Origin of the sequence: Jannaschia seohaensis (assembly GCF_900116765.1) — a bacterium.
Classification (GTDB): Bacteria; Pseudomonadota; Alphaproteobacteria; order Rhodobacterales; family Rhodobacteraceae; genus Jannaschia; species Jannaschia seohaensis.
The window spans coordinates 56,391-111,487 of the sequence record NZ_UETC01000015.1; the positions used below are offsets into that span (position 1 = coordinate 56,391).

The following is a 55,097-nucleotide window of genomic DNA, read 5'->3' on the forward strand; positions in this document are numbered from 1 at the left end:
GGGGCGGGTGGGTCGTCGTCATCCTCGGATACCGACATCCTCTACAGCTTCATCCAGTCCCAGGAACTGGTGCGCCAGATCGAGGAGGATCTCGACCTGCGCACGATCTGGACCCGCGTCTCGCCCCAGGACGACCCGATCTTCGCCTACCACCCGCCCGGCACGATCGAGGACCTGACCGACTATTGGAACCGCATGGTCCGGGTCTATAACGACGGCACCACGGGCCTGCTGGAATTGCAGGTCCAGGCCTTCACCCCCGAGGACGCCACCGCCATCGCCCAGGCGGTCTATGACCGCTCCTCGGACATGATCAACGCGCTCTCGGCCATCGCCGAGGAGGACGGCACCCGCAACGCGCGGGCCGATCTCGACGAGGCGGTCGAGGCGCTCAAGCAGGCCCGCGAGGCGATCACCCGCTTCCGCAACGAGACCCAGATCGTCGACCCCGCCGCCTCGATCCAGAGCCAGATGGGCATCCTGAGCGCGCTCCAGGCCCAGCAGGCGGAGGCGCTGATCGAGCTGGACCTGCTGGCCCAGTCCGCCGGCGAGACCGACCCCCGCGTCGTCCAGGCGCGCCAGCGCCTCGCCGTGATCGAGAACCGCATCGAAGAAGAACTGGAGAAATTCGGCGGCGGCGCCACCCCCTCGACCACCGGCCAGGGGGAACGCTTCGCCGACCTCGTGGGCCAGTACGAGAGCCTGATCGTCGACCTGGAATTCGCCCAGGAAACCTATACGAACGCGCTCGCCGCCTTTAACGGCGCCGTGGCCGAGGCCCGCCGCCAGAGCCGCTACCTCGCCGCCCATGTCCGCCCCACCCTGGCCGAGCGCTCGACCGAGCCCAAGCGGCTGCAGATCGTGGCGCTGACCGCGCTCTTCACCTTCCTGGCCTGGGGCATCCTGGTGCTGGCCGCCTACGCGCTGCGCGACCGCCGGTAATGCTCGGGGCGCGACCATCCGCCCGCATGGGTCGCATGGCGCCCGAGAGGACGGCGCCCGGCGGGGTCCTTGCGCGCCCGGGCGCGCGGTCGGCACAAGACGGGGGCGCGCGATGATCGTCCTCGACCACCTCACCAAGACCTTTGTGATGCACGGCCACCGCAAGACCGTGGCCGACAACCTCAACGTGACCTTCCCCACCGGCGTCTCAGTGGGGCTTCTGGGGGCGAACGGGGCGGGCAAGTCGACCCTGCTCAAGCTGATCGCGGGCACCTCGGCGCCGACCTCGGGGCGGGTGCTGTCGACCGGTTCGGTCAGCTTTCCGGTGGGGCTCGCCTCCTCGCTGCATGCCGACCTGACGGGGGCGCAGAACACCCGCTTCGTGGCGCGCATCTACGGCGCCGACACGGATGCGCTGATGGATTGGGTCGAGGAATTCGCCGAGCTGGGCGAGCATTTCCACCTGCCGGTGCGCTCCTATTCCTCGGGGATGCGGGGGCGGCTGAGCTTCGGCATCAATATGGGGCTCGCCTTCGACACCTATCTCATCGACGAGATCACCGCGGTGGGCGACGCCGCCTTCAAGCGCAAGTCCTCCGACGTCTTCCACGCCCGCATGGAGACGGCGGGCGCGATCTTCGTCAGCCATTCCATCAGCTCCATCCGGGAACTCTGCGAGGCCGGCGCGCTCCTGGAGAACGGCAAGCTCCACTACTACGACGATGTCGAGGAGGCGATCGAGCGCTACCTCGTCAGCCTCGACCCCGACCGCGCCCATCCGGTGCGCACGCCCAAGGGCGAGCGGTCGAAGACGCGCTTTCCCGACGAGGCGCGGATGCTCTACCTGATGGGGCTGCCCGCGACCCATGCGAGCTGGGTCACCGATTGCCTGCGCCGCTTCAGGGCCTGCCATTTCGGCCCCACCCACATGATCCATTACTTCGACGTGCGGGCCGGGCGCTCGGACCTGATCTTCACCAACCGCACCCGCAGCCTGGAGGAGCTGGCCGCCCGCTTCGCCAACGAGGCGCCGGCGGCGCGCGCCAAGACTCTGGGGCTGATGGGCCGGATCAGCGACCTGCTCAAGATCCACGCCGCCCCCCGCACCGGGGAGGGCCGCCACAACGCCTATCTCGACTACCTGACGACGCGCTTTTCGGGACAGGCGATCATCTGCGACCCGACCCCCGATTACGCCCGCCTGGGCGAAGCGGATTTCACCGAGATGGCGGAGATCGGGGATGCCGGCTTCTGCGTGGTGCTGCGCGACCCGGTCGACCGGCTGTGGGAGTCGCTCTGCATGGACCTGCCCCGCGAGGAGCGGCGGCTGAAGGCCTGTCTGGCCGCCGCGCAGGAGCTGGTAGAGGCGGGGCCGGTCCGCACGATGGCGCGGCAGCCCTATGCCAATTACGCCCGCCTGCTGGAAGTGATGGACGCCACCGTCGCCAAGGCCCGCCAGATCGTGCTCTTCCACGAGCGGCTGGCCGACCCGGCCAGGCGCGAGGCCGAGCTGGCCCGCGTCACCAGCGCCTACGACCTGCCCGACATCCCGCCCCCGCGCCTGGCGGAGATGGGCCCGTCCCCCCGGATCCCCGACCTGCCCGAAGAGATGGCGGCGGCGCTCACGGATCTGCTGGCGCCGCAATACGCGGCGATGCGCGCCCGCTTCGGCGACGCCCTTCCCGCGGAATGGCGCCCCCCCGGCCCCGCCGAGCGCGCCCTGGCCGAGACCGCCTCCCCCCAAGCGGCGGAATAGACCGCGCCCCGGAGAGGCGAACGGGCGGAGCCCCAGCATCCCGGAGAGGCCTCCGTGGAGTGTCTCGGCACCGACCGGACAAAGCCCAAAAGCCGTGACGCCACTGAGGTCGTCCCGCCTCCGGAGACGTTGCTCCGAGGCCCCGGAGACCGGACACCTCCACAGCCGTCGCGGCGGCCGCAGGCGGATCGCCGGGAGTATTTCCGGCCAGAAGAAGGCGGCGCACCTCCCGGAGAGGCGACCGTGCATCCCCGGACGACCCGTCCTCCTTCTTCCCTGCTCAAATATCCCCGCCGGAGGCGCAGGGTGCGGCCGGGCGCGCCCCTCGACGGGACAGTTCCAGCCGTCGGCCCCGCCCGTTGGCCCAGGCGAAGACGGCCGGCAGGCCGGATGAGCGGCTCGGATCGGACGGCCGGGCGCGCCGGGCGACAAAGCGGCCCCAGGCAGACCCCGCCCGGGCGTCGTCCGTCGGGGGCCTGCATGAGCGCCTCTGCCTCCGTGAGGCCATCCGGCGCCCTCAATCCGAGTCCTCGGCGAAAGCCTCGAACAGTGCGCCGCCCGTCGCGAAAGGCAGCGACGCAGATCCTGGGCGAAACGCCTCAGATCAGGAAGATGTCGTTCGCCGTCAGGTCCGGTGCGCCATTGAGCCGGGCGATCACCGTCTCCTGGCCCCGGTCGCTGCCATTGATATCGATCGACAGCTCGCCGGTGGCGCGGTCATAGACCACCCGGTCGCCCCGATCCTGCGCCGCCCCCGTCGCGGAGAAGACGCTGCCGGGCAGACGGCCCGTCGGGAAGATCCCGTCGGGGATGTCGAGCAGGATCCGGTCCTGACCCGGGGTGAAGTCGGTGATCAGGTCCACGCCCTGGAAGGCGGCGCCCGGCACCTCGAAGACGAACTGGTCGCGCCCGCCCCCGCCAGTGAGCCGGTCCGCCCCGGCGCCGCCGCCGATGGTGTCGTTGCCGGCCCCGCCCGAGATGCGGTCATTCGCATTCCCGCCGGTGATCGCGTCGTCCTGCCGGCCGCCCACGACGGTGCCGCCGGTCCGATCGCCCGCCCCGCCGCCATCGCTCGGCACACCGCTGGTGACGATGTCGGCGATGCTGATCGCGTTGGACGCCGAATCTGATAGCCGGACCGTCCGCGCGCCCTCGACGAAGAGGGTCTGGCTCGCGGCCAATCCGCCGGCCTGCAGGTTCAGGGCATCGCCGCTATTGCCGACGATCAGCGTCAGCGCGTTCGCATCCGATTGCGCCACCAGAGAGCGGGCGACGACCAGATCCCCGCGCTCCAGCATCGAGAGGTCGAAGGCATCAACCCCGGTATAGCGTCCCGTCGTGTGCAGCGGGTCGACCAGGCTGGTGGCGCGCACCGTCACCGTGTCGAAGCCCGACCCCATCGCGATCGAGAAGGAGGGATCCTCCAGGTGGAAGCGCGAGATGCCGATGCGGTCGTCGGAACTGCTGCCCACCAGGGCCATGTCGACGGCCTTGGCGTCGCGGTCGGCGCCGCGCACGGGCGCGTCCTGCAGCGCAATATTGGCGGGCACGATGTCGCGGACCCGGATGTCGCCCAGGCGGATCTCGCCGAAGCCGCCCAGGAACAGGACGGTCTGGCCGTCCTGGCGCCCGAAGGTCAGCTGGTCGAATGCGGTGAAGCCCGTGCCGCGCAGTTCCAGGATGTCGCCGCCCCGCCCGGTCTCAAAGTCGAGGATCGTGTCGGTGCCGTCCCGCAGGGTCCAGACGAAGCGGTCGCGGCCGCCGCCGCCCGCCATCACGTCGCCCTGGGTGCCGCCGATCAGCGTGTCGTTGCCCAAGCCGCCATAGAGGAAGTCGTTGTCGATCCCGGTATCGAGATAGCCGCCGCCCGGATCCGCCGTGACGGTGTCCTGACGCTCCCCGGCCTCGAGGTATGCGAAGGTGACGTCGTTCTCCTCGATGGTCGGATAGGGATGCAGCGGGAAGACCCCCGGGCCGACCGCGCGCCACTGGGGGGTGCTGCCGGCGGGGTAGTCCATGACCATCTCGTCGACACGGACCACGTTGCGGCTGTCGGGGGAGCCGTGGAAGTTGATGTCCCGGTCGGTGAAGTCGATCTGGGCGAAATTGTAATGCTCGGCCGAATAGGCCGCGAACTCGTAGGCGTGGCGCCCCGCGATCGAGGTGAAGCCCTGCAGGTCGGTGCGGAACGTCTCCTGCAAGAGGAAGCCCAGCCCGTCGGAGCCCGCCTTGTTATGGGCGCCGTCGGCGGTCAGGTTGCGGCCCTCGACCTCGTGGCTGCGCTCCCAGCGGAAGGCGCTGGAGGCCAGGTCATGGGCGGTGATGTTGCGCATCGAGGAGTTCTGGACGCCGTCGAACTCCACCCCGTTGGTATTCGCCCAGGCGGGGAGCGTGTTGGTGAAATTGAACGGATCGGCCTCGCCCCAGCGGCCCTCGACGGTGAAGTCCGACAGGTGCACGTCGGTGAGGAAGTTGTTCTCCACCACCCGGGAGCGGCCGGCGTCGAAGGCGTAGGGGCTGCGCTCGGCGACGGTGACGGTGTTGCCGTCCACCTCGGTCACGCGGGAGCGGAACTCCCGCAGCCAGAGCGTGTTCTCCAGGCCAGGCGCCGGTTGGACCGGCTCCCAGCCGGTATTGCCGGTCTCGGCCAGGAAGGCCGCGTCGTTGGGCTTGTGGACGAAGAACAGGTCGCCCACCTCCAGCCCGTGGCCCCGCTCGAGCTGGAAGGTGCGGGTGCCGAGCGCGGCGTCGGCGGTCAGGGTGCCCAGCTCGCGCTCAATCTCGCGGCCCTGGACCAGGAAGAAATGCCCGTCGCCCTGCGCGGCCAACGCGTCGGGGATGCGGTTGACGATGACCGTCTGGCCCTCGCCCGAGCCCTTCACGGTGATGTTGGAGCGCTCGATCTCGAGCTGCTGGGTCAGGTTGAACCGGCCCGGGGCGAGCGTGATCACGCTGCCGTCGGGCGCCTGGTCCAGGAGCGGCTGGAGCGCCGTGAGCGGCGCGTCCGCCTCGATGCGGAAGCGGTCGGCGCGCTGGCCCGCGACCAGGAAGTCGTCGACGCCGAAGCGCGCGCCCGCCGCCCCCTCCAGCACCAGCTCGAAATCCTCGGCCGTCAGCGTCACGTCCCCGCCCGAGATGTCGATCGAGACGTCTCGCGGGCCGCGCACGCTGGTGGCGGAGATGTCGATCCGCTCCAGGTAGTTGAGGGTATCGAAATCGGTGATCGTAATGCGGCCAGAGCCAGGTGTGATCACATAGGTGTCGAAGCCCGCGCCCCCGGTGACGGTCACGTCGCCGGAGCCGCCCAGCAGGAAGGTGTCGTCCCCCTCCCCGCCCGAAAGCGTGTCGTTGCCGCCCCCGCCCGAGATGGTGTCGTCGCGCTCGCCCCCGTCGATGCGGTCGGCGCGGGCGCCGCCGGTGATCAGGTCGGCGCGGTTGCCCCCGGTCACATTGCCGCCGATCAGATCGGAGATGGTCACCGCCTGCCCGTCGGCCGAGCGCAAGAGGACAGGGCCCACGCCTTCGACGATGATCCTGCCCTCGGGCCCGTTGGCATCCAGCAGCAGCGAACTGGCGCCGTGGCGGATGGTCAGCGTGCCGTCCGAGGAGCGCGCCAGCATGACCGGATCGACGCTGAAGCCCAGATCGCCGGTGGCCGCGGACATGTCGATGATCTCGATGCCGTCCATGCCCGGGATCCGCTCCTGCGAGAGCGACCGGTTGGCGCCCGAGATGCGCAGCGTGTCGGTCCCCGCCCCGCCGTCGAAGACATCGCTGGGCGACAGGTTGGAGAAGGCGCCCACGACCTCGAAGATCTCGTCGCCGGCGCCGCCCCGGAACGTGTCGGTCTCGGAGGTGAAGGTGAAATCGGCCGGCGTCCCCAGCGAGCGCGCCAGCGAGACGGAGGGCTGGCCTTCGAAGGCGAAGGAGCGGTCGGTCACCGCGCCCGGGGACACCCCCTCCAGGATCAGGACGGTCTCGGCATCGACGGCGACCCGGGCGCCGCCGTTTTGCGCCGAGATCTCCAGGTTGCGGAAGGTGAGCCCCTCGAACTGCCGCAGGTCGATCCGCTCATAGGGGTCGCTCACGTCGAAATCGGTGATCGTCACCGTGGAGCCGGGCCGCACGACGAAGACATCGGCCTCGCTGCCGCCGGTCAGCGTGTTGGCCCCCGCCCCGCCGCGCAGCAGGTCATAGCCCGCCCCGCCCAGAAGCGTGTCGTCGCCCAGGCCCCCATAGAGCTCGTCATGGTCGTCCCCGCCCGAAAGCCGGTCGTCCCCGCCATTGCCCTCCAGCAGGTCGTTGCCGCGCCCGCCCGAGAAGTCGTCGCCCGCGTCGCCGCCCTGGATCGTGTCGGCCAGGGTGCCGCCGGTGACGTCGCCCGCGACCCCGTCGGCCACGGTCACGATCTGGTCGGTGTCCAAAAGCTCCACCGGGCCGGCGCCGTCGAGCACATAGCCCGCGCGGGGCGCGGTCATGTCGCGCAGGTCCAGCACCAGCGGCGCGGCGCCGAAGACGAAGCGGACCACCCCCGCATCCGACTGCTGGAGCAGGGCGTCGTCGGCGACGATGCGCAGCTCGTCCGCCGCCGTCATGTCGATCACGTCGAGCCCCGTCGTCCTCGCGAAACGGTCGGCCGACAGCCCCAGGAAGCCGGTCCGCTCCAGCAGGAGCGTGTCGGTCCCCCCCTTCAGGTCCAGCACGTCCTCCCCCTGGAAGTTGGCGTTGCTGGGGGGCGAGACGACGATATCGTCCCCATCGGTGCCGATGATGTTGTCGGGGTCGATGGTCAGGCGGGCGAGCACGTCGATAGGATCCACGGGATACTCCGGAATTTGGGTAGGGCCGGTAAGCGACCCGGATTCTGCGACGGGGATACCCCCGGGAGATTAATGAAACCTCTGCGGCACAGCTCCGCCTCCGTCTAGATGACAGTCTATCACAGTGGGACGATGCTCAAAATCCCCGCATTTCGTATGATTTCGGTGGCACGCCCCGCAGATGGGGCCGGCCCGCCGACACAGGCCCTGTCCCAAGTTTCCGCTTGCGCGCCCGGCCCCGGAGCGGTTTGACCGGGCCCGAAGAAAGCGCATCCCCGCCCGGGGCCGCGGACAGGCATATCGTCGGAGAGGATTTGTCATGAAGATCGCCGTCGCCGGGATCGGCTATGTCGGACTGTCGAACGCCGTGCTGCTGGCGCAGAACCACGAGGTCGTCGCCCTCGATCTAGACGCGGACCGGGTCGCGGGCCTCAACGACCGGAAAAGCCCCATCGTCGACCCCGATATCGAGCGCTTCCTGGCCGAGGAGACCCTGAACCTGCGGGCCACCACCTCCCCCGAGGAGGCCTATACGGACGCCGATTACGTGATCGTGGCCACGCCCACCAATTACGACACGGCGACCAACCATTTCGACACCTCCTCGGTGGAGACGGTGATCCGCCAGGCCTCCGCCATCGCGCCGGACGCGACGATCGTGGTCAAGTCGACCATCCCGGTGGGCTTCGTCCAGGACGTGCGGGCGCGGCTGGGCACCTCGAACGTGATCTTCAGCCCCGAATTCCTGCGCGAGGGCCGGGCGCTCCATGACAACCTGCACCCCTCGCGCATCGTCGTCGGGGAGCGCACGGACCGGGCCCGGGCCTTCGCCGACCTGCTGCTGGAAGGGGCGGTGACCAAGGACGTCCCCGTCCTCTTGACCGACCCCTCCGAGGCCGAGGCGATCAAGCTCTTCGCCAATACCTACCTCGCCATGCGCGTGGCCTATTTCAACGAGCTCGACAGCTACGCCATGGCCCATGGCATGGATGCCCGCCAGATCATCGACGGGGTCGGGCTCGATCCCCGGATCGGCAAGCATTACAACAACCCGTCCTTCGGCTATGGCGGCTATTGCCTGCCCAAGGACACCAAGCAGCTGCTCGCCAACTATGCCGCCGTGCCGCAGAACCTGATGGCCGCGATCGTCGAGGCCAACCGCACCCGCAAGGACTTCATCGCCGACCGGATCCTGGCCAAGGGGCCGTCGACGGTGGGCGTGTTCCGCCTGGTGATGAAGGCGGGCTCCGACAATTTCCGGCAGAGCTCGATCCAGGGGATCATGAAGCGGCTCAAGGCCAAGGGCATCGAGGTCATCGTCTACGAGCCCGCCCTGGACGAGGCGGATTTCTTCAAGTCCGAGGTCCTGCGCGACCTCGACGCCTTCAAGACCCGCGCCGACGTGATCGTCGCCAACCGCATGTCGGCGGAGCTCGCGGACGTGGCCGAGAAGGTCTTCACCCGCGACCTGTTCGGCTCGGACTGAGACGATGGCCGCGCTGCCGGACCAGGAGGAGGCGCCGCAGGGCCAGCTGCGCAGCACCGGCCGCCAGCTGCCTTTTTCCGGGCCGCGCACGGTCATGGCGCTGATCCTGCGCGAGATGTCGTCGAGCTATGGCCGCTCGCCCGGCGGCTATGCCTGGATGATCCTGGAGCCGGTGCTGGGCATCATGGTCCTGGCCTCCTTCTTCGCGCTGGTCGGCATCCGCACGCCGCCGCTGGGCACCAGCTTCGCGATGTTCATGGCCACGGGGCTCCTGCCCTTCGGGTTCTATGGCGATCTCAGCAACAAGACGGCCTCGGCGATCAACTACTCCAAGTCGCTCCTGTCCTATCCGCGGGTCACCTATATGGACGCGATCCTGGCGCGGGCGCTGCTGGCGGTGCTGACGCAACTGCTGGTGGGGGCGTTGATCCTGACGGCGCTCAGGCTGCTCTTCGAGACGCGGACGATCGTGGTGATCGACCGCATCCTGCTGTCCTATGCGATGGCGGCGGCGCTCGGGGTCGGGGTGGGGCTGTTCAACTGCTTCCTGATCACCCAGTTCCCGCTCTGGGGGCGGGCCTGGAACATCATCAACCGGCCGCTCTTCTTCGTGTCGGGGATCATCCTCATCACGGAGCAGCTGCCCCCGCCCTGGAACGAATACTTCCTGTGGAACCCGCTGGTCCATGTCACCGCCGAGATGCGGGGCGGCTTTTATGTGGGCTACGAGGCGGCCTATGTCGATCCGGGCTATGTGTTCACCATCGCGCTGGTGCTGGGGCTGACCGGGCTCGTCTTCCTTAAGCGCTACCACCGCGACCTGCTGGAGCTCTGAGAGGGTGAGCCGCGTCCCGGAGAGGCCCCTGTGGGGCTTCTCAGCGGCGAACGGGCGGCACCCCAGGCCCCCGCGCGCGCCATCCCGGAAGCGTTTCGCGGAACGCCGTGGGTCAGGTCTTCTGCGGGACGCTTCAGCCGTTCCTGCCGCTACCGTTCAATTGCGCCGACAGGGACTTGGCCAAAACCCGAAGCTGCTCCTGCGAGAAGCAGAACCTGTCCCCGCCGGGACCCGCACCGTCGCCATACAGCTCCTCGTGGGGCGTCAAGACGATCCTGTCTTCCGCGTCGAGAGAGCGATTGATCTCGGAGACGAGGCCCTCGTACTTCGCGGCGATGCGGGCATGGCTGTCCCTGTCGATGAAGGGCACTTCCGACCGGATGTCGGGGCAGTGCTCCACCAGGACGTCTGAGACGAAGGGATAGGACTTTCCCTCGTAGAAGACGTTGAACTGCCGCTGCAGCTCGTACTCCGCCATCGTCAGCGACCGGTTCACGCGGGCCGAGGAGGCGGACGCCATCTTTTCCGGCAGGTCCCCGCGGCCGAGGGCGCTCCGGAGGAAATGGCCGTTCAGGTCCGTCTTGACGCGGTCGTAATTGAACACCCTCAGGCGGAACTCGCCCTTCGAGGACGCGGCGATCCATCTCAGCAGGATGTCGAACACCCTGTACTTCTTCTCCAGGAAGTCTTCGTAGAACATGGTCCCGCCGCCACGCTTGATGTTCTGCCCCCAGGCGGAGAAGCTGTGTTCGAAGAAGTTTCTCGTATAGCAGACGAACACGACGTCGTATCCAAGGGATTCCGCCTTCTCAAGGATCCTCCTGCGGCCGTCCTGCCCGAGCCTGAAGAACAGGCTCTCACCGGAGAACACGACGTCGTCCCCGTCGAAGCGCACGCCGTCGAGATCGTTCAGCAGAAGGGCGCCGTTTCCGCTGGTGATCCCGCCGCGCGCGGCATGCTCCATCGACTTGTGAAAGGGATACTGCACGCCGTTCTCGCCCAGGACAGTGCGATTGGCCGCCAGCATGCTCTGGATCGCGGAGGTGCCGGTCTTTCCGTGCCCGATATGGACGAACAGGTTCTTCTTCACGTGCAGGGCCCTCGGACGGTGCGGCGCTCCCCTCCGAGAGGGACGGGCCCATCGTAGGATGGCGGATCTCCGCGTTGGATCGAATGCGCCCCATCCATGAACGAAGACGGACCGGTTTGACAGGGCCGTTCCGACATCTTCCGGCATTTCGCGGGCCTCGCGCCGGCCGGGCGGCCCGGCCGGCGCGTCCCCCGAAGGGCGCCGCCTCAGAACCGCGCCGCGCCCTGGGGCGTCAGTCGCCAGACCCCGTCCTCCAGATCATGCGCCTGCATGAAGCGCGCGATCGAGCCGAAGGTGGCCGTGGCCACCTCGCCGCGGTGATCCGCCGTCGTCAGCGCCCCCGAGGCCAAGGGCGCCAAGAGCCGCTTGGCGCCCCCCAGCCGAACCGGCTGCGGCGTGAAATGGGCCGCCACATTGGCGCGGATGCGGGCCGGGTCGTCCGTGTCGTAGAGCGCCGCCATCAGCACGTGCAGCGTGTGCTCGGTGCAGTTCTGGAACCGCGCGTCCGAGGGGTTGGCCAGCACCGCGTAGCGCGGATTATGCAGCCCGGCATAGGCGGGCCCCGCGATGGTGCGCAGGAGCCGCTCCTGGAGGCGCGGATCGGGCACGATCACCCCGACGTCCAGCCGGTGGGCCCCCGCCAGGAAGTCGGCCGGGCTGTCCTGCACCAGATCGCTCACCGTCAGCTCGTCCGCGCGCTGATAGAGGTTGTAGACGCGATAGCCGCGCCCCTCGCCCCCGTCGGCGGTGGTGATCGCGGAATAGACCCAGAAGGCGACATGGGTATAGCGGATGCCCTCGGGCAGCTGGGACGGGTCGCGCCCGGTGCGGGCGACGATAGCGACCCGCGCGCCGCGGGCGGCCAGGTCGTGCTGCACCTGGTCGGCGAAGGCGGCGACCTGGGCCGCCGGCAGGACGGGAGCGCCCGCCTCGCTGCTGCCCGCGCGGGCGGGAAGAAGGGCCGCGGCGATGAGGGCCAGGGCCATGAGAAGAGTGGCGACGAGACGGGCCATATCCGTGTCTCCTTTGCGCGGGGATCAGTCGAGCCGCGGGGCCGGATCGGCCAGCGGCAGGCGGACGGGGCGCGTCGTCGTCACATAAAGCGCCGAGCCGGTGTCGATCACGCTCTCCCCCGCCGATTGCAGGGCCGAGCCCGTGACCGCCAGCGCGCCGCCGCTCACGATCAGCGGCACCGAGACCACGGCCGCGCCCCCGGTGGCCAGCGCGGCAGAGCCGTGGCTGGCGGCGGCGGCGCTATGCTCGGAGGCATGGGCCGAATGGCGGCCGCTCTCTCCGGCTAAGGCGGGGGCGGCGGCGAGGGCGCCCATCAGGGCGAGGATGGCAGTGCGGGGCATGGCGGCGTCCTTTATGTGAACGTTGTTCAACTTCCATGACCCAGAGCTATCCAGCCGCTCGCGCCCGGTCAATCAAAATTTTGAACACTGTTCATATCACGACGAATGACGTTGCGTCAGACGCGACGCGCCCGTCCGGATGCGCGGGTATCGGAGGGGGAAGGGGGGCCAGCCCCCCGCGCGCAAGCGCGCGTCCCCCCGGGATATTTGAGCAGGGAAGAAAGAGGCGGGACGCCCCCGCACCGCCGGTGTCACCGGCGGCGCGGGCCGGTCCTCAGGGCTCCAGCCAGCGCTGGAAGCGGCCATCCGCGATCAGCCGGGGCATGACCTGATGGGCGTTGAAGCCCGCCTGCGGGTGCAGCGTCACGCCCTCCATCCCTTCCAGATCCTCGGCATGGCCGCGATCGGTGTCCCGGTCCTCGCCGTAATAGAGCTCGATCGGCGCGCGGGACGGGATCTGCGGCAGGATGGTGCGCAGGTCCAGATCCTCGGGCGGGAAGGTCCGGCGCAGCTTGCCGATCAGCGCGCGGGCGCGGGAGTCGGGGCCGGTCAGGAAGCGCTCGATGGAGGAGGGAATGCCGAAGCCGTAGATCTCGGCCGCGCCCAGTTCCCGCCCGTAGCGCAGCGCGCTGAACCCGCCCGAGGACTGGCCCACCACGATCAGCCGCTCGGTCTTGAGCGCGACCAGCTCGTGGCGCAGCGCCTCGATGGTGCCTTCGCGGTCGGGCGCGAGCGAGCCCACCCCGCCAATGAACAGCCGGTAGGAATGATCCCGCAGGAACAGGCTGGCCGCGCCGGTCGCCGCACAGAAGGCATCGACGAAGCGGATCGGATAGCCCAGCTGATGCGCGAGGTCGGTAAGGCCCAGCAGCGTCACGCCGGTCTGGGAGGGCTGCGAGCGCACCACCTCGGAGCCATCATCCTCGATCAGCGGGCGCAGACGGGCCTCCGGCCCGGGCACCTTGGCGATGACCGCCGAGGCCAGTTCCTTGCGGACAGAGGCGTGGCGGCCGACATTGGTCTCTTCGACCTCCTGCGCCAGCGCCGCAGCCTCCTCGAGGCGGCCCTCCAGGGCCAGCGCATAGGCCTGCAACTCCTTGCTGCCGCGCGCGCCCTCGCCGGAGAGGGTCAGATCCCCGCCCCGCCCGGCACTGCCCAAGGCGCTCGGCCAGCGCTTCCCGATGGCCTCGGTCAGAGCCAGCCGGTCCTCCACCTCCATCCCCGCCAGGGTCATCTTGAGCGCAGGGTAGCTCGGATCCTTGGTCGGGCTCGCCAGCGCCTCGCGGATCGCCTCTGCCGCCCGTTCCGGCCGGTCGGAGCGCAGCACCGAAACATAGATCAGCCGATGCGCCAGCGCCGAGGCGGGGTCCAGCGCGGCGGCCCGGCGGGCCACCGGCTCCGCCTCGTCGAAGCGGCGCATCCGGACCAGCAGGCGGGCATGGCGCAGCACCGCCGCGGGCCGCGCGATCTGCGGCGCCAGCCAGTCGAGCAGCGCCAGTTCATGCTCGACCGGCAGGCGGGTGCCTTCCATCTCGCGGTAGAGCGCGTCAATCGCATCGGCCGGGATCCCGGCCTCGCCCGCGCGCAGCAGGCAGCGCAAGGCCGGGCCGGGCGCCTCCTTCTGGATCATCGCCCGGGCCCGGAGCAGCAGCGTCTCTGCCGCGTCCTGCCCGCCCGGGGCATCCCCCTCGGGCAGAGCGTCGAGCAGGGTGATGGCGCCCGCGCCATCTCCGGCCTCCAGCAGGCGCTGTGCCTCTTCCAGGGCGTCGCTCAGATCGATCCGGTCCATGGAATCCCTCGTCCTTCGTGTCGGGGGTGTATAGGGCAGGGCCGGGGCGGGTTCCACTGTGCGGAGACCTGCGGAACTCTGGCACGCCACCCGAGTCTCAGGCTGGTCGCGGGCGCCCTTTCCCGAGTCCTACCCACCGTTTCGCATGCGAAACGCCCGACCTCCGGCGGAATCGCCCGGCCGCGCCGTGCGCCTCCGGCGGGGATATTTGTGCAGGGAAGAAAGGCCGGCCCGTCTTCTTCCCTGTCTAAATATCCCGGGGGGAGTCGCCCCCCCGGGCGACGGGGGGCAGAGCCCCCCTTGGCGCGACGCCGGCAGGCGGCGCCTCAGAACAGCAGCAGATCCTCCGCGTCGATCCGGCCGCCGCCCTCGATGGTGACCAGGAGTTGGGGCGCCTCCGCCCTGCGCCCGTCGAGATCGACCGACAGCGCGCCGCTCGCCCCGTCATAGAGCGCCCGCCCGTTCTCCACCGCGGCTCGGATCTGGTCCTGGGTGACGTCGCGCACCTCTACCCGGCCCGTGCCCAGCCCGAAGAGCCGGTCGTCGAGCGCGATGCGGTCGCCCGCCTCCAGATCGGTGATCCGCGCGGCGGGACCGGACAGCTCCGCTTCGAGGAAGGCGAAGACATCCGCCCCCTCCCCGCCCGTAAGCACGTCGCCGCCGCCACCGCCGATCAGCACATTGGCGCCGTCATTGCCGGTGATCTCGGTCGCGATGCCGTTGCCGGTGACCCGGACATTGGTGGCGCCGGTCAGGGTCACGACCTCGATCTCGGCCCCGCGCAGCACGACCGGCCCCTCCGAGATCAGGCTGTCGCGCCCCTCCCCCGCCAACTCGATCACGCTGTCGGCGCTGTCGGCGAGATAGAGGTCGTCGCCGGTCCCGCCCTCCAGCAGGTCGGCCCCTGCCCCGCCTTCCAGCGTGTCGTCCCGGCTGCCCCCCAGCAGCGTGTCGTCACCGGCCGCGCCCACCAGCCGGTCCGCCCCGCCCTGCCCGTCGAGCAGATTGGCCAAATCGTTGCCAACCAGCCGATCCCCGCCGCCCGCGCCCCGCGCGTCCTCGATCGAGATCAGCACGTCGGCGTCGCCGCCCATGCTCTGGACCCGCCCCCGTTCCAGATCGACCGAGACGCCGTCGAGATTGTCGGTCACCCACAGATCGGTGCCCGCCCCGCCATCGATCGTGTCGACATAGGTATCGGAGGCGTCGCTCCGGATCGTGTCGTCGCCCCCCAGACCGAAGATCACCTCGGCGGCGGCGTATGCCCCGGTCAGGTCGTCGGCGCTCTCGGTGCCCTCGACAACCGGGGCGGGGTCGAGCACCCGGATGTTGTCCAGGGTCAGCGGCGTGCCGTCCTGGCTATCGTGAAAGATGTCGATCTGCGTGCCGCTCTCGGGGAGGGTCAGCCGGGAGACGTTGCCGAAGGGCTTCTCGACCGCCGCCAGAGCGAATTGGTCGATGGCGAAGCCCGAGAACTCGATCTCCAGCCGCTCGGTCGCGAGGTCCATCCCGGTGATGCGGACGCTGCCGCCATAGTCGGACACCCGGTAGGTATCCGTGCCCTCCTGGCCGAAGAGCGTGTCGTCGCCCATCCCCGCCAGCAGCAGGTCGTCGCCTTCGCCCCCCTGAAGCTGGTCGTCACCGGGACCGCCGGCCAACGTGTCGGCGCCCGCGCCACCGATCAGCGTATCGTCGCCCGCGCCGCCGGCCAGGGCGTCGTCGCCGTCGCGCCCCTGCACCGTGTCCGCACCGCCCAAACCGTCAAGCGTGTCGTCCAGGATGGCGCCGAAGATCGTCTCCCCTGCCTCGGTGGCAAGCGGCGGGGTCTCTCCCTGCGTCTCGAACCCGGCGATTTCCCAGCCGATATCGGCCAGGATCGCGAGGTCGATCTCGGACGGGCTCAGCCGGTTGCCCCGGGTCAGGGAGGGGTCCATCAGCACCTGACTGTCGCCGAAGCCCTCGGCGACATGGCCCAGCCCAACCTGCAAGGGCACCGGCTCGCCGCCATTCACGCGCATGGCGTTGACGCCCATGAACTGGCCCTCGGTCTCTGTCCCGATGCCGCCCAGCTGGTCGAAGATCGCCGCCGTGCCGAAGCCCAGCACATGCCCGATCTCGTGCAGGGAGACGCTGACGAAATCGACCCGGGCCGGGTCGGCGGCCTCCAGATCGAAGGACCACTCCGCATTGGGGTCATAGGAGATGGTGCCGGCCCAGGGCTCGAAATCGGTGACCGGTCCCTGGCCGCGGAAATCGCCCGTGACCCGGGCCGAGAGCGCATCGCCCAGGCCGATCCCGCCATCGCCGACGCCGTCGAACCCGCCCACGGCGAGCGGCCCCCCCTGTGCCTCGGCGCCCACGAAGATCAGCAGGTCGTCGATCGGATCCTCGAGCACCACGCGCCGCTCGGTGCCCGCCGCCGAGGGGTCGTCGATACCAAAGGCGATGCCCGCGGGGATGTCCTCGAACTCGTCGAGCAGGACGCCCTCCCAGATCTCCACCGCCAGTTCCAACGCGGCCCGCGCCGCGGCGCCATCGGCGGTGGCCGGGTCGAAGAAGCCGCTGGAGTCGAAGCGGTAATCGATACGGATGTCGAAGGACATGAGGGCCTCGGGACCAGTCGGACAGCCGGGGCAGCTTCGGCATGCAGGCCGCGGAAGGCAAGGGACGGAGCGCCGCAACCGTTTCGCGTGCGAAACGTCCGGCCGCCCCGGCGCGCGGGGCGGAATGCGTCTCTAACGCCCGAGTTAGACCCTATGTCAGACCCTGTCCGAGAGCCATTTCCTGAGGTCGCGCAGCAACGCCGCATCCACGCCGGGGCCGCTGACGATCAGGCGGTCGCCCTCCCGCGCCACGGTGACGGGGGCGGGGGCGCGCGGCGGGGCAGGGGGTTTGGGTGCGGGGGCCAGGGCCCGCATCAGCAGCGCCTGCTCCGCCTCCGCGTCCTGGGGGTCGGCATCCCGCAACGCGGCCTCGATCCGGGGCAGGGCGGCCGGGTCCGACAGAGCCTTGGCCAGGGCCAGCCCCCGCTTTTCCGACAGCGCGGTGGGGAAGCGCAGGCGCCCGTCCAGCGCGGCGACCACCGTCACGAAGCTGCCGATCTTGGACCGTTTCGCACGCGAAACGCTGCCATAGAGACCTTTCAAGGCACTGGCGCGGTCCGGGAAGGCCCCCGCCTCCACCGCCTTGAGCACCACCCGCGCCCGCTCCCAGAAGGAGAGATCGGCGCGGATCTCGTTCTCCTCGACCATGGCGGTATAGGCCTCGGCGGCATTGGTGGGCGGCAGAACGCGCGCCGTGACCCGGGCGAAGCGCGCCTCGCCGGTCTCGTCGAAAAGACGGCGCAGCGCCGTCACCCGGCGCATGCCCGAGATCAGGCCGTAACGCTCCCGCGGGTCGCCTTGCAGGCGCGCGACCTCGATGGGGGTCTGCTGACCCCGGACCCGCAGCGAGGCGAGGAGCGCCTCCATCTCCTCGTCCTCGGCCAGCAGGCGGTCCCGCTCCAGATGGTCGAGCTCGATCTTGGCGAGCGGCAACGTCGTCAGCAGCAGACCCTTGGCGCGGGCCTCGGCCAAGTAATCCGACATCTCCCGCATCGCCGCCGCCTCGGCGGCGGAGCCCGCCACCTGCGCGATGGGCGCGCCCCCCACCGGGGGCATCATGGATTTAGTCTCGATCCCGGCGGGGATCGGGTCGATGGAAAGGCGTTTGCGCTTGGCCATGGTGGTGTCTCCTTCGCCTCCGCCTTAGCCCTGAGCGGCCACGGGTTGCGCATCGCGGGCCTCGGCCGCGCGCTCCAGCTCGTCGCGCCGCCAGGAGCCGATCAGCAGCCGCTTGAAGGCGGCATAGGTCTCGTCGAAGGTCTCGCGCCCGCGGGCATAGGTCTCGCGGTTGAAGTCGCGGTAATCGGCCTCGTAGATGCCGTTCACCTGCTCCCCCGCCTGCCCGATCAGCGCGGTGAAATCCTGCCGGTGGGGCGAGAGGGTGGAGCCGAGATAGGACTGCATCAGCGCCGCCATCTCACCCTGCTGGCTGCCGTCGTAGCGGGTGAGCACCGCGCGCACCGCGTCCCACTGGAAGGCCAGCCCCTCGCGGCCCAAGGCGCGGGCGGCGAGGTTTTCGCCCTCCTCGATCGAGGCGAAGGTGGCGTGGAGCATGTCGAAGAAGCGGCCCGTCGAGTCGAATTCCAGAAAGGACGCCCCCATCGGCACCAGCAGGATGTCGGCCGCCGACAGCCCGTTGATCGTCAGATAGCCGAGCGCGGGCGGCGTATCGAGCAGCACCACGTCATAGGCATCGAGCAGCCCCGCCTGATCCAGCGCGTCGGGCAGCGCGTCCCAGAGCTTCCAGCCCCGCGACTGCATCCGCCAGACAGGGATCTGGAACTCCGCCCAATAGAGGTTCAGCTGCGCCCCGATCAGGTCGATATTCGGCCAGTGGGTCTTCTGCACGAGGCTCGCGGGGTCGATCTGCATCGCCGCGTCCACCGTGTCGTCGAGCGGCACCGGCGCCTCGCCCCGGTCGATCCGGCCGCGATTGGCCTGCTGCAAGTGACGGCCGTAATGGCTGGCCAGCATCGGGAACACGGTGCCCCATTCGTCCTCGACCCGGCCGCCGAAGATCGAGGTCATCGAGCCTTGGGAATCCAGGTCGATCACCAGCACCCGGTAGCCGTCGAGCGCCGCCGACATGGCGAGATGCGCCGCCGTCGAGGTTTTGCCCACGCCGCCCTTGAAGTTCGCCACCGCCACCACCTTGGCGGGCAGGCCCTGGGGCCGGTAGGGCAGATACGCCTTGGCCTTGGACCCCTGCGCCCCGAAGAAGGCGCGCAGCCGGTGGACCTCGTCGAGGGTGAACCACTTGGCGCCGCCCTCCGTCTCGGAGCGGCCCTGCGGCAGGTCCGGGTTGGCGCGCAGCACCCGGCGGAAATGGGCCTGGGCCACCGGGATCAGGTAGCGCGTGATCTCCCAGGTGGAGAAGAGGCGCAGCGTCTTGCGCCCCGCCTCGCCCAGGCCGCGCCCGGCCAGATCGGCGCGGCCCCGCCCGCAGGCGGCGGCGATTTCCGCGAAACCCGCCGTCTCGGTGGGCGCGCCCAGTTCGGCCAGGGCCGCATCGACGTCGATATCGTGATAGGCGGGCAGGGGGCCCGCCGCCGCTTTCGCCATGTCTCTGCCTCGCTCGTCCCGGCCTCTTCGCGGCCGATGTATCACTTTTCACTCAACGTACCCGAAAAGGCGGCACATGCCAGCTTTTTCGTCACCTTCTCTGCCGGCCGCTTTGCGGCCCCTATTGTTATTTGGTGTTAGAGATGTGTTACGCGCCCCGACCCGCGTCCGGATCCCGGCTTCCGCCTCTGATTTCACAGCACATTCCGCCGGCCTCGAAAAGGGGAGGCGATTCCGAAGCCACGATACCGCGATTCCGAAACCACGCCTCTCCGACTCCGAAGCCACGTTGCCCGGACGGAAATCCGTTGACGCAGCCTGTGGATATCTTCAGCCTGGGCGTCATCGAAACCACGAAGCCGGATCAACCGGCGTGGGCAGCGAGCAGGACAGGCACATGACCGATCTCCCCGTGACGGGGCCGCCGGGAGGATTCTTCCTCTGCGACGTGCTGGACGCCATCCCCAAAGGGGACATGGCGACGATGGAGCACCCGGTCTTCTCGCTCTCGACCCGGCCGGATCTGCGGATCCTCCGCTACGAACACGCCGGCGCGCGGGTCACGGTGACGCCTTCGGTCAAGGGCCTGGCCACGATCCACGACAAGGACATCCTGATCTATTGCGTGAGCCAGCTGATGGCCGCGCTCAATGCCGGGCGCGCCGTCGCCCGCACCCTGCATCTGCGCGCCGCCGACCTGCTGGCCGCCACCGGGCGCGAGAGTTCGGGCGACGGCTACCGCCGCCTGCGCGAGGCGTTCGAGCGGCTGGCCGGCACCCGCATCACCACCGATATTGTGACCGGCGATGTGGAGACCACCACCGGCTTCGGCCTGATCGAAAGCTGGGAGATCGTGCGCAAGACCCGGGGCGGGCGGATGGTGTCGGTGGCGGTGACGCTCAGCGACTGGCTCTATCGCGCGGTCTGCGCCAAGTCGGTGCTGACGCTGAGCCGCGACTATTTCGGCTTGCGCAAGCCGCTGGAGCGCCGCCTCTACGAGATCGCGCGCAAGCATTGCGGCCGTCAGCCCGCCTGGCGCTGCTCGGTCGAGGTGCTGCACCTGAAATCCGGCTCCGCCTCGCCGCGCCGGGTCTTCCGCAAGATGCTGCGCGACATGGCCGCCGCCGATGCGCTGCCCGACTACCATCTGGAGATGGAGGAGGGCGACGTGCTCCGCGTCCGCCCCCGCGCCCATCTGGTGGCGCCCCCCGCCACCCCGCCCACCATCTCGGAGGCGGCGCGCGACGAAGCCCGCGCTCTGCGCCCCGGCATGGATGTCCACGCGCTGGAGGCCGAATGGCGCGGCGTCTGGGATCGCACCGGCCGCAAGAAGCTGCGCGCCCCCGACCGCGCCTTCCTGGGCTGGCTGAAGAAGGGCGGCGCCTGAGCCCCGGACGGGATCGCCCGGCCGCGCCCTGCGCCTCCGGCGGGGATATTTGGGCAGGGAAGAAAGGCGGGGAAGAAAGGGCGGCCCGTCTTCTTCCCTGTAGAAATATCCCGGGGGGAGTCGCCCCCCGGGCGACGGGGGGCAGAGCCCCCTTGGCGCGACGCCGGCAGGCGGCGCAACATTCATGAGACAGTGCCAGATCCATGAGACAGCGCCCGGTCGATCCGTCCGGCCATGAGTATTTTTGGCCAGAAGAAGGGGGCGCGCGGCGTGCCCCGGGGGAGCTTAACGATCCGTTAACTGCTCCGGCGGAGGCTCCCCCGTCGATCCCAGCTCCGGAGCCCGCGCCCCATGTCCCAGACCACGCCCCTGCTCGACCTGCCCCTGATCCAGGAGGCTCAGGCCCAGAAACACGTCACCCATAACGAGGCGGTGGCAGCGCTGGACGCGCTCGTGCTGCCGGTGGCGCTGGATGCCGACCGGACCGCGCCGCCCGCCGCGCCGGCCGAGGGCGACCGGCATCTGGTGGCCGCCCCAGCCACCGGCGTCTGGGCCGGGCGCGACGGCACGCTCGCCGCCTTCTCGAATGGTGGCTGGGTGTTCCATCTGCCCCGGGCGGGCTGGCGGGTGCAGGTGCTGGCCGAGGCGGCGGAGCGCATCTTCGACGGCGCCGTCTGGGCGCGGCCCGCCATGCTGGGGCTGAACGCGACGGCGGATGCCACCAACCGGTTGACGGTCGCGGCCCCCGCCACGCTGCTCAGCCACGAGGGCGCGGGCCACCAGATCAAGGTCAACAAGGCCGCCCCCTCCGACACGGCGAGCCTGCTGTTCCAGACCGGCTTCTCGGGCCGGGCCGAGATGGGGCTGGCGGGCTCGGACGATTTCGCCGTCAAGGTCAGCGCCGATGGCGCGACCTTCCATGACGGGCTCGCGATCGCGGCCGCCACGGGCGCGGTGCGTCTGCCGGGCGGCTATGCGGGCACGGGCTCGGCGGCGGGGCCGCTCGGCGGTCAGATCGTGACGGTGACGGGGGCGCATCAGTCGGGGCTGACGGTGGGCAATCTGCTGTCGATCGGCAATGGCTCGCTCTCGGTGGTGGGGCCGGCGATGCCCTTCGCGGGGAGGGTGCTGGGGGCTTCGGTCTCGGTCGCGGGGGGCGCGGGCACGACCGAGTTGCAGGTGGCGCTGGACGGGGTGGCGCAGCCGGGCTTCGCGCTGAGTGTCGCCTATCCCGGCTCGGGCGTGGCGACGGCCACCGCCGACTTCTCGGGCGCGCCGCTCCCGGTGGGGCAGGGGGTGGCGGTCAACCTGATCTGCACCCAAGGGGGGACAGCCGATCACGTCACCGGCGCGGTCTTCGTGCAGATCGACTGACGCGCGCCCTGCGCGAGAGGGCCTGACATCCGGGCGCGTCCGCGCTAGGCCCCGGGGCATCACGATTGTCCAGGGAGTCGATATGAAGGTCACCGCCACCGCCCTGCCGGGCGTCCTGCTGATCGAGCCCGCGCGCCATGGCGACGCGCGCGGCTTCTTCTCGGAGAGCTGGTCGCGGCCGAAGCTGGCCCAGCATGGTATCGAGATCGACTTCGTCCAGGACAATCATTCGCTATCGCGGAGCGTCGGCACCCTGCGCGGCCTGCATTTCCAGGCACCGCCCCATGCCCAGGCCAAGCTGGTGCGCTGCGGGCGCGGGCGGCTCTACGATGTGGCCGTCGACATGCGCCGCGGCTCGCCGACCTATGGGCAATGGGTGGGCGAGGAGCTCTCCTTCGAGAACGGTAAGCAATTGCTGGTCCCCGTGGGGTTCCTCCATGGCTTCGTCACCCGGGAGCCGGATACCGAGATCGTCTACAAGTGCTCGGACGTCTATTCCCCTGCCTGCGACGGCGCGGTGCGGTGGGATAGCTGCGGGATCGATTGGGGGGTCGAGGGCGACCCGGTGCTCTCGGAGAAGGACGCGGCGGCGCAGGCATTCTCCGATTTCGAGACGCCCTTCACCTATGAGGGACCGTTCCCGTGGGAGGCGCGCGCATGAAGATCCTGATTACCGGCGGCGCGGGCTTCATCGGCTCGGCGGTGGTGCGCGCGGCGGTGGCCCGCGGCCATGCCGTCGTCAACCTGGACGCGCTGACCTATGCGGCCTGCCTCGACAACGTGGCCTCGGTGGCGGACAGCCCCCTCTATGCCTTCGAGCATGCCGATATCCGCGACCGCGCCGCGCTGGACCGCATCTTCGCCGCCCATGCCCCGGACGCGGTCATGCATCTCGCCGCCGAGTCCCATGTCGACCGGAGCATCGACGGGCCGGGCGATTTCGTCGAGACCAACATCACCGGCACCTACAACATGCTGGAGGCGGCCCGGAGCTACTGGGTGGGGCAGGGCAAGCCCGAGAGCTTCCGCTTCCACCACATCTCCACCGACGAGGTGTTCGGCTCGCTGCCGCCCGACCCGGAGGTCAAGTTCACCGAGGACACGCCCTACGACCCGCGCTCGCCCTATAGCGCGTCCAAGGCGGCCTCCGACCATCTGGTGCGGGCCTGGCACGAGACCTATGGGCTACCGGTGGTGCTGACCAACTGCTCCAACAATTACGGGCCCTTCCACTTCCCCGAAAAGCTGATCCCGGTCATCATCCTGAACGCGCTCGCCGGCAAGCCGCTGCCGATCTATGGCGACGGCTCGAACGTGCGCGACTGGCTCTATGTCGAGGACCATGCCGAGGCGCTGCTGATCGCCTTGGAGCGGGGCCAGATCGGGCGCAGCTACAATATCGGCGGCGACAACGAACGCACCAACCTGGAGCTGGTCCGCGCGCTCTGCGCGATCCTGGACGAGAAGCGGCCGAAACCCGAGGGCAGCTACGCCGACCAGATCACCTTCGTCGCCGACCGCCCCGGCCATGACGCCCGCTACGCCATCGACGCGACCCGCATCCGCGAGGAGCTGGGCTGGACGCCCTCGGTCACGGTCGAGGAGGGGCTGGAACGCACCGTCGACTGGTATCTCGCCAACGAGGACTGGTGGCGCGCGCTGCAGGGGCGCAAGGGCGTGGGCGAGCGGCTGGGCCGCGGGAAGGCCGGATCGCCCGTATGAGGGACGCCGCCGCGACCTCTCCTCCTCCCGCCGCCAGCCTCGCCGACCAGTTCGAGCGCCATGACGGCAAGACCAGCGGGTTCGACTACCTGCGCATCGTCCTGGCCGTCGCGGTGCTCGTCTGGCACTCCTACGGGCTGACCTACGGGCGCGAGGCGATCGACGCGGCCATGGCCGGGCTGGCGGTCAGCATCCCGGTCGCGCTCATCCTGCCGATGTTCTTCGCGCTCTCGGGCTTCCTGGTCACGAGCTCGCTCTACCGGGCGAACTCGATCAAGGTCTATCTCGTCTTCCGCGGGCTGCGCCTGTTCCCGGCGCTGACGGTGGAGGTGCTGCTGGCGGTCTTCCTGCTGGGGCCGATCTTCACCTCCCTGGCCCTGGGGGAGTATTTCAGCCACCGGGACTTCTTTCTCTACTTCCTCAACATCGTCGGGCTGATCCGCTACGAGCTGCCCGGCCTCTTCGAGGACAACGTCTATCCCCGGGTCGTCAACGGCTCGCTCTGGACGGTCCCCTACGAGCTGGAATGCTACATCTACCTCGTGGTGCTGTCGCTCATGGGGGTGTTCCGTAGCCGCTATGCCGTGCTGGCGGCCTTCGTCGCGGTCACCCTGCTGGTGGTGCTGATGGGGTTCACCTCGGGCAGGGGGGTGGTGATCGCGCTCAAGGACCTGCTGATCGGCAGCCCCGAGGTCGAGCCCAACCTGCAGCAGGCCACCGGCGCGCGCGTCGAGATCCCGCGGATCCTCGTGCTGTGCTTCCTGGCGGGGGCGCTGCTCTATGCCTGGCGCGACAGGGTGCCGTTCCATCCGGGGCTGGCGGCGGCCGCCCTGGTCGCCTCGGCGGCCCTGCTCGCCTCGCCGCAGCTCTATTTCTACGCGCCGCTCCCGGTGGCCTACCTGACGGTCTGGCTGGGGCTCAACGACCTGCCCCGGGCGACGCTGCTGCGGAAGGGGGACTATTCCTACGGGATCTATCTCTATGCCTTCCCGCTGCAGCAGGTCGTCTCCGCGAGCGGCTGGGCGGAAGGCGCCTTTCTGCTCCATGCGGCGCTGTCGCTGGCGATGGTGTCGATCTTCGCGGCCTTCAGCTGGCATGTGGTGGAGAAGCCCTGCCTCAGGCTCAAGACGCATTTCCTATGATCGGGAAGGATTCGGACATGGATGACGCGAGGCTACTCGTCTTCGGGAGGACCGGGCAGGTCGCCACGGAACTGGCGCGGCGTGCCCCTGGGGCCACTTTTCTGGGCCGGGACGCGGCCGACCTGACGGACCCGGAGGCCTGCGCGGCCGCGATCCGGGAGCGGGCGCCGGAGGCCGTGATCAACGCCGCCGCCTACACCGCCGTCGACCGCGCCGAGGAGGGGGAGGAGACCGCGCGCCTGGTCAACGCCGAGGCGCCCGGCGCCATGGCGCGGGAATGTGCCGCCCTCGGCATCCCCTTCCTGCATGTCTCGACCGACTATGTCTTCGACGGCAGCGGTACGGATCCCTGGACCGAGGACGCGCCCACCGGACCGCTGGGCGCCTATGGCCGCACCAAGCTCGCCGGCGAGGCGGCGGTGCGGGACGCGGGCGGGGCCCATGTCATCTTGCGCACCTCCTGGGTGTTCTCCGCCCATGGGGCGAATTTCGTGAAGACGATGCTGCGCCTCTCCGAGACCCGCGACGCGCTGAGCGTGGTCGACGACCAGATCGGCGGGCCGACGCCGGCCGCCGATATCGCGGCCACGCTCCTGACCCTGGCCGACCGGTTGCGGGAGGGCGCGCCAGGGGGCACCTATCACTATGGCGGCGTGCCGCATGTCTCCTGGGCGGGTTTCGCACGCGAAACATTCGCGCGCGCCGGGCGGGAGGTGGCGGTGACCGGCATCCCCACGACCGACTACCCGACCCCCGCCGCGCGGCCACTCAACTCGCGGATGGACGGCGCGAAACTGATGGCCGAGCACGGCATCGCGCCGCCCGACTGGCGCGCGGGGCTCGACGCCGTCCTGGCCGAGCTGGGGGCGTAGGGGGTGGTGGGCATGGTGATGCCCACCCTACGGGGTTGCCTTCGGCACTGCGGGGCTGCAGGCCGCGACACATGATCAGAGCCTATCTCGAGGACATCCATTCATGACGACACGCAAGGGCATCATTCTCGCGGGGGGCTCGGGCACGCGGCTCTACCCGATCACGCTGGGCGTCTCCAAGCAGCTGCTGCCGGTCTACGACAAGCCGATGATCTACTATCCCATCTCGGTGCTGATGCTGGGCGGCATCCGCGAGGTCTGCATCATCACCACGCCGCAGGACGCCGCGCAGTTCCAGCGCACCCTGGGCGACGGCTCGCAATGGGGGATGTCCTTCACCTATGTCGAGCAGCCCTCGCCCGACGGGCTGGCCCAGGCCTATCTGCTGGCCGAGGCGTTCCTGGCGGGCGCGCCCTCCGCGCTGGTGCTGGGGGACAACATCTTCTTCGGCCACGGCCTGCCGGAGATGTTGATGCGGGCCGACGCCAAGCCCGCGGGCGGCACCGTCTTCGGCTATCGCGTGGCCGATCCCGAGCGCTATGGCGTGGTCGATTTCGATCCCGAGGGCCGGGCGAAGGCGATCATCGAGAAGCCCGAGGTGCCGCCCTCGAACTTCGCGGTCACGGGGCTCTACTTCCTCGACGGGGACGCGCCGCGGCGGGCCGCTGAGGTGCAGCCCTCCGCCCGGGGCGAGCTGGAGATCACGACGCTCCTGGAGATGTATCTGTCCGAGGGGCTGCTCTCGGTCGAGCGGATGGGGCGGGGCTATGCGTGGCTCGACACCGGCACCCATGGCAGCCTTCTGGACGCGGGCAATTTCGTGCGCACGCTGGAGCGCCGCCAGGGCCTCCAGACCGGCAGCCCCGACGAGATCGCCTATCGCCAGGGCTGGATCGACGCCGACGCCCTTACGGAACGGGCGGCCAAGTTCGGAAAGAACGATTACGGAAGCTATCTGGCAGGACTACTTGAGGAATAGGACGCGCCGGGGGCGCCGGACGATCCGGGCCCGCGCCCGGAACGCCCCCCGATAGGGACACGACATCATGAAGAAGCTTCTCCTGCATATCGGGCCGCACAAGACCGCCTCCACCTATGTGCAGTCCAACCTGGTCGCCAACGCCGCCCGCCTGCGCGAGAAGGGCGTCTGCTATCCGAGGACCATGCTGGTGAAACCGGGGCATCACGAGGTGGTGACGCGCCTCTCGGAGCCCGGGACCGACGCGTTCGACCCGCTCCTGAAGGAGGTCGCGCCCTACGAGACCGTCGTGCTGAGCACGGAGAACTTCACGCGGCTGGAGCCCGAGCAGATCGAGACGCTGCTGGGCCTCTTCGACGGCTACGACATCCATGTCCTGTTCTACTACCGGGACTTCCACATGCTGTGGCCGTCGCATTGGCAGGAGACCATCAAGCAGGGCGGGCACGAGACCTGGCCCGAATACCTGATCAAGGCCATGGGCTTCACCGAGGCGGTGTTCGCGCGCCACCTGCGGCCGCATATCGTGCTCGACCGCTGGGTCAGCGCCCTGGGCCGCGACCGGGTCCATATCTTCCCCTATGCCGCCATCGGCCCCGGTCCGCTCGAGGCGCTCGCGCCCGTCTGCGAGCTGATCTCCGTCGATACCGGCGCGCTCGACCCGTTCGCGGCGGACCGCAACGCCTCCTACCCGCCGGCGCGGGTCGAGGCGATCCGAGTGCTCAACGAGCGCGCGGCCGCCGCGGGGCGGCGTCCGGGGACCGACCTGCGGCGCCGCTACATGAGGCGGGCGGAGCGCCTGGAGGCCTCCGACCTCTTTGCCGAGCTGTCCGCGCATTTCGAGGCGCATGCGCGCAAGTCGATCCTGCGCCGGTCGGATCCCTATCTCGACTTCATGTCGTCCCGGATCCTGGACGCCTATGCGGACCTGATGATGTGCCCGCCGCCGCCCGCCGCCGCGGGGGACCAGAAGGTCGTACGCTTCCTCGATGCCGCGCATCGCCTGCCCAATCCGATCGCCGACGAGCTGGTCGCCCGGCTGATGCCGGAGGACGACGCCGACTGACCGGCCCGGCCCCGTCAGTACCGGGTCTCGTCCTGCGCGCCGTAGCCGAAGCGCTCGAAATCCTCGGCGTGGAGCGCGCGGATGCGGGCGCGCGCCTCTGGGGAGACGGTGAAGGCGGCGCGGGCCCGATGCGTCTCCGACTTGCGTGTCGAGCCACTTGACCGGCTGGATCAGCCCGTCTTTCAAACGAAAGATCTTGGCACGCCCCCTCTTGCCGGGGATCAAGTCGGAGGCGGGACGAGCCGTCTGAGATCTTCGAGCGGAACGTGCCGCGGCGCGCTTTAAGGCCAGCGCCTGGCGGGCCAGTCGGCGGTAGAAGTCCGCATTCTTGAAGGCGAGGAACCCGAACCGCGCCGATAGATAGGTTTCGACCGAAGTTCCCGCGCATTCTGGGACATGGATGAAATAGATGGGCTTGTCGCCTGCGCGGAAGAACGGCGAAGAACGGCGCGGTGCGGATTTCTATACATTCGGTTTCGACTATGCGATACGCAGCCCCATTGACTGGGCCGTTTCCTCCGCTCACTCGTGCGACCTTCAGGGAGAATTAAGCCCTTGGAAACAAAATCTTCGACAGCGGAGACCGAAGTCCAACCCGACACCGAGATCGGTCTGGGGAACGGGCTCAGGGTCGAGTGGAAGCCGGGGGCGGCCTCCGCCCCGGTCCAGGTCCGGCCCATCGAGGTCGACGGGCAGTCCGGCCATCTGATCCGGACGGCGCCCGGCGGCGGCTGGGTCCGGCTGCGCCTGCCGATCGAGGCTCCCGAGACCGGTGTTCTGGGCGCCCGCATCCTGCTGCGCATCGACCGCAAGGGGGCCACGGCCGGGATCAAGCCCTTCCTTGCCAAGACCAACCTCAAGACTGACTCACACCGTCCCTTTCCGGGGATGTTGGTTCGGACCGTCATGTTGAACTGCGGCAGTTGGCACGAGGTGGCCGGGGCCTACCTGCATACAGGTTTTACGGGGCGCTTCCGGCCGAGCCTGGTCGTCGACCTCCCCACAGCGTCCGAGATCACCCTGATGGACGTCTCGATCAAGCAGGTTTCGGTTCCGGTTTCGCCGGAGGAACATGCGGCGTTGCTGTCGAACGACGTGCATCCGCTGGCTCATTTCGCCGTGCGGCCGGCGATGTCGGGGCCTGGGGCCTGCCTGGCGCGACCCGCCGTCTACGCTGTCTCAGTGTCGCTCTCGCCGTCGAATCTGTCGGGCTGGGTCCTGTCGGACGCCGCTCCGTCTGATCTGTCCTGGCGCGAGTTGGGAGGAGCCCGCCGGTCGGGGTCGGTCGGGACAGGCGAGGCCGATCTGATTTTCGGAGGGCCCCGCATCGCGGACGGTCTGGATATCCAATTCGACCCGCCGCTGGATGACGGGGCCGTCCTGCAGTTGACCGCGGCGGGAGAGGAGTCGGCTCCGATCTGGACCGGCACCCCGGCCGGAACCGGAAGCGGCGCCCCAATCGAGGGGGTCTTCGACATTTCCGCCGCGCAGATCAGGGACGGCTGGCTGACCGTCATGGGCAACGTGGTGCATCCCATCTATCCCGGCATGCCCGTGCGCCTGGAACTGATCTGCGACGACGACGTCATCGCCGCGACAGTGGCTCGCGCGCCCATCGCGGAGCGGACCAGTCTCGACGCGGAGCGGGCCTTTCGGTTCGAGTTCTCGGCGCCGATCCGCCCCAAACAGGCCGAGAAGCTGATCTGGCTGCGCGTCGCCTCGGCGCCCGGCTTGCCCCGGATGCACATTGCGCTCGACCGTCAAGACGGATCGGCAAAGGGACGTGCGCCCACGCTACCCGTCCCGGCCATGCCCCTTTACGGATCGGTGACCGGACAGGTCGATGGCTTCGACACGAGCGTCATCACCGGCTGGGCGATCTGCCCGGAAGAGCCCGACAGCCAAGTCGAGCTTGTGCTCTGGCGCGATGGGAAGCCTTTCTCTTACTGCAAGACGCAGAACTACCGGCGCGACATCCAGGACCTCTACGGCAATGCCGGCTTCAACGGCTTCGAGTTCGAGCTTCCGCCGAACGCCTCGGTGATGCGCGAGACCGACTTCGAAATCCGCCCCGTCTGCGGGATCGGGCTGCTGAGCAAGGCGCACCTGCGGACCGCGCTGCCGGCCGGGGTCGTGGCGCCCGCCGTGCTGGAGGCGCCCCGGACCTGGACTCCGGGGCCGGCCGAGCCGCTGGCCCTGACCGGCCGGATCTCGGTGATCGTGCTCAATCTCAACGGGGCGGACCTGCTCGACGAGATGTTCGCTTCGCTGCCCCCCGAGGATCTGAGCGGCGAGATCGAATGGATCGTCGTCGATCACAGTTCGACCGACACGTCCCGAGAGATCTGCGAGCGCCATGCCGCAGAGGGCGCCGATATCCGCTTCCTCGCGCGGCGCGGCAATTACAGCTTCAGCGAGTCGAACAATTACGGCGCCGCGCAGGCGACGGGCGACATCCTGCTCTTCGCCAATAACGACCTGGTCTTTCCCAAGGCCTTCGGCGCGCGGCTGCGCGCCTATATGCGCCGGTCCGAGATCGGCGCCCTGGGCGTGCGGCTGCGCGACCATATCGACGATCCGCGCCACCAGGACCTCGCGATCGACCAGCATCTTGGCGTCTTTTTGGAGCGGCGGACCACGCCGCAGGGCTGGGTGCGCCCCTACGAAGCCCGCGCCACCGAGGAGACCCGCCCCACGCGGAAGGCCACGCGCGCGATCGCGGCGACGGGTGCGTTCATGGCGCTGCGGCGCGCCGATTTCGAGGCGGTGGGAGGTTTCGACGAGGATTACTCCTACGGCCTCGAGGATATCGACCTGTGTCTCAAGGTCCGGACCCGGCTCGGTCTCGAGGTCGTCTGTGCGGGCGATATAGAGATTGTCCATCATCGCGGCTTCAGTCGCAAGAAAGAGAAGGATGCGGGGCTGCGCCGCCGGCGCAACAACGAGATCTTCACCGAACGATGGGGCGGGGCGCTGCGCCGGATGATCAAGTCGTCCGGCCTGACCGATCCGTCCTACATCACCGGAAGCCGGCCGGTCTTCGCCTTCATGGTGGCCGATGTGGGCGACGAGACCTCCGCGGGCGAATATTATACCTCGCTGGAGATGGGACGCGCCCTGCAGAAGATCCTGCCCTGCCATGTCCGCTATATCCCCGAGCCGCACTGGTACGACCTGTCGGGCATCGACGTGGTCGTGGCGATGGTGAACCGCTTCGACATCTCGAAGGGTAAGAACGCGAGCCCGTGGCTCGTGACCGTGAACTGGATGCGGCAATGGTTCGACCGCTGGGCCGAAGACCCGTCTCTTCACGCCTACGACTATCTCTTCGCTTCTTCCGGGCCCGCCTGCGAGATGCTTGAGGCGGCGTCAGGCCGCCCGGTCCACCTGCTTCCGATCGCATCGAGCTATGACGAATTTGCCGAGGCCGAACCGAAGGAGGACTGGCGCTGCGATTACGCCTTCACCGGCAGTCGCTTTGGCCCCCCCCGCGAGATCGAGTTCCAACTCGATCCCACGCGTGTCGCGGGCGACGGGAAGGTCTTTGGCTACAACTGGGAGGGCACGCCTTTCGCGGAACTCAGCGAAGGGCCGGTTGCCTATTCCGCCATCCCACGCGTCTACGCTTCGACGCGGGTCGTCCTCGATGACGCCAACATCGCCACCAAGCCCTGGGGCAGTTGCAATAGCCGGGTTTTCGATGCCATGGCCTCTGGGGCGTTGCTGCTGACGAATGGCGAGCTGGGCGTCCGGGAGCTGTTCGGCGATCTTGTGCCGACTTTCCACGATGCCGACAGCCTGACCGAGCAGCTTGATCGCTGGCTCAGCGACGAGCCGGCCCGGGCCGCACGCGCGGCCCAGATGCAGGACGTGATCCGCACCCACCACACGTATGACGTCCGCGCGCGCGAACTCGTATCGCGGCTCACGGCCGATGCCCCCGTCCGCATCGCGATCAAATGCGCGGCCCACTACCGTGAGCGTGAGCAATGGGGCGATTATCACTATGCACAGAGTCTTGCCGCAGCTCTGCGCCGGCAGGGCTATGTGGCGCGCGTGGATTGCCGGGAGAGCTGGTATTCCGGTGTCAGCGAGTCCGACGACGCCGTCATCGTGCTCCGCGGTCTGCTGGACTACAATCCCAAGCGCCACCAGACCAATCTGCTCTGGCTGATCAGCCATCCCAACGCCGTCAGCATCGCTGAACTCGACCAATTCGATCACGTCTTCGTGGCGTCCCAATTCCACGCGGAGACGCTCGCACAGCTGGTCCCTGGCAAGATCGACTTCATGCCGCAATGCACCGACACGTCGCGGTTCTACTTCGATCCAGACGAGATCAACTCTTGCCCGGACCGCAATCTCTATGTTGCCAATTCACGGGGCGTCTTCCGAACGCCGGTTCGCTGGGCGATTCAGGGGGAGCTCGACCTCGATATCTACGGGGTGGGGTGGCAACCCTTCATCACCGACGAGCGTCATAAGGGCGAGGTCATCTCGAACAGGGTGCTGGGCGGGTTCTATGCCTCGAGCCGCCTCGTGATCTGCGATCATTGGGATGACATGCGCGCCTTGGGCTATGTCTCCAACCGGGTGTTCGACGTGCTGGGCGCGGGAGGACGGCTGGTGGTTGACAGCGTGCGCGGGCTCGAAGACCTGGTGCCGTTGGAATATATCGAAATTTTCAATAATTTCGAAGAATTCTCTGCCATCCTTCGCGGCCCGAACCATGTCGATCTCGACCAGCGCCGGGAGATCGCGGATTGGGTCGCGCGGAATCATTCCTTCGATGCGCGGGCGGCCGTACTCGCCGAGAAAATCCGCCAGGTCATGGATCTCGAGCGGGACCAAGCCGCCTAGCCGAAGCGTCGAACTCCAGGGAGGCTGCGGGACTACCTCTCCCGGACGGAGAACACGACCTGCTACGCGATCGGCCTGAACCTGCGGCAGCGCGTCTCGACCGAGCCGTCGCTGGAGCCGGGTGACACGATCCTGAGGAAGCGCTCGACCGTCCAGTTCGTCAGCGGCATGTGCAAGCCGCTGATGACTCGGGTGCCGCTCAAGTGGCTGCACGGCTTCCACGGCGCCAATGTGCCCCCGAGCTTCGACGATCTCTACCTGTTCCACCTGCGCCATGCCGATCTTGGCTGGGCGCTCGAACGCATGAAGGTCACCCGGAACCTCGAGTTCGCGGACCGTGAGGTGGATCGCTACAAGATCTCCGGCGCGGAGCTGCTCCATCGCGAATACGAGAGCCTGGAGGCGAAGAAGATCGACGGGCGCTTTGACCTCTCCGGGCATCTTAAGACCCAGATGGATCGTTACGAGATCGGCAGGAAAGGAATCTACCGCGTCCTGCCGCCCTATCTCGGACGCAACCTGCACCGGATCCCGGCGCGCTTCCGCGACGTGTTCTGAGACGGGTCGGCCGCCCGGGCCCGCGGGCCCGGGCGCGTCAGCCGCCCAGCTCGGCGCGGATGCGGGCCTCGAGATGCTCCTTGCGGCCGGTCATGCGGGCGAGGTCGCGCTTGGTGCGCTCCAGCTCTTCCAGGGCTTGGCTCAGGGCAGAGGCCAGGTCCCGGGCCTCCTGCTCGGAGCGGGCCAGCTCGGTGGCGGCGCGCTCGGCCAGCTGGGCGGCGCGGGGGGCGCCCCCCTCGGCCTGCGCCGTCAGGGTGGCCAGCTCGCGCGCCTGGCGGGCATTGGCGTCGCGCAGCTCGGCCACCTCCGCCTCCAGCCGGTCGCAGGTCTGCATCGCCTCGCCCAGGGCCAGGTCGCGGGCGGCCTCGCCCTCGGTGCCGCCCCGGCCGCGCGCGGCGAGCGTCGCGCGCAGCTGGGAGACGGTGCGCATCGCGGCGGCGCGGTCCTCGGTGAGGCGGCGGTTGTCCTCTTCCAGCGCGGCCCGGTCGCGCTCGGCCTTCTTGGTGATGCGCTTGATCTTGGCCTTGAGCGCGGCGACCTGGTCCGCATCGGCGGCGGGCGCGGGGGCGCCGCCGCGCGCGGCCAGTTCTCGCGCCAGCGCGGCCTCCCGCTCCTCGGCTTCGGCCAGGAGCGCGGTCAGCTTGGCCAGCGCCTCGGTCTGGGCGGGGGAGGAGGCGCCGGGCATCTCGGCCGCGTCGCGCTGTTCTGCGAGCTCCGGCCCGCGCTCCCCGGCTGCTGCCTCCAGCGCGGCCTTGAGCCGCTCGATTTCCTCATCGAGGGCTTCGCGCTCACTTGTAGCCGTGTCCAATGCGTGGCTTCGGCGTTCAAGATCGGCTTGGAGCGCCGTGATGCGCACCATTCGGTCTCGCTCGGCGGTGGCGGCCGCCCGCGCCTGGCGGTCGAGATCGGCGCTCTGGGCCTCATGGGCGGCGCGCAGTTCCGACAGCTCCGCGGAAAGCGAGGTCTCCACGGCTTTCAGCCGCTCGACCTCGGGGCGCAGCTCGGAGAGTTCGCGGCGGATCTTGCCCTCGATGCGGGTGGCGCGCCGCGCCTCCCACTCGTTGGTGCAGGCGCTGCCCAGGCGCTGGAACACCTGGCTCATGGCCCGCCCGAGCGTGCGGTCGCCCTCCAGCTCGGCCATCCGCGCCAGCCGCCCGGGCAGGGCGCCGCCCGCCGCCAGCACCCAGAGCCCGCCGCCATGGCTGAAGCGCAGCACCGGCCGGTCGGCCTGCAGCCGCTCCAGCGCGTCGATCAGGGCGGGGTCGTGGCGCGCGGTCTCGGTGCCGCGCAGTACCAGGCAGCCCTTCTCCGAGAACCGGTCGTCCCAGGCGGCGAGTCCGGCGAGCAACTCGGCGTCGAGGGCGCGGTCGACCACCAGCAGATCGACGGAGCCTGCGTCGAACAGGCCCGGCGCCACCGCGTCGGAGGCCGAGACCAGGCGCGCGAATTCGCTATACTGGCTGTCGGCGTAATCGGCGAGTTCCTCGGGCGGCGTGGTCTCGCCCTGCTCCGATCCCGGCCAGGTCCCGATGCCGGTGCAATCCGCGTCGAGCCCCAGCCGCTCCACCGACTGGCACAGCGCCAGATGCGCCACCGCCGAGCCATCCGCGCCGCCGCCCAGCGTGACCACATTCTGGGGCCGAAGGTCGCCCATCAGCCAGAACAGCACCGGCAGATGATCGAGAAACGCCGAATCGGCCACGTATTTCGGGCGCCAGTAGATCTCGCGGCGGGACACCGGCAGGACGGTGTCCAGGCTGGGCAGCGAGGTCTCCGGTTGGGACGCGGTCGCGATCTTGGTGCTCATCGAAGGAGGCTCCGGCAAACATGGGGTCGGGCGGCGCCCTGGAGCCCCGCGAAAGTCGCCGCACCATAGGGGATGGCGCCCGGGATGCAATTCGCCCCGGGCGCGGGCCCGCCCGGGTGTGGCGGCGAAGGTCATAAGGGGTTGCGGCCCGGTGCCGGGGAAGCGAGGTAGGTGCCGGGGGAGGCTTGGCGCATGCGCGGGGCGGGCGCGCGCGGGCTGATGGAGACGACGATGCTGACCGTTCGGGACGACCCGCTGGTGCGCCACGACCTTGCCAAGGCGTGCCACATTGTCCGCCGGTCCCGGTATGTTCACGGGATCTGGTACGCCGAGACCTATCCGGACGTGGCCCTGACGGGGATGGACCCGCTGGAGCATTACCTGACGATCGGCGCCGCCCTGGGGCGCAACCCGGGCAGGGATTTCGATACCCTTTTCTATCTGGAACAGCACCCCGAGGTGCTGGCGCGGGGCGAGAACCCGCTGCTGCATTACATTCGCGAGAAAGGGGCCGAGAAGGGCTGGCCGACCCAGCCCCCCGACCCCGAGCGAGACGCGCCCAAGCGCGTGCGCGCGGTGCGCGACAAACTCCTGATGCTGGGCTTCACCGAGGAGGCGCTCAAGGATCTGCGCGAGATGGCGCGCTCCGACCCGGCGGCCCGCGGCCGCGCCCTGGCCGCGCGCGACCTGGCGGTCTGGCATCTGCGGCAGCGGGGCCCCGAGGAGGCCGCGCAGGCGCTCGGCTGGCTGGAGGCGGCGCGGGCGGCGGCGCCCGATCTGGAGATGCGCTGCCAGATCGCCATCTCGGAGCTTCTGGCCCATCACCTGGCGGGCGACCCGGAGGCCGGGCGCGCCGCCTATGCGCGGCTGGCGGAGGCGGGCGAGGTCACGCCCGACACGCTTCTGGCGCGGGCCAATTTCGAAACGACCGCCGAGGACCGGCTGCCCTGGATCCGCGCCATGCTGGCCGGCTATGGCCTGCCGGGGGTGGATCTGCTGCCCGAGGGACCCACACCCTATGACCGGCTGACCGCGCCCGCGCCGCCGCCCGTGACCGACGGCCCGCTGGTGACGGTGCTGCTGGCCGCCTATGAGGCGGCGGCGATGATCCCCACCGCGCTACGCTCGCTCCAGGCGCAGAGCTGGCGCAACCTGGAGATCCTTGTCATCGACGACCGGAGCCCCGACGACACCTGCGCCGTGGTCGAAGCGTTCGCCGCCGCCGATCCGCGCATCCGGCTGATCCGGATGGAGCAGAACGGCGGCGCCTATGTCGCGCGCAACCGCGGCCTGGACGAAGCCCGGGGCGATTTCATCACGCTCCACGACGCCGATGACTGGTCGCACCCGCTCAAGATCGAGACCCAGATGCGGCACATGGCTCAGACCCCCGGCACGATGGGCTGCACCTCCGAGCAGGTGCGCCTGCAGGAGGATCTCTCCTGTGTGAAGGTGCGCGGCAATGGGACTTTAACGGTCTTCAACACCTCCTCCTTCCTGTGGCGGAGGGATCCGGTGCAGGGCGCGCTCGGCTACTGGGACACGGTGCGCTATGGCGCCGACAACGAGTTCGTGCGCCGGGTGCGCACGGTGTTCGGGCCCGCGAGCATCCAGCGGCTGCCGACCGGGCCGCTCTCGTTCCAGCGCGAATCCGAGGCCTCGGTCACGGTCAGCCCGGTGACCGGGGTGGACGGCTATTACTATGGGGTGCGCAAGGAGTATCGCGACGCGCAGCTGTACCATCACGCGGCCCGGACCCGGGGCGCGGCCGAGGGTGCCTTGCGCTATTCCGGCGACCCCGCCGAGCGACCCTTTCCGGTGCCCGCCATGATGCGCCCGGACCGGGCCGCGCGGCTCAAGGCGCGGCCGCCCTTCGACCTGGTGATCGAGGGCGATTTCCGCAGCCCCGGCCCGGTCATGGAGGCGCTGGCCGCGCAGCTGGCGGAGCGGGCGGCGCAGGGGATGCGGATCGGGCTGTTGGAGGCCAATGCCTATGCCCCCGAGGCGGCGGGCGACGGGCTGTCGATCTGCCCGGAGCTGCGCGCCGTCATCGACGGGGAGCGGATCGAGCTGCTGGTCTATGGCGACGAGGTGTGCGCCCGTGCGCGCCACCGCTTGCCGGGCGCCGGGCCGGGCGGACGCTACCGCCCGGTGATCCACGAGGCCGAGGCGGAGCCATGACGGTTTGCCCGGGGGCCTGATTCAATACAGGAAGGCCCGGCCTCCGCCGGGAGCCCGACACTCGAGGAAGGACGCCGGTCATGAGCTTGAAGGTGGTGACGGCGACCAGAAGTGGCTCGGTCATGGGGCTGATCACGCTGGAGCAGGCGCTGAAGGCACAGGGCGTCTCGGTCACCCGGGTGGAGGAGGAGGGTCTCGCGCGTCGGCATCCCCGCGGCCGCGAGATAGGCGGCGCTGGCGTAGACGCGCATGACCTCGTCGCGCAGGCGCCGGGCCCGCAGGTTCGGCCGGTCCGGCATCGCGTGCCGGATGGCGATATCCGCCTCCCGGCGCGCCAGATCCCGAATGCCGTTATCCGCGACGATATCGATCTCGAGCCGGGGCGCGTCGCGGCCGATCTCCTGGACGAGCGGGGGCAGGATATAGGCCGAGACCAGTTCGGAGGCCGTGATCCGGACCAGCCCCTCGACCGATTGCGCGTGCCCCAGGGCCGAGAGGGACACCATGTCCGCCCCGCGCGCCATCGCGCGGACATGGTCCAGCATGTCCATTCCGAAAGGCGTCAGCGCGACCGAGCGCCCGGCCCGACCGGCTTAGGACCGTCATCGGCGATTGCTGCGATCCCCGGTTTCTGGCCGGGGTCCTTGCCGGGCAGGAGGCGGTGATCTCGACGCTGGGCGGGCGCAGCCCGACGAAGACGGCGACATCGGTCTATTGGAGATCGGCGGAGGCGATCGCCGAGGCCGCCTGGGAGACCGGCCTGCGGCGGGTCGCGGTCACGTCCAGCGCGTTGCTCTTTCCGGCGCGGGGGCCGGTCGACAGGGCCTTGACGGTCCTTGCCCGCACTGTCGTCCGGGACGCGCGGCGCATGGAGGACAGGCTCTGCCGTGCCGATCTCGACCTGGTCGTGGGGCGATGCGGGTTTCTGACGAACCGGGACGAGCGGGCCTATCGCCGCGCGCTCGGCGCCTTGCCCGAAGGCGGCGCATCGGTGGCGCGGCTGGGCCTGGCGCGGTTCCTGATCGATGCGCGCCGGGGCGCAGATCTATGGCGTGTCCGGTCCGGCATAGCTCGGGCCCGTGCGGGCACCGAGAGCGGCGGTCGGGTGAGGCGGCGCCGGAGCGCCGCCCGCGACCGCGTCGTCAGCTGCGATCAGGCAAGCTGCAGGTTCGACGCGCTCTCGCGGCCGTCCCGGCCGGATTCGACGTCGAAGGTCACCTTCTGATTGTCGGCGAGGCCGGTCATGCCCGCACGCTCGACGGCACTGATGTGCACGAATACGTCACGGCCGCCCGATTCAGGGGCGATGAAGCCGAAGCCTTTGGTGGTGTTGAACCATTTCACGGTGCCAGTGGCCATTCCGTGGTCTCCTTATCATGTCGATACCCGCGGAGATGCGGTATCTCGGCTTGGTCGGTCTGGATCGAAGACTGAAGCCGGATGAAGGGAGACAGTGGGTCGAAGTAGAATAACGTCAGCACCTGCCGCCTGACAGGTTTGGCCGCGCTGCGCAAGCGGAATCTGGGTGGTGCGGTGTCCGCTCCGGCGCCGCGCGCGCCCGTGAGGCGCGGACCGCGCCTAGCCGCGCAGCCGCCGGAGCGGCGCGGTGATCCGCCAGGAACGGCTGGCGCGGAGCTCTTCGATCTCGGCGCGCAGCGCGTCGCGCTCGGCCTTGAGATCGGCGATGCGCGCGTCCCGATTGACGAGCCCCGTCCGGGCCTTCTCCAGCTTGGCCTCCAGCGCCGCGATCTGCGCGGCCGCGCCTTCCGGGGCCGGGGGCGCGGCGGCGGGCTTGGCCGGCTTGCCGGCTTTGGTCTTGGCCTTGGCGGGTTTGGACTTGGCGTTTGGCGCGGCCGCCGGCATCCCCGACAGCAGGCGTGCCCGCGCGTCCCGTTCGGCGGCGACCTCGTCGAGGATCGCTTCGAGCGAGGACAGCACGTCCTCCGGCGCGTTCTGCGAGGGGGAGGGGGATTTCGATTTGGCCATGTCGCGGTCCCGTTGCGCCTGCGGATTCGTTGACGCGTGACGCTACAGGCGTGCCCCCGCCGGAGCAAGGCGCCTACAGGGTAACGTACTTGGCACGGCGCGCGCTTTCCAATAGCACCGCTTCCGATGCCGAGGACCGGGCCCCGGGCGACGCGTATTGGCGCTCGAGGCCCTGATTTGTAAAAAAATTCAATGATCTGCGAGCCTACGACGTCGATGCATCCATCGCATTCCCCGCAGAGGCCGCATGCGAGAGAGGCCCGCCCATGAGCGACACGACCGTCCATCCGATCCTTCTGTGCGGCGGGGCGGGGACGCGCCTCTGGCCGGTCTCCCGCAAGAGTTATCCCAAGCAATTCACCAACATGCTGGGCGATCAGAGCCTGTTCCAGGCCTCGGCCCTGCGCCTGACGGGGCCTGGCTTCGCCGCGCCCGTGGTGGTCACGGGCGGCGATTTCCGCTTCGTCGTCACCGAGCAGTTGGCCGGGGTCGAGACGCAGGCCGGCGCCATCCTGATCGAGCCCGCCGCCCGCAACACCGCCCCCGCCATCCTGGCCGCCGCGCTGCACCTGGCCGCCGAGGATCCGGATGCGGCGATGCTGGTCGCCCCCTCCGACCATGTGATGGGCGACGATGCGGGCTTCCGCGACGCGGTCCGCGCGGCGCTGCCCGCCGCCCTGGAAGGCCGTATCGTCACCTTCGGCATCCGCCCCGACCGCCCCGAGACGGGCTATGGCTGGCTGGAGTTGGAGCAGGCGACCGAGGCCACGGCCCCGGTGCCGCTCAAGGGCTTCGTGGAAAAGCCCGCCCTGGCCGAAGCCCAGCGGATGCTGGCCGATGGCCGCTATCTGTGGAACGCCGGCATCTTCCTGTTCACCGCGGGCACCCTGATCGCCGCCTTCGAGACCCATCAGCCCGCGATGCTGGCCGCGGTGCGCGCGGCCGTGGCGGGGGCCGCGACCGATCTCTCCTTCACCCGGCTCGACGCCGCGGCCTGGGACGTGCTGGAGGACATCTCGATCGACTACGCGGTGATGGAGAAGGCCGACAACCTCTCGGTGCTGCCCTATGGCGGCGCCTGGTCCGATCTGGGCGACTGGGACGCGATCCTGCGGGAGGGCAACCCGGACGAGCGGGGCGTCGTGCGTCAGGGCCCCGCCACCGCGCTCGATTGCGACGACACATTGCTGCGCTCGGAATCGGACGCGCTGGAGATCGTCGGCATCGGCCTCAAGGACGTGATCGCGGTGGCGACGCCCGACGCGGTGCTGATCGCAGACCGCGCGCGCTCCCAGGAGGTCAAGGCCGCCGTCGCCCGGCTCAAGGAAAAGGGCGTCCCCCAGGCCGAGACCCTGCCCCGCGACTACCGCCCCTGGGGCTGGTACGAGAGCCTCGCCGTGGGCGACCGCTTCCAGGTGAAGCGCATCGTGGTGACGCCGGGCGCGGCGCTGTCGCTGCAAAGCCATGTCCACCGTTCCGAGCATTGGATCGTGGTCGAGGGCACGGCCCGTGTCACCGTCGATGGAGATGTGAAGCTCGTGACCGAAAATCAGTCGGTCTACATCCCGCTGGGCGCCGTCCACCGCATGGAGAACCCGGGAAAGGTTCCCATGGTCCTCATCGAGGTGCAGACCGGGCGCTATCTGGGCGAAGACGACATCACCCGCTACGACGACGTCTATGCCCGCGGCCAGGGGGCGAAGGGATAGCGATCATGGACGATTTCGGAGCCCTCTTCGCTGTCGCGGGTCTGGATGAGGCAGCCGACATCCCACAAGCCGTCCGCGCCGCCCCCCGCAACCCCTGGGTCCGCGCCCAGGTCGTGCTGGCCCGGCTGGCCCGCGGCGACCTGATCGGCGCCGAGCGCCTGCTCGACAGCATCAAGTACCATCCCAAGCTGCCGCCTGGGATCTACGAGATCTATGCCGACCAGATCGCCCAGGCCCGCGCCCGCATGGGCCTGCCGGCGGGGCCCTTCAACATCCCGGCCGATTACATGTCCTGCGCCGATCCGCGGCTGCACCGCCCGTTCCGGCAGCTCGACCCCGAGGCGGCCTATCCCAAGCCCTACCCGTCCGGCCTGGCCCTGCCCCCGCCGGTGGGCATGAGCGCGGGCATGCCCCGCTTCCTGGAGGATGCGGCCGCGCGCCTCTCGGGGGAGATGCTGCACCGGATCCGCCGCATCCATGTGGTCGTCGCCGACCGGGGCGGGGCGCAGAGCGCGCGACTCCTGGGGATGCTGGCCGAGCAGGAGGGGATCTCGGCGGCGCTACATGTCACCGTCTTCGACCCGCGCCCGGATGCGGCGCTGGCCTTTCCGGCGCCGCTCAAGGGCGATGTGGTGGGGGCGGCGGTAACCGACATGGCCGCCCGCGTCCGCCTCGTGCAGATCGCCGAGGCGGCCGATCTGGTGGTGTTTCTGTCGGGCTCGGTGGTGCTGGACCCGCTGATGTTGCGCCGGGCGCTGCATTACGCGGCCGTCTCGGACATGATGGTTCAGCCGCTGATGCCGGCCCGCGACGAGGGCGACCTGTCGACCCCGTTCTCGCTCATGCCGGTCAAGCCGCTGTCGCGCTTTCCGTTTCGGGACGTGCTGGGGCTGAACATGGTGGTGCCCGCGCCGCTCCTGCGGCGGGCGGGCCCGATCGAGTCCCGGTTCGAGAGCACCCGTTGCGCCGCCGAGGAGCTCGTCTTCCGGTTGATCCGGGCGGGCGCCTATACCGCCCCCCTCACCGTGCCGTGGATCGAACCCGATCCCTCGGGCAGCGAGGAGCGCACGCTCTACCGCGCGCTCTGCCCCAATGCCTGGGATCGCAAGACCCCCAAAAAGCGCGGCGAGGTGCCCCGGGTCAGCGTCTACATCCCGACCTACAACGCCTCGGCCTATATCCAGCGCGCCGTCGACAGCGTGCTGGAGCAGGACTTCGCCGATCTGGAGGTCTGCCTGGCCGATGACGGATCGAAGGACGGCACGGCCGATCTGCTCGAAAAGCTCTACGGGGACGAACCCCGGGTCCGCTGGGAGCGGTTCCAGAACGGCGGCATCGGCTTTGCCTCCAACCGGGCGATCCGGATGTCGCGCGCGCCCTATATCGGCCAGCTCGACAGCGACGACTGTCTCAAGCCCGGCGCCGTGTCGCGCCTGGTCGCGGCCCTCGACGACGACCCGGGTCTCGCCTGCGCCTACGGCTCCTGCGAGCGGATCGATGCGGAGGGGCAGTATCTCAAGGACGAATACGCCTGGCCGGTCTACAGCCACGAGAAGATGATGATCACCTCGATCGTGCATCACTTCCGCATGTTCCGCCGCGCCGCCTGGGAGCGCACGAGCCTCTTCCGCGAGGACATCGTCAACGCGGTCGATTACGATGTCTTCCTCAAGCTCTCCGAAGTGGGCCGGATGCGCCATGTCGAGGAGGTGCTCTATCAGCGGCGCTGGCACGGCCAGAACACCTCCAGCGTCAACGAAGGCTTCCAGACGCAGAACACCTACAGGGTGCAGCGCGAGGCGCTGGCGCGGATGGGGCTCGACCGGTTCTGGGACGTGCATGTTCCCGATCCCGAAGAGCCTCGCCGCGTCACCTACAAGCGCCGGGACGGGGCGCCGATGGTGCTGTTCTGGCCGGACTACTCGCGCTCGAACCCTTACCAGCACCTGCTTTACGGCAGCGCGCGCCAGCGGATCGAGATCTGCGCGGGGGATATCGACGCGGCCCTGCGCCAGATCGACCTGATGGAGCGGCCGGACCTGCTGACCTTCCACCTGCACTGGCTGAACTTCTTGCTGCGCGACATCGAGGATCCGGCCGAGGCGCGGGCGCAGGTCGATGCCTTCCTGGCCAAGATCGAGGCCTTCGTGCGGAAGGGCGGACGCCTGGTCTGGACGATCCACAACATCGTCTCCCATGACAGCCCGCATCATGCGCTGGAGGTGGAGATGTCGAGCCGCATCGCCGCCCTGGCCCATGCGCTGCATTTCCACTCCGCGGCCTCGGTGGACGAGGTGGCGGAGGTGTTCGAGATCCCGCGCGAGAAGGCCCATGTCTCGCGCCATGGCAGCTATGTCGGCGCCTATTCCGATTTCGTCACCCGCGCCCAGGCCCGCGCCCAGCTGGGGCTGGCGGAGGACGAGGACGTGATCCTGTTCTCGGGGCAGGTGCGGCCCTACAAGGGGGTCGAGCAGCTGGCCCAGGTCTTCCGCCGCCTGCTGGCGGAGCGGCCGCGCGCGGTGCTGCTGATCGCGGGAAAGATGGTCGATGATGTCTGGGTTCAGGTGACCCAGGGGCTGAGCCCGGCCGAGCGGGCGCGCATCCGCGCCACCCGCCGCTTCGTCACCGACCTGGAGATGCAGCTTTTCTTCCGGGCGGCGGATGTGGCGGTCTATCCCTATCAGCGGATCCTGACCTCCGGCTCGCTGATGCTGGCGCTCAGCTTCGGGGTGCCGGCGGTGATCCCCTCGGTGGGCATGACCCGCGAGGTGCTCGGCGGCACCGAGGCGGGGCTGACCTATGACGCCGAGGCCGGCGAGCCCGCGCTGGAGGCGGCGCTGCGCGCGGTGCTCGACGCCAAGGACGCGGGGCGCCTGGGCGCGATGCAGGACGCGGCGCGCCGGGTGGCGGAGGCCTGGGACTGGCCGGATTTCGGGCCGGTGCTCACCCCACGGTAGCGGCAGTATCACATTGGCTTGCCTTGCTCTTGGCAGGCTTGCCGCGTAGGACTTTGCGGAACCGAAGTGACGGCTGTCCAGTCGATGGGGACGGCCGGTATGACATGAGGAGAGGCGTTCGGTCCGTGGAGCTTCCGTCGCAAGGACCGGTCCCCGAACGAAGAGGACGCGAATGCTGATTTCCGAACCCATCGACGCGGTCGTCATGTGGGTGGATGGGTCCGACCCGGCTTTCCTCGCCTCCCAGGACGCCGCTCTGAAGGCGGAGCGGGCGAAGGGCCGCAAGATTGTCGTCTCCGCCGCGCGCCATCGCGACAACGGCGAGCTGCGCTACACGCTGCGAGCGCTGCTGCACAACGCGCCCTGGCTGCGCCGCATCCACATCGTCACCAACGGCCAAGTTCCCGACTGGCTGGAATTCGACGGCGACCGCATCCGCCACGTCACCCATGCGGAGATCTTCCCCGACCCGGAGATGCTCCCGAACTTCAACACCTTTGCCATCGAGAGCTGCCTGCATCGCATCCCCGGCCTTTCGGAGACGTTCCTGCGGTTGAGCGACGACTTCTTCATCGGCCGGCCCGTCACCGCCGCCGAGATCCTGGGCGCGGCGGGGACTGGGCATCTCGTGTTTCATGGCGGGGTCTCGGCCAAGCCCAAGACCCGCTACCAGCGCCAGATCGCGCGCAACGCCGATCTCTTCGAGGCCCGCATGGGCCTCAGGCCCGGCGTCAACTACGCCCATGCGCCGCAACTGCGCAGCAAGACCCTGTTCGAGGCCTTCGCGGCCACCTTCGCCGAGGAGATCGCGCAGACTCGCGGCCACCGCTTCCGGGACGAGGCGGATATCATCCCGCTCTTCCTCTATCCCTATTTCCACATGATGAAGCTTCGGCCCGAGGCCGCCGTCGAGGTGGCGCAGGGCCGTTCGGCGGGCGATTTCCGCGTCGTCGAGCGGATCTTCAACAAGATCTACATGCAGGTTCTGGTCGGTGGGACGGAGCGGGATTGGCGGGGGCGGATGCGGCAGGTGAGCGACCGACGCCCGCTCTTCTTCAACGTCAACGACCAGTTCACCAAGGACGACTACGAGGTCGAGCTCGCGGCGATGATCGACTTTCTGGAGAGGATGTTCCCCGATCCGATCCCGCAGGAGCGCGACTGACCGCAGGCGTCAGGCCATCAGCCGGTCGCCCGGCGGCGTCTCCCAGCCATGGGCGTCGCGCAGATCCATATAGAGCTCTAACGCGTAGATCTGGTAGAGGTTCTTGCCGCCAAACCAGTGCAGCCTGTCGGTGCGGAACTCGGGCCGGGCGGGAACGTAGCCTTTCATCCAGGCGCCGTAGGGCACAGGCAGGGGCGCCTTCTTGTTGGGCGACTTGCCCGGATAAATCAGCTTGAAGAGGTCGCGCAGCGGATACTTCCCCCCGCGCCCGGCGATGTCGAACTCGTGGGTCCAGACCATCTCGGCCAGGGGGGCCACGGGCGTCAGCCCGCAGGCCCGGAGCGTGTCGCTCACCGCCTGTCCCTCGGTCCCGACGATGTTGAGGAAGCCGCGCACGTCGACGCGGTTGCCTACGGTGAAATGGCCCAGGACCCAGTCGACCGGTGCGGGCGACTTGAGCACGTGCCAGGGTGCGACGAACTGCTTGATGATGGCCTTGCGCACGCCCTCGTAGCTCGGATCCTTGTAGAAATGGGCAAAGCCGGCGAAGCGCGGATCGGCGCCGCCGCCATAGACCATGTGGGTGATACCATCCTCTCGCGCGACGCGGGCGCCGATGCCGAAGGCGGGATCGTGGGGGACGAGGGGCTCGCGCTTGAGCAGCGTCAGCTCTCGCGCCATCTCGGCATAGGCTTCGCGGGTGACGGACAGCTTCTTGTGGGTGACGCCGGGCGGGATCGCCTTGGCCGCCTCGGCGAACTCGGAATGCTGCTCCTGCCCCTCGCCGTAGTCGAGCGTGTAGGCGATGGAGCCCTCGGGCAGGAACTTGGCCAGCATGACCGAATCCATGCCCCCCGACAGCATGATCCCGATCTTGCCCTGCGTGGCCAGCGCGCCCATCCGCTGCGCGATGTAGTCATGCATCTCCTGGGCGGTGCTGACGGGGGTCAGCTTCTGGGAGGGGGCGGGAATCGGGAAGAAGCGCCTGTACATGAGGTAGAGGCTCTCGTTCCGCAGCGGCGAGGCGGATGCGTAGGAGTAGGACATAGAGACGCTGCCTTTTAGGCCATTCCGAAGCCGTCGCCTTTCAAAGCAGCACGCAGCGTATCCCGCAAGGCATGAAGCACCGCGTCCTCGGCCGGATCTCCGGCGATCTGCGGGGGGCCGGGCCAATCGGTGTCCGTCCAGTCGCGCCCGGCCGCCGAAACCGGGCGATCATAGCGGGGCAGGATATGGAAATGCACGATCGGGTCCTGCATCATCAGGCACAGCACGTTGATCCGCACCGCGCCGAACACCTCGCGGGCGAGCCGTTCGGCCAATCCGAGCCCCGCGCCCATCCCGACCGCCTCCTCGGGGGTCAGCAGGGCGAGATCACGGGTGCCCGAGCGCACGCTCAGCACCATGGAGCCCAGCATGGGCTGGCCAGGGCGCAGCGACAGCGTCCAGCCCTGGGTCTCGGCGAGGTGCAACTCAGCCGTGCGGAACTTCTCGGCGAAGGCGTCGAGATCCTGTCGGGTGCGCGCGTCCATGGGGGCGTCCGGCATGCTCAACGGCCCGATGAGCCGATTGCAGCCCGGTGCTCCGGCGGGCGGCCCGGCGCCGCGATCGCGTCGAGTACCTCGCGCAGCCGCGAGCTGGAGGTATGCTCGGTATAGGGGAAGTAGACGATCTCGACCCCGTGCGGGCGGAACCTTTCCTCCAGGGCGACCCATTTGGGATGGCCCTTCCAGTCGTCGCCGACGAACATCTTGTCGAAGTGGTGGCGCTCCCAGGCGGCGAACTTGTCCATGTCGTCCTGCACGACGACCTCATCGACGAAGCGCAGCGCACCGACGATCTCCATCCGCTCTTTGAGGGGGATGATCGGGTACTTGTTCTTGCGGGAGAAGCTCAGCTCATCGGAGGTGACGCCCACGATCAGCCGGTCGCACTGCTCGGCGGCGCGCCGCAGCAGGTTGAGATGACCGATATGGAAGAGGTCGTATACGCCTGTCGTGTAGCCTGTCGTCATATCGCCGTTACATCTCGCCTGTAGAAAATCCGCAGATCGACCGAAGCGGCCCTAATTCGGCGCTCCCCGTCCGGGGGGCATGCGCGACATCGGGCCGGGATAGATTGAACCATGGGTGTTATGCCCCATTGCCCCCGTTTGCGTCCAGGGGACGACTTTTCGCTCCATTTTCAAAGGATTTCCCGGCAGTCGAACAGGCGGGGCGCGCGATCTTCCGCTGGGGCGGGGCCGGGCCTGTGAGCAGGGCGCGTCCCTGCGCGATGCGGGCATCGGCCGGCCGCGACCAACTTCGACAGAGACCGGGTCCGCATGTTGCGGGGCTCCACATCTTGTTGGCCTGCGTCAGGCACGAGGAGGGCGTCCTCTCCGGTATGGGCCCCCGGCCGATCGCCTTGGGCGACGAAGATCCTGTCCGCGATCCGCGCCGTCAGGCTCTGTCACGCCAGATCCCCGAGCACGTTCACTCCGTCCGGCGAAACAGAACAGACATCACGGCGGCTTCATGGAAAGACCTTACCGGGGGGATCCGTCGATGCGCAGAGTGCCGTCCATCTCCCGTCTCATGGGACGATCCGGTCACGGCACATGACAGCGGGAGAGTGGTTTCGCGATGGCTGTGTGTCGGCCCGCCGAATGGACCTTTTGCCGATCTTCGGCCGGATCGGTGCTCACCCCGCCGCGATCCGGTCCACCGCCGCCGCCAGGGTGGCGGCGCGGTGGTCGAAAGTGTGGGCGCCCAGCACGATCTCGCGGGCGCGGGCGGCGCGGGCGAGGAAGGGCGTGGGGTCGTCCAGGCAGGAGCGGATGATCTCGGCGAAGGCCTCCGGCTCGGAGGCGGTGGCGATGGTGTCGCCGAAGACGGCCTCAAGCCCCGCGACCGGATCGGTCAGGATCGGCGTGCCGGTGGCCGAGCCGTCGAACAGCCGGTTCGACAGAAACCCGTTATCCCGCATCGAATCCCAGTGGTCGTTGAGCAGCAGCCCATGCGCCGCATAGAGCGCCGGCAGGTCCCGGTTGGCGACCGAGGGCGCGCGCAGATAGCCCGGGGGCAGCACCCCGTCCCAGCCCCCGCCATAGAGGTCCAGCGGCACGCCCTGCTCCACGCACCATTTGACCATGGTGCGGTATTCGCGCCGGGAATTGCCGACGAAGACGGGCGCGCTGCGGCGCGTCTCGGGCGGCGCCACGCCGCCGAAAAGCACCGCATCGGTGGCCTGGTGCAGCACCTCCACATGGGGCAGGCCGCGGTCCTTCAGATGCGCGGCATAGATGTCGGAGGCGACGAAGACGCGGTCGTATTGCGCGTATTCCGCGTCCTCCACCCGGTCGGGATGGGAGATCAGCCACATCAGGTTGATCTTGCCCGGATCGAGCTGCACCGGCTGGCGCCCGCGGATGACCAGCACCGCGTCCTCGGGGGCGGTACGGCCGTACCAGGCATCCATGCAGTCGACGCCCACCGGCCGGCCCAGCCGCTCGAAGGCGGCGGCCAGAGAGGCGGCGAAATGGCTGTCCCCCCAGAGCGGCGCCTCGCGCAGGTTGGGGGTGGAGATCTTGATCCGGAGACGCGGCGCCTCGGGGGCGGGGCCCCAAGCGCGGGGCGGGCGGCCCGCATCGACGCGGCCCAGCACATGGTCGGAGCCCGCAATCCCGATGGTCAGCCGGGTGCGGTAGGGGGCGCGGGCCACCGTGGCGGGCAGGTCGAGGGTGAAGCGGCCGCCATCGGCGGCGCGCGCCGTGGCCCGGGCGACCACGCCGCCGGTCGCCAGAGCCAGCACGGTCACGTCGCGGCCGGGGTCCAGATCGTCCCGGGCGCGGCCGGTGACGCGGCCGCCGCGGGACGGACCCAGCTCTCCAGACCAGCCGCCGGGGCGGATCGTGACGGAGCGTTCGTCCAGGGTGACGGTGAGCGGGGCCTCGGGGAGCGGCTCGACCAGGTAGCGGCCCGGGGCGGGCAGGGGCTGCGCCGCGCCCGCGCTCAAGCTCGGCGCGGCAGTGCCCTCGACGGCCAGGACGCCTTCTGCCAGCAGGGGCACGATGCGACTGGGGGCGCTCACCGCGCCAGCACCCACCAGAGCGCATGGGCCAGCCGCTCGCGCGCCAGTGCCGGGTGGAAGGCGATGGCGTGGGAGGTGGCGGCGCGCTCCGACAGGCGCGCGAGGGTGCCCGCATCCGAGAGCAGCTTGGCCGTCTTCTCGAAGACCCAGTCGGGATCGGTGCGGCTCAGGCTGAAGGCCGCGCGCGCCTCGATCCACTGGTTGCCGAAGCCCGCCGGATCCGCCTCGGGCGGGACGGCCAGCGGAACGCCGCGCGCCTTCAGCGCCTGGAGCAGGGCGAACTCGTAAGGGTCGAGATCCGACAGCTCCCGCAGGACCAGCATCAGGCTGGGGTGGAGCGCGAGATCCGCGGGGCCGCGGGCGGCGGTCTGGAGCGTGACGCCGATCCGGTCCGCCGCCTGGCGCAGCGCCTGCAGCCGTGCGGCATGGCCCGCGTCCCGGCGCAGGCCCAGCACCAGAAATCCCGGCTGGGACGGCGCCGCGCCCGGGCTGGAGGTCAGCGGCACGGCGCCCAGCGGCAGGGCCTGGGCCGCGTCCGCCAGCGGCACCAGCATCGTGCCCGGCAGCGCCTGGTCCAGGGTCAGGGTGCGGGCCGGGTCGAGATCGGGCAAGGCACGCAGCAGCGCGCGCGCCGGGCCCACGGCCACCACCGCGCCCTGGGCCACATGCGGCGCCAGCGCCGCCGAGAGCCGGGCGGGCTCGTCCAGGAGCGCGGGGGGCAGGGCGGCGAAGCCCTCGGCCTCGCCCACCGCCACGCAGTCGACGGGGCCCAGTTCGCGGGCCAGATCGGCGAGGCTGCGGGCCAGGGCGATATCGCCCGTATCGAGCCCGCGCTGGCCGGGCGGCGGGGCCAGCAGGACGGTGGTCTTCGGCGGCGCGGGCCAGTCGATGGCCAGCCGGTCATGGTCTCCGGCCAGCCGGGCGCGGGTCTTCTCCCCCACCAGGGCTTGGGCGTTGGAGCCCATCTGCGTATGCGTCACCTGCCCCCAGGCGATGTTGCGCCGGTAATAGACCCCGATCCGGTCGACATAATGCGCGCCGAAGATCGAGCTGTAGCGCAGCGCCAGATCCCAGTCCTGCAACCGCGGCAGCGCCTCGTCGAAGCCGCCCAGCCAGTCGAAGACCCGGCGGTGATGGACGATGGAATTGAGGTCCATGAAGTTCTTGCCCGAGAGCTGCACGGGCCGGAAAGCGGGGCGCGAGACCTCCTGCAGGTGGACGCGGGCGCCGATGGTCTCGGTGTCGAGATAGGCGGAATAGGCGATGGGCGTGCCGGGCCGCGCCTCCAGCGCGCGCAGCATCCGGTCGAGGAAGAGCGGGTGCCAGAGGTTGTCGCTGTCCAGATAGGCAATTATTTCGCCGCGCGCGAAACGGAGGCCGTTGTTCCTGGCCCCTGCGCCGTTCGACTTGAGGAAGCGCATGTAGCGGATGCGCGGGTCGTCCATGCCGCGCACCACATCGGCCGTCCGGTCCTCGGAGGCGTCGTCGCAGACCAGCAGCTCCCAATTGTCGTAGCTCTGCTCCAGCACGGATTGGATGGCCTCCGCGATGGTGAAGGCGCGGTTCCAGCTGGGCATGATGATCGAGACCAGGGGGCGGCGGGCCAGCGGCGTGGTGGCCACGTCGCGGCGCATCGCTCGCTCGTCGGCGAGCGCCCGGGCGCGGTCGGCCTCGGAGAGGCGGGCGAGCCAGGCGGTATAGATGCCCTCGGCGGGCGTCTGCCAGTCGGAGGGCAGCGGTAGGTCGGTCGCGGGCGGCTCCGCGGGCACGGGCGGCGGGTCGGCGCGGCCCACGGGGCGGTGGGCGCGGGCGAGGCCCGTCAGGCTGCCCATGGCGCCGCGGCCCAGCACCAGCTCGGCGGCGAAGGCCGAGGGCAGGCGGCCCTCGTCGATGGCGCGGGCGAGCGCGGGATGCAGCGCGCGGGCCGCCTGCTCGTCGATGCCGGGGCCGGGGGGGACGCCCTGGGCGATGCCCTCCTCCCGCCACTCGTGCAGCACGTCCTCGGGGAGCGTGCCCTCGGGCAGGCCCATCGTCGCGGCGACCCAGGCGGGATCGAAGCGGTCGTCGGGATCGTCGCGGAAGGCGTCGAAGGCGGCGCGGGCGCGGTCGCACAGGTCCTCGTCCAGGCGGGCCGCGTCCAGTTCCGGGGCGGGCAGGTCCGCCGACCAGTCCTCCAGCGCGTGGCCGGGGGTGACGACCCGGCGGGCGAGCACGGCGCCGTCCGTGTCGGTCACGACCAGATGGCGCGCCTCGGGGGGCAGGGTGACGGTGAGGGTCAGGCCCTCGGTCTCGGCGTCGAGGGCCGCGCCTTCGGCCAGGACCGTGACCTCGGGCGCCACCGCCGTTCCGGTGGCGTCGCGGGCGGTGATCTCCAGGCGGCGGCCCGTCGCGGGGGTGAGCGTCAGCACAGGCCGGTCGCCTGTCAGGCTGACGCGCAGGGGGCTGCCCTGGAGCGGGCCGCCCTCGACGGTGACATGGGCGAGATGGGTGCCGCCGCCGCGCAGCTCGGGCGGGACGGGGACCGAAAAGCCGTGCTGGCTGGAGGCGCCGAAGCCCGGCACCTCCCGGTCGAGGGTGATGCGGGTGGCGGCGCCGTCGTTCCAGGCCAGCTCCACATGGCCGGTGCCGGTGGCCCAGCCGGTCACCGCGCCCCGGTCGCGGTCGAACCAGCACAGCCCGTCGAGCGGGCTGGCGGACCACGGGGCGGGGACGAGCGCGGCGTCGCCGGCGCTGAGCTTCAGCCGCCCGCCGCGCAGGAGCGTGCCGTCGCGTTCGAGCCGCAACTCCAGCTTATGCGCCGCCCCGTCGCGCAGCCGCGCGGGCAGGGCCGCGTCGAAGCCGCAATTGAGCGGCGCGGCCCCGGTCTGGGCCACATCGTCGCGCGGCAGGTTGGCCAGCACGTTCATCTCGTGGCGCCCGTCCACATGCAGCGTCAGCCGCGCGGGGCGGCCCGGCTCGGCGGGGTCCACGGCCCAGCCCGCCACGCGGTCGATGTCGAAACGGTCGACATAGCCCACGGCCTTGGGCAGCAGCCGGTTGGCGAGGGCGCGCAGGCGGGGGGGCACGGCCATATCAGGCGGCGGCCCAGCGGGCGGTCTGGAGGCGGGCTTCCTTGCGCAGGCCCCGGGCGGCGGCCTGGTCGACGGCCTTGTAGGCCTCGGCCCATTCGGGCGGCACCTTGCGCTCGGGCCGGCCGGCGGCGAAGGCGCGGTGCTTCTCCAGCGTCGCGGAGAAGGCCGGATCGGGGTCGAGCCCGAGGAAGTTCAGGATCGCGGCCTCGGTCGGCGTCTCGGGGCGGTAGATCTGGTCGTAATCGATCAGCAGGAACCGCTCCTTGATCTCGGGGCGGGTGTCGAACAGCGCCTGGAGCCCGGCCATCTGCTCCTCCCAGCTTTCGCAGGCGGCGCCGAAATGCTTGCCCTGGGGCCACTTGTCCCGCGGCTTGTCTGCGCGGGTCTGCCAGGACAGGCCGACATCCTTGAGGTTGCGCAGGATATAGAGGCAGCGGGTGGCGGGCTGGGCGTCGAGGAAGTCTTCCAGCACCGGGGTCAGGTCGGGCACCTTGTCGCCGACGACCCGGGCCGTGTCCCATTTCTCGGCGATGCGGTCATAGACCGGAGCCCAGGCGGGGCGGGCCTCGGGGCGCAGATTGGTGTCGTCTTCCTGGAAGTCGAAGAAGCGGTCCCGCTCGAAGAAGACGGGGTCGTAGACGTTCTCGCGCAGGTAGCGGAACTTGTAGCGCTCGATGCCGATGACGACCTGGCCATGGCTGTTGAGGAGTTCGGCGAGAGCGGTGGTGCCGCTACGGGCGACGCCGCTGACGATGAGATGGGTCTTGGTCATGGGTCCCCCCGGGCTTGGCGGGCCTTTTGGAGGGTTTGGCGGGGTGAGGCAAGGCGGGCGGAGGGCAAGGGATTTCGCTGAAATCCCTTTCTCGATCCTTCGCGGAAGGATCGGGGCTCAGCCCCTCTGGCGGCGCAGGCCCCAAAGCACGCCCGCCCCGGCCAGCAGCAGCCAGCTCGCCGCTTGCAGCGGGACCGGGGGCGCGCCCTCGCTGAGGGTGACGGTGTTGCCGCCGAACGCGGCCAGGGTCCCGAAGTTCAGGTCGAGGCCGGACAGGGTCTGCCGTGTCGCGGTCCAGGTGAAGTCGATCGGGTCGCCGCTGGCATAGCCGCTTTCGACCGAGACGTAGCCGTTGCCGTTGGGGCCGTTCGACTGGAAGAAGAACGGATCCCCTGCGACGTCGAAAGTGAAGGAGCCGCCGTTGAGCGGCTGGAACGGGAAGACGAGGGTTGAGAAGGAGGCATGGGTTCCGGCCGGCAGGCCGGAGACGAGGTTGGACTGGCTGCGCCCGTCATCGCTTGAGGCCGTGAAGGACGACGCTGGTCCGAGCCCCGTGATGTCGATGCTGCCGCTGCCGGAGAACACAACGGCCCCGCCCTGCTCGTAGGCTTCGATCGCGACGGTGCCCGCGGAGGCGGGGGCGGCCAGAAGGGCAAGGCCCAGGATCAGGTGTTTCATGTAGGGCCTTGTGAGCGATTGGAGATGCGTCAGGCCAGCCGGCCGTCCAACGCCCACCGCATCACCGGGCCGCATCACCGGGCCGATCCCCACCCGCATCGGCCCGGCCGCGATCAGCGGGCCCAGTGTCCACGCGCCGGTCCCGCCAGGCCCCGACCGGGAGCACGCACCCCGCCCGTCGCGGAGGGCGATCCTACTCCATGACGATATCGCCGGAGATCGTGTTGACGAACTTGCCCGTCTCCGGATCGGTGAGCGACGAGAAGCCGCCGCTCCCGGTGGCCGTGGCCCAGGCGCCGGTGCCGCCCGAGATGCTCCATTCGCCGGTCAGCGCGCCGTTCTCGCTCAGGCCGGTCGCCTGCCACATCATCACGGCCTTGTCGCCCGAGGCGGTGTCGTAGACGCAGCGGCCGCTCCCCGTCACCGCCCCGGCCTTGATCTCGACCGCGCCGAAGCAGGGTCCGCTCGCCCCCTCCAGCGGATGGCCCGGCGCGACCTCGAAGCTTTCGTACATGGCGTCGGTCTTCATGACGATCAGGGTCTCGGAGACCGGCATCATGGTGGTGTCGCCAGTCCCGCGGCCGAGGACGCCGCCGCTGAAGGTCTCGGCGGCCGCCGCCCCGGCGGCCAGCATGCAGACGCGCGTGGTCGTTGTGGCAATCTTCATTTCGATACCCCTCCCGAAATCGTGGGGTCTCGCCCAAAGCAGACCTCGTTCGGAACGATGCGACCGGAGGCCAGGGCCGCGCGGCGGCGGGCCTGACGTTACGCTGACATGAAATCGGCCCAGGGGGTCCGGTTCGTCGCGGCCCCGCCGTCAGCCCCGCCGCCTCGGCGCCAGGGCCGCGCCCGCGACGAAGCCGCCCAGATGGGCCTGCCAGGCCAGCTGGCCCTTGAGCGCCCACCACATCACCAGGTTGATCCCCACCAGCACCAGCGCCGCCACGATCACCGGGCGCTGCGTCTCGCGCGCGTCGCGCCGGTCGGCCCAGGCCCAGACCAGAAGCGCGCCCGCCAGCCCGAACAGCGCCCCCGACGCCCCCACCATCGGCACCGGCGCCGCCGAGAGCAGCCCATGGCCCACCGCGCCCCCCAGCGTCCCCCCGGCGAGTAGCGAGGCCAGCCCGCCCGCGCCCGCCCGCTCGGCCACCGCGCGGCCCAGCGACCACAGCGTGACCATGTTGAAGGTCAGGTGCCAGAGCCCGCCATGCAGCACCGCGTAGCTGGCGAACATCGTCCAGGGCTGGGCCGCGTAGTTCGGCCGCCAGCCGCGCAGCAGCTGCGACCAGAACGCGCCGTAATCATAGGCCAGCCCGCGCCAGCGCCGGTCGCCGATCAGACCGTGATCGGCGGCTTGCAGCACCAGCTCGATCCCCACGCAGAGCGCGATCGCGCCCCAGAGCAGGGCGCGCGCGCGCGGGTCGAGCTGGGGGACGTCCTCCGCCGGGGGCGGGGGGCTCATCGGCCGGCGGCGTCCCCGCCTGTCCCAGGCAGGAAGCGCG

39 protein-coding genes and 1 pseudogene (1 of these 40 only partly in view) are annotated in these 55,097 nt (G+C 69.7%); 19 read left to right on the forward strand and 21 right to left on the reverse strand.

The annotated features are described in order from the left end of the window. Nucleotides 1–942, forward strand: partial view of a KpsE/RkpR family capsule polysaccharide export protein gene (locus DTQ71_RS20030; protein WP_109566081.1) — the 3' portion only. It extends 231 nt beyond the left edge of the window; the window shows 942 of its 1,173 coding nt (coding positions 232–1,173); the start codon falls outside the window, past its left edge; the stop codon is at nucleotides 940–942. A 112-nt stretch (nucleotides 943–1,054) separates the two neighbouring features. Continuing rightward, nucleotides 1,055–1,690, forward strand: a pseudogene (locus tag DTQ71_RS24425) (ABC transporter ATP-binding protein); the annotation flags it as partial. A 1,607-nt stretch (nucleotides 1,691–3,297) separates the two neighbouring features. Here DTQ71_RS24425 and DTQ71_RS23675 read toward each other — a convergent pair. Continuing rightward, nucleotides 3,298–7,518, reverse strand: coding sequence for a calcium-binding protein (locus tag DTQ71_RS23675; protein ID WP_170125516.1), 4,221 nt, complete (start codon nucleotides 7,516–7,518; stop codon nucleotides 3,298–3,300). Nucleotides 7,519–7,837: 319 nt separating this feature from the next. Here DTQ71_RS23675 and DTQ71_RS20065 point away from each other — a divergent pair, with 319 nt between their 5' ends. Both DTQ71_RS20065 and DTQ71_RS20070 read left to right on the forward strand, forming a co-directional pair. Further along, the gene (locus DTQ71_RS20065; RefSeq protein WP_109566082.1) at nucleotides 7,838–9,004 is read left to right on the forward strand and encodes a nucleotide sugar dehydrogenase; all 1,167 of its coding nucleotides are present in this window, start codon (nucleotides 7,838–7,840) and stop codon (nucleotides 9,002–9,004) included. Between the two features lie 4 nt (nucleotides 9,005–9,008). Then, on the forward strand, nucleotides 9,009–9,839 hold the full coding sequence (locus DTQ71_RS20070) for an ABC transporter permease (RefSeq protein WP_109566083.1): 831 nt from the start codon (nucleotides 9,009–9,011) through the stop codon (nucleotides 9,837–9,839). A 133-nt stretch (nucleotides 9,840–9,972) separates the two neighbouring features. On the opposite strand, the gene DTQ71_RS20075 is transcribed toward DTQ71_RS20070, so the two are convergent. The 7 genes from DTQ71_RS20075 to DTQ71_RS20105 all read right to left on the reverse strand — a co-directional run bounded on the left by DTQ71_RS20075 (nucleotide 9,973) and on the right by DTQ71_RS20105 (nucleotide 19,238). Then, nucleotides 9,973–10,929, reverse strand: a complete 957-nt coding sequence (locus DTQ71_RS20075) for a hypothetical protein (RefSeq protein ID WP_109566084.1) — start codon at nucleotides 10,927–10,929, stop codon at nucleotides 9,973–9,975. Between the two features lie 206 nt (nucleotides 10,930–11,135). Further along, nucleotides 11,136–11,942, reverse strand: coding sequence for a DUF2145 domain-containing protein (locus tag DTQ71_RS20080; protein ID WP_109566085.1), 807 nt, complete (start codon nucleotides 11,940–11,942; stop codon nucleotides 11,136–11,138). A 24-nt stretch (nucleotides 11,943–11,966) separates the two neighbouring features. Then, entirely contained in the window at nucleotides 11,967–12,284 is a 318-nt protein-coding gene (locus tag DTQ71_RS20085; RefSeq protein ID WP_109566086.1) for a hypothetical protein, read from the reverse strand. A 274-nt stretch (nucleotides 12,285–12,558) separates the two neighbouring features. Then, a complete protein-coding gene (locus tag DTQ71_RS20090; RefSeq protein WP_109566087.1) occupies nucleotides 12,559–14,073 on the reverse strand; it encodes a tetratricopeptide repeat protein in 1,515 nt (504 codons plus the stop codon). Between the two features lie 326 nt (nucleotides 14,074–14,399). Then, nucleotides 14,400–16,676, reverse strand: coding sequence for a calcium-binding protein (locus tag DTQ71_RS20095; RefSeq protein WP_109566088.1), 2,277 nt, complete (start codon nucleotides 16,674–16,676; stop codon nucleotides 14,400–14,402). 156 nt (nucleotides 16,677–16,832) lie between these two features. Continuing rightward, a complete protein-coding gene (locus tag DTQ71_RS20100; protein ID WP_109566089.1) occupies nucleotides 16,833–17,795 on the reverse strand; it encodes a ParB/RepB/Spo0J family partition protein in 963 nt (320 codons plus the stop codon). Between the two features lie 24 nt (nucleotides 17,796–17,819). Next, on the reverse strand, nucleotides 17,820–19,238 hold the full coding sequence (locus DTQ71_RS20105; protein WP_109566090.1) for an AAA family ATPase: 1,419 nt from the start codon (nucleotides 19,236–19,238) through the stop codon (nucleotides 17,820–17,822). A 397-nt stretch (nucleotides 19,239–19,635) separates the two neighbouring features. Here DTQ71_RS20105 and DTQ71_RS20110 point away from each other — a divergent pair, with 397 nt between their 5' ends. The 10 genes from DTQ71_RS20110 to DTQ71_RS20155 all read left to right on the forward strand — a co-directional run bounded on the left by DTQ71_RS20110 (nucleotide 19,636) and on the right by DTQ71_RS20155 (nucleotide 33,198). Continuing rightward, nucleotides 19,636–20,625, forward strand: a complete 990-nt coding sequence (locus DTQ71_RS20110) for a replication initiator protein A (protein WP_109566091.1) — start codon at nucleotides 19,636–19,638, stop codon at nucleotides 20,623–20,625. Between the two features lie 351 nt (nucleotides 20,626–20,976). Next, entirely contained in the window at nucleotides 20,977–21,999 is a 1,023-nt protein-coding gene (locus DTQ71_RS23905; protein WP_211317168.1) for a DUF2793 domain-containing protein, read from the forward strand. Between the two features lie 82 nt (nucleotides 22,000–22,081). Next, the gene (rfbC, locus tag DTQ71_RS20120) at nucleotides 22,082–22,660 is read left to right on the forward strand and encodes a dTDP-4-dehydrorhamnose 3,5-epimerase (RefSeq protein ID WP_109566092.1); all 579 of its coding nucleotides are present in this window, start codon (nucleotides 22,082–22,084) and stop codon (nucleotides 22,658–22,660) included. Then, nucleotides 22,657–23,721, forward strand: a complete 1,065-nt coding sequence (rfbB, locus tag DTQ71_RS20125; RefSeq protein ID WP_109566093.1) for a dTDP-glucose 4,6-dehydratase — start codon at nucleotides 22,657–22,659, stop codon at nucleotides 23,719–23,721. The genes rfbC and rfbB overlap by 4 nt, the downstream gene beginning before the upstream one ends. Next, nucleotides 23,718–24,863 (forward strand): acyltransferase family protein, encoded by a 1,146-nt coding sequence (locus DTQ71_RS20130; RefSeq protein WP_109566094.1) that lies wholly within the window; start codon nucleotides 23,718–23,720, stop codon nucleotides 24,861–24,863. Before rfbB ends, DTQ71_RS20130 begins: the two co-directional genes overlap by 4 nt. A 17-nt stretch (nucleotides 24,864–24,880) precedes the next feature. Then, a complete protein-coding gene (rfbD, locus tag DTQ71_RS20135) occupies nucleotides 24,881–25,735 on the forward strand; it encodes a dTDP-4-dehydrorhamnose reductase (RefSeq protein ID WP_109566120.1) in 855 nt (284 codons plus the stop codon). Between the two features lie 103 nt (nucleotides 25,736–25,838). After that, entirely contained in the window at nucleotides 25,839–26,714 is an 876-nt protein-coding gene (gene rfbA, locus DTQ71_RS20140; RefSeq protein WP_109566095.1) for a glucose-1-phosphate thymidylyltransferase RfbA, read from the forward strand. A gap of 67 nt (nucleotides 26,715–26,781) precedes the next feature. Beyond that, nucleotides 26,782–27,780 (forward strand): hypothetical protein, encoded by a 999-nt coding sequence (locus tag DTQ71_RS20145; protein WP_109566096.1) that lies wholly within the window; start codon nucleotides 26,782–26,784, stop codon nucleotides 27,778–27,780. Nucleotides 27,781–28,335: 555 nt separating this feature from the next. Beyond that, nucleotides 28,336–32,640 carry a glycosyltransferase family protein gene (locus DTQ71_RS20150; RefSeq protein WP_109566097.1) on the forward strand — a complete coding sequence of 1,435 codons (4,305 nt, stop codon included), beginning with the start codon at nucleotides 28,336–28,338 and terminating at the stop codon, nucleotides 32,638–32,640. Nucleotides 32,641–32,808: 168 nt separating this feature from the next. Next, a complete protein-coding gene (locus DTQ71_RS20155; RefSeq protein ID WP_109566098.1) occupies nucleotides 32,809–33,198 on the forward strand; it encodes a hypothetical protein in 390 nt (129 codons plus the stop codon). A gap of 37 nt (nucleotides 33,199–33,235) precedes the next feature. Here the strand turns inward: DTQ71_RS20155 and DTQ71_RS20160 are convergent, their stop codons facing one another. Beyond that, entirely contained in the window at nucleotides 33,236–35,005 is a 1,770-nt protein-coding gene (locus tag DTQ71_RS20160; RefSeq protein WP_109566099.1) for a coiled-coil domain-containing protein, read from the reverse strand. Nucleotides 35,006–35,197: 192 nt separating this feature from the next. On the opposite strand from DTQ71_RS20160, the gene DTQ71_RS20165 reads away from it, so the two are divergent. Next, nucleotides 35,198–37,186, forward strand: a complete 1,989-nt coding sequence (locus DTQ71_RS20165; protein ID WP_109566100.1) for a glycosyltransferase family 2 protein — start codon at nucleotides 35,198–35,200, stop codon at nucleotides 37,184–37,186. Here the strand turns inward: DTQ71_RS20165 and DTQ71_RS20170 are convergent. After that, entirely contained in the window at nucleotides 37,147–37,737 is a 591-nt protein-coding gene (locus DTQ71_RS20170; RefSeq protein WP_109566101.1) for a LysR substrate-binding domain-containing protein, read from the reverse strand. The genes DTQ71_RS20165 and DTQ71_RS20170 overlap by 40 nt on opposite strands. On the opposite strand from DTQ71_RS20170, the gene DTQ71_RS24990 reads away from it, so the two are divergent. Next, nucleotides 37,659–38,411: an NAD(P)H-binding protein gene (locus DTQ71_RS24990; protein WP_109566102.1), complete on the forward strand. Its 753-nt coding sequence runs from the start codon at nucleotides 37,659–37,661 to the stop codon at nucleotides 38,409–38,411. The genes DTQ71_RS20170 and DTQ71_RS24990 overlap by 79 nt on opposite strands. Here DTQ71_RS24990 and DTQ71_RS20180 read toward each other — a convergent pair. Together DTQ71_RS20180 and DTQ71_RS23680 are read right to left on the reverse strand one after the other, a co-directional pair. Continuing rightward, on the reverse strand, nucleotides 38,339–38,545 hold the full coding sequence (locus DTQ71_RS20180; RefSeq protein ID WP_109566103.1) for a cold-shock protein: 207 nt from the start codon (nucleotides 38,543–38,545) through the stop codon (nucleotides 38,339–38,341). The genes DTQ71_RS24990 and DTQ71_RS20180 overlap by 73 nt on opposite strands. A 219-nt stretch (nucleotides 38,546–38,764) precedes the next feature. Further along, nucleotides 38,765–39,172, reverse strand: a complete 408-nt coding sequence (locus DTQ71_RS23680) for a hypothetical protein (protein WP_170125517.1) — start codon at nucleotides 39,170–39,172, stop codon at nucleotides 38,765–38,767. 266 nt (nucleotides 39,173–39,438) lie between these two features. Here DTQ71_RS23680 and DTQ71_RS20190 point away from each other — a divergent pair, with 266 nt between their 5' ends. The 3 genes from DTQ71_RS20190 to DTQ71_RS20200 all read left to right on the forward strand — a co-directional run bounded on the left by DTQ71_RS20190 (nucleotide 39,439) and on the right by DTQ71_RS20200 (nucleotide 45,003). After that, the gene (locus DTQ71_RS20190; protein ID WP_109566105.1) at nucleotides 39,439–40,881 is read left to right on the forward strand and encodes a mannose-1-phosphate guanylyltransferase/mannose-6-phosphate isomerase; all 1,443 of its coding nucleotides are present in this window, start codon (nucleotides 39,439–39,441) and stop codon (nucleotides 40,879–40,881) included. Nucleotides 40,882–40,886: 5 nt separating this feature from the next. After that, entirely contained in the window at nucleotides 40,887–43,838 is a 2,952-nt protein-coding gene (locus DTQ71_RS20195) for a glycosyltransferase (protein ID WP_109566106.1), read from the forward strand. A 172-nt stretch (nucleotides 43,839–44,010) separates the two neighbouring features. After that, nucleotides 44,011–45,003, forward strand: coding sequence for a stealth conserved region 3 domain-containing protein (locus DTQ71_RS20200; RefSeq protein WP_109566107.1), 993 nt, complete (start codon nucleotides 44,011–44,013; stop codon nucleotides 45,001–45,003). A 9-nt stretch (nucleotides 45,004–45,012) separates the two neighbouring features. On the opposite strand, the gene DTQ71_RS20205 is transcribed toward DTQ71_RS20200, so the two are convergent. The 9 genes from DTQ71_RS20205 to DTQ71_RS20245 form a co-directional block, all read right to left on the reverse strand. Further along, a complete protein-coding gene (locus DTQ71_RS20205; RefSeq protein WP_109566108.1) occupies nucleotides 45,013–46,050 on the reverse strand; it encodes an asparagine synthase-related protein in 1,038 nt (345 codons plus the stop codon). A 14-nt stretch (nucleotides 46,051–46,064) separates the two neighbouring features. Next, nucleotides 46,065–46,535 carry an HIT family protein gene (locus tag DTQ71_RS20210; RefSeq protein ID WP_146204909.1) on the reverse strand — a complete coding sequence of 157 codons (471 nt, stop codon included), beginning with the start codon at nucleotides 46,533–46,535 and terminating at the stop codon, nucleotides 46,065–46,067. Between the two features lie 17 nt (nucleotides 46,536–46,552). After that, nucleotides 46,553–47,017 (reverse strand): FAD synthase family protein, encoded by a 465-nt coding sequence (locus tag DTQ71_RS20215; RefSeq protein ID WP_109566110.1) that lies wholly within the window; start codon nucleotides 47,015–47,017, stop codon nucleotides 46,553–46,555. Nucleotides 47,018–47,685: 668 nt separating this feature from the next. Beyond that, nucleotides 47,686–49,074, reverse strand: coding sequence for a CgeB family protein (locus DTQ71_RS20220; RefSeq protein ID WP_109566111.1), 1,389 nt, complete (start codon nucleotides 49,072–49,074; stop codon nucleotides 47,686–47,688). Next, nucleotides 49,071–52,145 (reverse strand): glycosyltransferase family A protein, encoded by a 3,075-nt coding sequence (locus DTQ71_RS24705; RefSeq protein WP_109566112.1) that lies wholly within the window; start codon nucleotides 52,143–52,145, stop codon nucleotides 49,071–49,073. Before DTQ71_RS24705 ends, DTQ71_RS20220 begins: the two co-directional genes overlap by 4 nt. Nucleotide 52,146: 1 nt before the next feature. Beyond that, on the reverse strand, nucleotides 52,147–52,917 hold the full coding sequence (locus DTQ71_RS20230; protein WP_109566113.1) for a sulfotransferase: 771 nt from the start codon (nucleotides 52,915–52,917) through the stop codon (nucleotides 52,147–52,149). Between the two features lie 117 nt (nucleotides 52,918–53,034). Beyond that, entirely contained in the window at nucleotides 53,035–53,595 is a 561-nt protein-coding gene (locus DTQ71_RS20235) for a VPLPA-CTERM sorting domain-containing protein (protein ID WP_146204910.1), read from the reverse strand. Nucleotides 53,596–53,788: 193 nt separating this feature from the next. After that, nucleotides 53,789–54,262 carry a hypothetical protein gene (locus DTQ71_RS20240; protein WP_109566115.1) on the reverse strand — a complete coding sequence of 158 codons (474 nt, stop codon included), beginning with the start codon at nucleotides 54,260–54,262 and terminating at the stop codon, nucleotides 53,789–53,791. Nucleotides 54,263–54,412: 150 nt separating this feature from the next. Further along, nucleotides 54,413–55,057 (reverse strand): rhomboid family intramembrane serine protease, encoded by a 645-nt coding sequence (locus DTQ71_RS20245; RefSeq protein ID WP_109566116.1) that lies wholly within the window; start codon nucleotides 55,055–55,057, stop codon nucleotides 54,413–54,415. Nucleotides 55,058–55,097 lie beyond the last annotated feature (40 nt).

Excerpts from the sequence above, each read along its gene's own strand:
- DTQ71_RS20065 (WP_109566082.1), top strand. The coding sequence starts at position 7,838 with ATGAAGATCGCCGTCGCCGGGATCGGCTATGTCGGACTGTCGAACGCC.
- DTQ71_RS20070 (WP_109566083.1), top strand. The coding sequence starts at position 9,009 with ATGGCCGCGCTGCCGGACCAGGAGGAGGCGCCGCAGGGCCAGCTGCGC.
- DTQ71_RS20080 (WP_109566085.1), bottom strand. The coding sequence starts at position 11,942 with ATGGCCCGTCTCGTCGCCACTCTTCTCATGGCCCTGGCCCTCATCGCC.
- DTQ71_RS20085 (WP_109566086.1), bottom strand. The coding sequence starts at position 12,284 with ATGCCCCGCACTGCCATCCTCGCCCTGATGGGCGCCCTCGCCGCCGCC.
- DTQ71_RS20090 (WP_109566087.1), bottom strand. The coding sequence starts at position 14,073 with ATGGACCGGATCGATCTGAGCGACGCCCTGGAAGAGGCACAGCGCCTG.
- DTQ71_RS20095 (WP_109566088.1), bottom strand. The coding sequence starts at position 16,676 with ATGTCCTTCGACATCCGTATCGATTACCGCTTCGACTCCAGCGGCTTC.
- DTQ71_RS20100 (WP_109566089.1), bottom strand. The coding sequence starts at position 17,795 with ATGGCCAAGCGCAAACGCCTTTCCATCGACCCGATCCCCGCCGGGATC.
- DTQ71_RS20105 (WP_109566090.1), bottom strand. The coding sequence starts at position 19,238 with ATGGCGAAAGCGGCGGCGGGCCCCCTGCCCGCCTATCACGATATCGAC.
- DTQ71_RS20110 (WP_109566091.1), top strand. The coding sequence starts at position 19,636 with ATGACCGATCTCCCCGTGACGGGGCCGCCGGGAGGATTCTTCCTCTGC.
- DTQ71_RS23905 (WP_211317168.1), top strand. The coding sequence starts at position 20,977 with ATGTCCCAGACCACGCCCCTGCTCGACCTGCCCCTGATCCAGGAGGCT.
- rfbC (WP_109566092.1), top strand. The coding sequence starts at position 22,082 with ATGAAGGTCACCGCCACCGCCCTGCCGGGCGTCCTGCTGATCGAGCCC.
- rfbB (WP_109566093.1), top strand. The coding sequence starts at position 22,657 with ATGAAGATCCTGATTACCGGCGGCGCGGGCTTCATCGGCTCGGCGGTG.
- DTQ71_RS20130 (WP_109566094.1), top strand. The coding sequence starts at position 23,718 with ATGAGGGACGCCGCCGCGACCTCTCCTCCTCCCGCCGCCAGCCTCGCC.
- rfbD (WP_109566120.1), top strand. The coding sequence starts at position 24,881 with ATGGATGACGCGAGGCTACTCGTCTTCGGGAGGACCGGGCAGGTCGCC.
- rfbA (WP_109566095.1), top strand. The coding sequence starts at position 25,839 with ATGACGACACGCAAGGGCATCATTCTCGCGGGGGGCTCGGGCACGCGG.
- DTQ71_RS20145 (WP_109566096.1), top strand. The coding sequence starts at position 26,782 with ATGAAGAAGCTTCTCCTGCATATCGGGCCGCACAAGACCGCCTCCACC.
- DTQ71_RS20155 (WP_109566098.1), top strand. The coding sequence starts at position 32,809 with ATGTGCAAGCCGCTGATGACTCGGGTGCCGCTCAAGTGGCTGCACGGC.
- DTQ71_RS20160 (WP_109566099.1), bottom strand. The coding sequence starts at position 35,005 with ATGAGCACCAAGATCGCGACCGCGTCCCAACCGGAGACCTCGCTGCCC.
- DTQ71_RS20165 (WP_109566100.1), top strand. The coding sequence starts at position 35,198 with ATGCGCGGGGCGGGCGCGCGCGGGCTGATGGAGACGACGATGCTGACC.
- DTQ71_RS20170 (WP_109566101.1), bottom strand. The coding sequence starts at position 37,737 with ATGGACATGCTGGACCATGTCCGCGCGATGGCGCGCGGGGCGGACATG.
- DTQ71_RS20180 (WP_109566103.1), bottom strand. The coding sequence starts at position 38,545 with ATGGCCACTGGCACCGTGAAATGGTTCAACACCACCAAAGGCTTCGGC.
- DTQ71_RS23680 (WP_170125517.1), bottom strand. The coding sequence starts at position 39,172 with ATGGCCAAATCGAAATCCCCCTCCCCCTCGCAGAACGCGCCGGAGGAC.
- DTQ71_RS20190 (WP_109566105.1), top strand. The coding sequence starts at position 39,439 with ATGAGCGACACGACCGTCCATCCGATCCTTCTGTGCGGCGGGGCGGGG.
- DTQ71_RS20195 (WP_109566106.1), top strand. The coding sequence starts at position 40,887 with ATGGACGATTTCGGAGCCCTCTTCGCTGTCGCGGGTCTGGATGAGGCA.
- DTQ71_RS20200 (WP_109566107.1), top strand. The coding sequence starts at position 44,011 with ATGCTGATTTCCGAACCCATCGACGCGGTCGTCATGTGGGTGGATGGG.
- DTQ71_RS20205 (WP_109566108.1), bottom strand. The coding sequence starts at position 46,050 with ATGTCCTACTCCTACGCATCCGCCTCGCCGCTGCGGAACGAGAGCCTC.
- DTQ71_RS20210 (WP_146204909.1), bottom strand. The coding sequence starts at position 46,535 with ATGGACGCGCGCACCCGACAGGATCTCGACGCCTTCGCCGAGAAGTTC.
- DTQ71_RS20215 (WP_109566110.1), bottom strand. The coding sequence starts at position 47,017 with ATGACGACAGGCTACACGACAGGCGTATACGACCTCTTCCATATCGGT.
- DTQ71_RS24705 (WP_109566112.1), bottom strand. The coding sequence starts at position 52,145 with ATGGCCGTGCCCCCCCGCCTGCGCGCCCTCGCCAACCGGCTGCTGCCC.
- DTQ71_RS20230 (WP_109566113.1), bottom strand. The coding sequence starts at position 52,917 with ATGACCAAGACCCATCTCATCGTCAGCGGCGTCGCCCGTAGCGGCACC.
- DTQ71_RS20235 (WP_146204910.1), bottom strand. The coding sequence starts at position 53,595 with ATGAAACACCTGATCCTGGGCCTTGCCCTTCTGGCCGCCCCCGCCTCC.
- DTQ71_RS20240 (WP_109566115.1), bottom strand. The coding sequence starts at position 54,262 with ATGAAGATTGCCACAACGACCACGCGCGTCTGCATGCTGGCCGCCGGG.
- DTQ71_RS20245 (WP_109566116.1), bottom strand. The coding sequence starts at position 55,057 with ATGAGCCCCCCGCCCCCGGCGGAGGACGTCCCCCAGCTCGACCCGCGC.